Below are 56,154 nucleotides of genomic sequence, written 5' to 3' on the forward strand. Positions count from 1 at the left end.
GCGTCCGCGATGACCTTGCCGTGCTCGGAGGTGATGACCGCCGCGAGCTCGTCGGCGCGCTCGACCAGGAGCTGCCTCATCCGGAACAGGACGTCGGCGCGACGGACCAGGCCGGTGGCCGCCCACGCACGCTGCGCCTCGACGGCGGTCGCGATCACGGCGTCAACCTCGGCGGACGATGCGAAGGTCACCTCCGCGCGCTGCTCGCCCGTGGCCGGGTCGAAGACCGGCCCGGTGCGCTCGGTGCTGCCGGTCGCCTCCCCGGCGACGTGATGACGGATGACCTCCACGAACACTCCCTCTGACGACGGGCGCCGGACACTCTGCAGGGTCCGGCTACGATGGCTGTCACCCAAGACTCACACAGAGGGCAGGCACATGGTGGTGGCCGATCGTCGCAATCTCGCGAGCACCCGAACACATCGTCCGGAGCGCCATGCGCTGTCCGCGCTGCCCTCCGTCGCTGAGCTGCTGACGGAGCCCGCCTTCCTCGAGGGGGTGCCCGAGGTGATCGTCGGCGGCGCCGCTCTGGAGGCGCCGGTGAGGTGGGTGCACACCTCGGAGCGCGACGACATCGCGGTCCACCTCGACGGACGCGAGCTGCTGCTGTCGATGGGCACCGCGTGGCCCGACACCGACGCCGAGCTCGACTCGTTCATCACCTCGCTCGTGGACGCCGGCCTGTCCGCCCTGCTGCTCGAGCTGGGCACCCGGTACCTCGAGGTGCCCACCGCGGTCCGTGCCGCCGCGCAGCGCCACGGACTCGCGTTGGTGGTGCTGCACCGCGTGGTGCGCTTCGTCACGCTCACGGAGGCCGGCCACAGCCGGATCATCGCGGGCCAGATGGCGGCGCTGCGCGCCCGCGACGAGGTCCGGGAGCTGTTCACCGGTCTCGCCCTGCGCGGCTCCCCCGCGGACCACGTGGTGCGCGAGCTCGCCCGCACCCTGGGCGCCCCGGTGGTGCTGGAGAGCCTCGCGCACGAGATGCTGATCGCGGAGGTGCCGGCCGGGGCCGAGGCGGCGGCGCTGCACGACTGGGAGCGGCGCTCGCGCGGAGCGCACCGCGGCAACGCGCTCGAGGAGGGCTGGGTCGTGGTGCCCGTCGACGCGCGCGGCAAGCGCTGGGGCTCGCTGGTCGCGCTGCCGGGGCCCGCCCATCCCGCCGGCCGCCGGAACGTGCTGCTGCAGGGCGCGATCGCCCTCGCGCTCGGCCGCCTCGCTGACGGCGGCGTCGACACCTGGTCCACCCTCGCGCGCCGCCACCTGCTCGAACCGCTCATGGCGGGCCGCTTCCAGAGCCCCGAGGCCGCGGCCGCGCGCCTCGAGGCCGCAGGCGTCCCGGTCGCGGGCCGGCTGCTGTACGGCCTGGTGCTCAGCGGCGCGGGTCGCACCCCGGCCGACGTCGAGGCGTGGGCGCTCGCGCTCGGCGCCCGCGCCCGCGCGCTGGCGATCACCAGCCGGACGGGCGCCCCGCTGACGATGGTGCTGCTGTCGAACCCCCAGCATCGTCCCCTCGACGACGACCACCTGCGCACGCTGCTGCGCGCGGCCCCCGACGGGGGACGCGTGTGCGCCACGATCGGCACCGCGGCCACCGACATCGAGGGCGCCCTGCTGTCGCTGCACGAGGCGCTCGACAACGCCCCCGACACCGCGGCCGAGCAGCAGGTCCACTGGGTCGAGCGACGCCCGCTGGCGCGCCTCATCAGCAGCCTGCGCGACGACCACCGCCTGCTCGACCACGGCGAGCGCATGCTCACCCCGCTCATCGAGCACGACCAGCGCACGGGCGGGGACCTGCTCCAGGTGCTGGGCGCCGCGCTCGCGCATCCCGGCAACCGGACCGCGGCCGCGAAGGCGGCGCACCTGTCGCGATCGGTGTTCTACCAGCGCCTCGACCTGATCTCGCGCCTGCTCGAGGTCGACCTCGAGGACGGCGAGACCCAGACGGCGCTGCACATCGCGCTGCTGTCCCGCCACCGCGCCTGAGGGCCTCAGGGTGCGACGTAGACCTTCCGCAGCGTCTCGGTGACCGTCCACCGCGTGCGCATGCCTGCCTGCAGCCACACGAGCGAGCCCGGGCCGACCTCCGCGGGCGGCAGCGCGGGTTCGAGGTACTCGATGCGCGCGCGACCCGCGAGCACGACGAACACCTCGTCCACCTCGACGTCCGTGGCGACGCCCGGCGTCATCTCCCAGACCCCGATCTCGACCGCGCCGATCTCGGCGAGCGCCGCCGCGCCGTGCACGGGCGCGCCGGCCTCCAGCGCATCGTCCGGCACCGGCTCGGTCTCGATCGGCAGCGCGGTGAGGTCGACGGCGGCGCCGGGAGCGATGTCGGTCATGAGTCGAACCCCAATCCGAGGCGGTCGAGCGTGCGGAGCAGCAGGTTGCGGCGCCCCTCGTGGTGGTCCGCGCGATCGAGCGACCAGCGCGTGGCGTTGATGCCGATGCTCGCCAGCGGCTCGGGCGGGAACGGCAGCGGACGCTCCCGGACCATGCGCAGGCGGGTGCGCTCCGTGTCCTCGCCGGTCAGCAGGTCGAGCATCACGTTCGCGCCGAACCGGGTCGCGCCGACGCCGAGCCCGGTGAAGCCGACCGAGTACGCGACGTCGCCGCCGCGGGCCGAGCCGAAGAAGGCGCAGAACCGCGTGCTCGTGTCGATCGCGCCCGCCCAGCGATGGGTGGCCTCGATGCCCTCGAGCTGCGGGAAGGTGGTGAGCAGGTGGCTCGCGAGCCGCTCGTAGGACTCGGAGCGGTCCTGGTAGGCCGCCTTGAGACGACCGCCCGCGTGGTAGATGGCGTCGTAGCCGCCGAAAAGGAGGCGGTCGTCAGCCGTCAGCCGGTAGTAGTGGAACTGGTTGCCCAGGTCCGCGACCCCCTGGCGCCCCTCCCACCCGATCGCCCCGAGCTGCGCTGCCGTGAGCGGCTCGGTCATCAGCGAGTAGTCGAAGACCGGCACCGTCATGAGCCGGTTGCGCTTGAGCAGGGACGGGAACACGTTGGTCGCGAGCGCGACCTTGCGCGCGGCGACCACGCCGTCCCCGGTGCGCACCGCCGGGCCGTCCTCGAGAGCGGTCACGGGCGAGCGCTCGAAGATGCGCACGCCGAGCTCCTCGGCCACCCGTGCGAGCTCCCGGGCGAGCTTCGCCGGATGCACCAGGGCGGTGTCGTCCGGGCTGAGGCTGCCGGCCAGGTAGGTGGGCGAGTCGACCAGCGCGCGGGTGCCGGCGGCGTCGAGGAAGCCCTCGTCGTCGCGGAGCCAGTCGACCTGGTGCGGCTCCACGGCCACGGCGAGGGCGCCCGTGCGCTGCCAGTCCACGTCCATGCCGTAGCGGGCGACGGTGGCCTCGATCTGGTCGAGGTTCTCGAGGCCCAGCTGGTCGAGCCGGTCGATCTCCTCGGGCCAGCGCGACTCTCCGTTCTCGCGCCCGTGCGTCAGCGAGGCCTCGCAGAAGCCGCCGTTGCGGCCCGAGGCCGCCCACCCGACGCGGCGCGCCTCGAGGATCACCACGTCGAGGTCGGGATCGCGCTCCTTCGCCATCACCGCGGTCCACAGGCCGCTGTAGCCGCCGCCGACCACCACCAGGTCGGCCCGATGGCTGCCCGCGAGGGCGGGGCGCTCCGGCCCCGGCGCATCGTCCGTCCAGAAGGGGGCGAGGCGCGACGACGCGAGCATCGCGCGCACGGCGTCGGCGGAGGGTCGGTCACGTTCGAAGACCGTGGTGCCCACGGATATCAGCTCCAGTCCTGTCCAGACGGTCCGGCCACGGGGACGCCGCCTGAGGAGATCGAAGCCCACCCGTGCCATCGCGCGCAAGGGGCGAGGGACCCGGCCGGACGGACCGGCGGACGATGCGGCACCGCCTGACGCATCGTCCACCCATGACCGTTGACGGGCGCCCGGGGCGCTCGGTTACCATCCTGTTCAGACGCCGTCGCGCGTCGCGATCGGGTCGCGCCAGGCCGGCGGCCGATCGGTCCCCTCCGTTTCTCGGAGACACCCGACGCCAGGCCGGTCGGGTGGAGGGAACCATGCCTGTCATTCTCGACCGCGCCCGCATCGCCCAGCTCATCGAGGAGCAGACCGCGCTCCTCAACGAGCGCACCACGAAGTCCAAGGCGATGTACGCGCACGCCAGCGAGCACCTCTCGGGCGGCGTCGCGTCCAGCTACCAGGGCCGCGACCCGTGGCCGATCTACATCGAGTCCGGCGCGGGCGACCGCATCACGGACGTCGACGGCAACGAGTACTTCGACTTCCACAACGGCTTCGGGTCGATGGTCCAGGGCCACGCGCACCCGGCGATCGGCGACGCGATCCAGAAGCGCTACCCGCTCGGCACGCACTTCGCCGCGGCCACCGAGGACGTCATCGACGTCGCCGACGAGCTCGCCCGCCGCTGGGGCATCCCCAAGTGGCGCTTCACCAACTCGGGCTCCGAGTCCACCATGGATGCGATCCGCATCGCCCGCGCCTACACCGGCCGCGACACCGTCATGAAGATCTTCGGCTCGTACCACGGCCACCACGACACGGTCATGGTGTCGATCGGCGTCGAGTACGACAAGATCGGCGACCGCGAGAACCTCGCCTCGCTCCCCTACGGCGCGGGCATCCCGCAGGCGGTGGTCGACATGACCATCGCTGTGCCGTTCAACGACGCGGGCGCGATGGAGCGCCGCATCGAGCGCCTCGACGCGGAGGGCCGGAAGCCGGCGTGCGTGATCATGGAGGCCGCCATGATGAACCTGGGCGTGGTGCTGCCCGAGCCGGGCTACCTCGAGGCCGTCCGCGAGATCACGCGCAGGCACGGGATCGTCCTGATCTTCGACGAGGTCAAGACGGGTCTCGCCATCGCCGCGGGCGGCGCGACCGAGAAGTTCGGGGTCACCCCCGACATGGTGACGCTCGCGAAGGTGCTGGGCGGCGGCATGCCCTCGGGCGCCATCGGCGGCACCGAGGAGGTCATGAGCGTGGTCGAGGACCACTCCGTCTACCAGGTGGGCACCTACAACGGGAACCCGCTGTCGATGGCCGCGGCGAAGGCCTCGCTGCTCGAGGTGCTGACCCCCGAGGCGTACGTGCGGCTGGGCGAGCTCAACGATCGGATCGTCGCCGGCTGCCAGGCCGTGATCGACAAGTACGACCTCGCGGGGTACGCGATCGGCATCGGCTCCAAGGGCTGCGTGACGTTCTCCACCGAGAAGATCGTCGACTACGAGACCTTCAAGAACGCGCAGGACGTCGAGCTGTGCGATCTGGCGTGGCTGTGGAACATGAACCACGGGATCTTCATGACGCCCGGCCGTGAGGAGGAGTGGACCCTCTCCGTGGTGCACTCCGACGAGTCGGTGGATGCCTACATCGCCGCGTTCGACGCGCTCGCGGCGGCGCTGACGAGCTGAGGTTGGGGGTGGGGCGGGTCCGTCCCGCCCCACCCGCACTCGCATCCCCACCCCTCGCCCCGGTTCCCGCGTGGTGAAGCGAATCGTGTCGTTGAGCACATGCCCGACGCCCCGAAGAAGTGAATCGTGTCGCCGAGCGCCCGCGGCATGCTCCCGTGACCAGAATCGCGCCGGCCTGCGGTTCACCTCGCTGCGCCGGCACGATTCGCTTCACCGGAGCCCTGCGCCCGCGCGTGCCGACAGGAATCTCTTCACAGGGCTCGACTACGCGTCACTTTGCGCCCCGGCTCACATCACGTTGATGCCGCGCTTCGCGAACTGCCGCTTCACCCGCTCGATGAGCTCCTTGTCCGGCGGAGCGGTCTCCCCGAGCAGGTACGGCTCGCCGGTCGCGGCCCACTTGTCGCGCCCGAGCTGGTGGAACGGCAGCACCTCGAGCCGCTCGACGCCGTCCAGCGTGGCGACGAAGTCGGCGATCGCGTCGACGTTCTCCACCGCGTCCGTCAGCCCCGGCACCAGCACGAACCGGATCCACATGGTCTTGCCCAGGTCCGACAGCCGGCGAGCGAAGTCCAGCGTGGGCTGGAGCGGCCTGCCGGTCACGCGCTTGTAGGTCTCGGGGATGCCCGACTTGATGTCGAGCAGCACCAGGTCGACGTAGTTGAGGTCGTCGTCGCTCAGGCGCGCGCCCAGCAGCCCCGCCGTGTCCAGCGCGGTATGGATGTTGAGGTCCTTGCAGCGGCGGAAGATGTTCATCACGAACTTCGCCTGCAGCAGCGGCTCACCACCCGAGATGGTCAGCCCTCCCCCGGTGACCTTCATGATCGTGGCGTAGCGCGTGACGCGCTCCATCACCTCGTCGACCGAGTGGCGCACGCCGTCGCGCATGTGCCACGTGTCGGGGTTCTGGCAGAACTGGCAGCGCATCCCGCAGCCCGACAGGAACAGCGTCATCCGCGTGCCGGGTCCGTCGGCGCCCGTGACCAGATCCCACGAGTGCACGGAGCCGGTGGTGAAGTCGCGGATGCGCTCGCTGGCGGCGACCTCCTCGTCCGCGATCTCCATCGGCGGGGTCGGCAGCAGCTCGACGGGTACGGCGTTCTCGGTCATGGGGGACCTCCTGGGGCAAGTCTAGGAAGGACGATGCGGTGTCGGGACGCCCGGGCGACCCGCGCATCGTCCCGCGAGGGGGCCGAGGCGCTCCTCGACGGAATGACGAGGCGCCCCGCCCCACCAGGGGGCGAGGCGCCTCGACGTCGAACGATGCGGACCTCAGAGGCCGGCGTGGAACGTGCGCGACAGCACGTCCATCTGCTGCTCCTTGGTGAGGCGGACGAAGTTCACCGCGTAGCCCGACACCCGGATGGTCAGCTGCGGGTAGTTCTCCGGGTGCTCCATGGCGTCCTCGAGGACTTCGCGGTTGAGGACGTTGATGTTCACGTGGAAGCCCTGCGACACGTTGTACGCGTCGAGGATGCCCACCAGGTTCTTCACCTGGTCCTCGCGGTTGCGGCCCAGGCCCGAGGGGACGATGGACGTGGTCAGCGAGATGCCGTCCTGCGCCTCGTCGTAGGGCAGCTTGGCGACCGAGAGGGCCGAGGCCATCACGCCGTGCACGTCGCGGCCGTTCATCGGGTTGGCACCCGGGGCGAAGGGCTCGCCCTTGCGGCGGCCGTCCGGGGTGTTGCCCGTGTGCTTGCCGTAGACGACGTTCGAGGTGATGGTCAGCACCGACTGGGTGTGCACCGCGTTGCGGTAGGTCGGCTGGTTGCGGACCTTCGCCATGAAGCGGCCCACGAGGTCCACGGCGATGTCGTCGACGCGGTCGTCGTCGTTGCCGTAGCAGGGGAAGTCGCCCTCGACGGTGTAGTCCACCACCAGGCCGGTCTCGTCGCGCACCGGGGTCACCTTGGCGTACTTGATGGCCGACAGCGAGTCCGCCGCGACCGAGAGGCCGGCGATGCCGCAGGCCAGGGTGCGGAGGATGGTGCGGTCGTGCAGCGCCATCTCGATGCGCTCGTAGGCGTACTTGTCGTGCATGTAGTGGATGCAGTTGAGCGCGTCGACGTAGGTCTCGGCGAGCCAGTCGAGCAGCTTGTCGTAGGCCTCCATGACCTCGTCGAAGTCCAGGACCTCGCTGGTGATCGGGGCGGACACCGGGGCCACCTGCTTGCCCGAGATCTCGTCGCGGCCGCCGTTGATCGCGTACAGCATCGACTTGGCGAGGTTGACGCGGGCACCGAAGAACTGCATCTGCTTGCCGACCTCCATGGCGGAGACGCAGCAGGCGATCGCGGAGTCGTCACCGCAGACGGGGCGGATCAGCTCGTCCGACTCGTACTGGATGGCGGAGGTGTCGATCGAGACCTTCGCGCAGAAGTCCTTGAAGCCCTGCGGCAGCTTGTCCGACCAGAACACCGTCAGGTTCGGCTCGGGGGCCGGGCCGAGGTTGTACAGCGTCTGGAGGTAGCGGAACGAGGTGCGGGTCACCAGCGGGCGACCGTCCTGGCCGATGCCGCCGATGGTCTCGGTGACCCAGGTCGGGTCGCCGGAGAACAGGGCGTCGTACTCGGGGGTGCGGAGGAAGCGGACGATGCGCAGCTTGATGACGAAGTCGTCGATGATCTCCTGCGCGGTCTCCTCGGTGAGGGTGCCCTCGGCGAGGTCGCGCTCCATGAAGACGTCGATGAAGGTCGAGGTGCGGCCCAGCGACATCGCGGCGCCGTTCTGCTCCTTGACCGCGGCGAGGTAGCCGAAGTACAGCCACTGGACGGCCTCGCGGGCGGTCGCGGCGGGCTTGGAGATGTCGTAGCCGTACTTGGCGGCCATCTCCTTGAGCTCCTTGAGCGCCTTGATCTGCTCGGAGTTCTCCTCGCGGTCGCGGATGATGTCCTCGGTCGAGCGCTCCATGTCGAGCTCCATGCGCTCGAGCTTCTTGCCCTCGATCAGGGCGTCCACGCCGTACAGCGCGACGCGGCGGTAGTCACCGATGATGCGGCCGCGGCCGTAGGCGTCGGGCAGGCCGGTGACGATGTGGGAGGAGCGGGCCGCGCGGACGTTCGGCGGGTACGCGTCGAAGACGCCGTCGTTGTGGGTCTTGCGGTACTTGGAGAAGATCTCCTCGAGCTCGGGCTTGACCGGGTAGCCGTAGGTCTCGAGCTCCTTGACCACCATGCGCCAGCCGCCGAACGGCATGATCGCGCGCTTCAGCGGGGCGTCGGTCTGGAGGCCGACGATGATCTCGTTGTCCTGGTCGATGTAGCCGGCGTCGTGCGCGGTGATGAGCGCGGGGGTCTCCCAGTCGACGTCGTAGACGCCCTTCTCGCGCTCCTCGGGGAACATCGCGGAGAGCTTGTCCCAGATGCCGGTGGTCCGCTCGGTGGCGCCGGCGAGGAAGCTGTCGTCACCCTCGTACGGGGTGTAGTTCGCCTGGATGAAGTCGCGGACGTTGACCGCGTCGCACCAGTCGCCGGTGGTGAATCCACGCCAGGCGTGTGCGCGGGGGTCGCTCGCGTCGTCCTGGATGGTGTTCTGAACGGCCTCGGTAGTCATCTGGATGATCTCCCTCTCCATGTGGGCCCTTGTGAGGCTTCTCTCGGCAGCTCCGGGGCGGCCGCCTCATGAAAGTCACGTTACGACCGCGGGGTCCCCGATGCTCAGGACAAAGGGCCTGTCCACTAATTAGGTTGGGTAAAGGTTTCGTCAGATCGTGGTAGAACGTGCGCGCGCCGTCGCGCTCAGGTCGACCCGTCCCGGAAGCCACGCTACGCCGAACAGCAGCGGCGCGCGCAGGGAGACCACCACCTCGACGGTGACGCCGTCGGGCGACGATGCGCGCACCAGGGACACGCCGTCGAGGCCCTGACGGGCGGACGATGCGGCGAGCTGGGCGCGCGCCTCCTCCTCCAGCCGCCCCGGGGACAGCCGGGCGTCGCCCTCGGCGTAGTAGGCGCCCAGGTCGAGGGCGTCCGCCGCGGCCAGGGCGGCCTCGTCGGCCGCATGGGTCAGCCGGGCGCGCTGCAGCTGGATCTGGGTCGAGGCGGCGACGGTGAGCACCACGCCCAGCACGATCACGAGGATGCCGATGGTGATGACGGAGACGGAGCCGCGGTCCTCGGCACGGAGCCGGTTCATGGCACGAACCCGTCGACGGGGCTGGACGCGACGGCGCTCACCGTCAACGACAGCGGCATCCGCGCCGTCAGCGCCTCTGGGACGCCGGGCAGCGCGACCTCGATCTCGACGCCGACGTCGAGTGTCGTGCCCGGCGCGAGGCACCCCGACGCGCAGTCGAGGTCCAGCCGGGCCGCGTCCGGATCAAGTCCGAAGTCCTCGAGGGTCATGGCGAGCGCGGCGACCGCGGCAGAGCCGGCCGCGGCGCGGGACGCGCTGCGGTCCGCGCCGGCGCCGGCCGCGTCCAGACCCGCCACCACCGCCGCGCGGGCCGCCGAGTACGCGCCCGACTCCACCGCATAGGTGGCGGACTGCAGCCGTGCGAGCGCCGCGATCAGGTAGAGCACGGGCACGAGCACCAGCAGCGTGAGCGCGATCAGCTCGAGCGTCGCGGCGCCGGTATCGCGGTCAGGGCGCACCGAGCGCCGCCTCATCGAGCGCGCGGGCGGTCGCGGCGACGGTGCCGGCGCGCCAGATCCCGAGCACCGGCGCTCGACCCTCGACCGTCACGCGCACCGCCTCGAGCCCGCCCGCGTCGGCGGCCTCGATCCGCACCTCTGCCGCCACGCCGACCGAGTCCCGCGCGCACGACTGGGCACGCGAGCGGGCGTCCTCCACCGCATCGTCCCGCGCCGCGATCCGCGCGGCCTCGGCCGCGCACGCGGTAAGCGTGTTGCGCGTGTGCACGGCGACGGCGACCTGGATCAGCCCGAGACCGACCGCGACCACCAGCAGGATCGCGAACAGGTGCTCGACCAGCACGCCGCCCCGGTCATCCACCGCTGACGGACTCGAGCGCGGAGGTGAACATGTCACCGAGCGCCGGGCCCGCGAGCGCCCACAGCCCGGCCACGAGCCCTGCCGTCATCAGCGTGATCAGCACCCACCCGGGCACGTCTCCACGGTCGTCGAGCTGCCGCCTCCACTTGTCCATGCGTCCCCCCTTGTCGGAACCGTCGCGGCCGGTCGGCCGCCACGCCTAGCCCCCCAGCCTGATCGCCGCCAGGCCCGGGTACATCGCGAAGACCACCGTCACCGGCAGGATCACGAACACCACCGGGACGAGCATCGCGATCTCCCTCTTCCCGCCGTCCTCCATCAGCTGTTGCCGCGACCGCTCGCGCACCTGCGCGGCCTGCCCGTGGAGCACGTCCGCGAGCGGTGTGCCGCGCTCCATCGCGGTCACGATCGCCGCGACCAGGACGGCCACCGAGGCGTCCCCGGTCCGCGTCGCGACCTGATCGAGGGCCGACTCGACCGAGGCGCCGGTGCGCGTGGAGGCGACGGCGACCCTGAGCTCGTCGCCCAGCACTCCGCCCACGTTCGCGGCGATCCTTTCCAGCGCGGCTGTGACTCCCGCCCCGGCGACCACGGCGAGGGCGAGCAGCTCCGCGATCACCGGCAGCTCCGCACGGATGCGCGCGCTGCGGCGCCGCGCCTGCCACGCGAGGGCGGCGTCCGGAAGCGCGGCTCCTGCGGCGCCGAGGCTCAGCGCGATGACGACGCCCACCACCGCCGACCGGCCACTGCCGAGCGCGAGCGCCCCGATCACGAGCCCGAGGCCCAGTCCCGCCGCGCCATGCGCGAGCTGCCGGGCGCGGTGCTCGTCGGGGGTCCTGGCGACACCTGCGCGCTGGAGCCTCGACTCGACATCGCGGTCCGGCCCGGCGACGCGCGCGACCAGGTGCAGCGCATCGGCTCGCAGCACGCCGGCCAGCTGCGCCGCCCCGGTGGCGCCGCCGTGGCCGGCGCCGACCCGTCGCAGGCCGAGTCGGCGCTCCAGCGAGAAGCGGCGCGCCGCGACCCATGACCACACGAGCGCCAGACCGAGGCCCAGGGCGCCGACGATCCCCCATGCGCCCCCGGTCATCGCAGCACCCTCGGCTCCTGCGGCAGGCGTCCGACCCGCAGCATCAGGCGGTAGGCGACCGCGCACGCGACGGCGCCGCCCAGGAGGACGGTCGCGCCGCCTGCCGTGTCGAACGCGTCGACGGCCTCGGGGCGCGTCGCCAGGACGGCGAGCAGGATCCAGGGTGCGGCGACCGCCAAGCGGGCGGCGTTGACCGTCCAGCTCTGGCGGGCCTCGAGCTCGCCACGCGTGCGCGCCTCGTCCCGCAGGAACGCCGCGAGCGACCTCAGCACGCGGCCGACCTCGGTGCCGCCGAGCTCCCGCGCGAGCCGCATCGACTCGACGATCCGGTCGGCGACCGGATCCGACAGGCGTTCCTTGAGCGCGTCCAGCGACTCCGCGAAGCGGCCCGTCGCACGGTAGTCCTCGGCGAACGCCGCGAACGGGGCGCGCAGCTCCTCGGGGCCACGGTCGGCGATCCGTGCGAGCGCTTCCGGAAGCGCGAGCCCGGCCCGGACCCCGCTCGCGAGCGAGTCGATCGCCGCGGGCCAGGCGTCGCGCATGGCGGCCGACCGGCGGCGGGCGCGGGAGCGCACCCACGCGAACGGCACCCACGCGGCGCCGCACGCGAACACCAGCGACACCACCGGCGAGCCGCTCACCGCGAGCACGACGAGCGCGACCGCGAGGCCCGCGCCGACCGCGGACGCCAGCAGACCGCCCGCACCCACGCCGGCCAGCCCCGCGGCGGCGAGCGTGTCGTCGAGGTTCTCGAGCACCGCCCACCTCCCCCGACGGCGACGGGGCACGCCCCACCACGACCACCAGACCAGCAACGCTCCGATCCCCAGCACGAGCCCCAGCACCACCTCCATGTCAGGCCGCCAGCAGCTCGCCGAGGCGGTGCCCGGCATGCGCGAACCGATCGGGGTGAGGCGGGAAGCCCGAGGCGCGGACGAGCGCACCCTCGCGCCGCACGAAGATGTCCGCGGTCTCGATCACGCCTCCCTCCGCCCTGCCCGGGACACCGAGGATCTCGCTCACCTGCCGCGCACCGTCGGCGGCGAGCTCCACGTGGACCACGAGGTCCACCGCGGAGGCGACCGCGGGCACCACGAACCTGTCCGACACGTTGTCGCCCGCCAGCAGCGGCAGGGTGCACAGCTTCGCGAGCGCATCGCGCGCGGAGTTGGCGTGGATGGTGCACATGCCAGGGACGCCGCTGTTCAGCGCGATCAGCAGGTCCAGCGCCTCGGCCTCGCGGACCTCGCCGACGATCAGGCGGCTAGGCCGCATGCGCAACGCCTCCTTGACGAGGCGGCGCAGGGTGATCTCGCCGGTGCCCTCGAGCGACGGCTGGCGGCATTGCAGGGCGACCCAGTCGCGGACCCCGACGGCGAGCTCGAACACCTCCTCGCAGGTCACCACCCGCTCGCGACGCGGGATCGCACCGGCCATCGCGCCGAGCGTGGTCGTCTTGCCGGCCTGCGTGCCTCCCGACACCAGCACCGTGAGCCCCGACTCCACCGCGGCCTCGAGGAACGAGGCGGCGCCGGCGGTGACCGTCCCGAGTGCGACCAGGTCCCGCACGTGCGAGGCGCGGGCCACGTACTTGCGGATGTTGACCGCCCAGTGACGGCGTGTGACGTCCGGGATCGCGACGTGGAGGCGCTCCCCGCCCGGCAGCGCGGCGTCCACGAACGGGCTGCTCATGTCGAGGCGCCGGCCCGCGAGCGCGAGCATGCGCTCGACCAGGGCGCGGACCGTCTCGTCATCGAGCAGGATGCTGGTGAGCTCGCTGCGGCCGCCACGGGCGACGAAGACCTCGCGAGGAGAGTTCAGCCAGATCTCCTCGACCTCCGGGTCGTCGAGCAGCGGCTGCAACGGGCCGAGCCCGGTGATCGAGTCCAGGACGGTGCGCTCGGTCCGCACGCGATCGCCGACGGGATCGGCGCCGGACGCGAGCGCACGCTCGTCCCACTCCTCGATCGCGCGCGCCACCAGCGGCCTGACCGCCGCCGCGTCGCGCAGCGGATCGACGCCCGCGGCACGCACCCGGGCGCGCACGGTCGACTCGATCTCAGAGACGGCGTCTCCCCCCATGAAAAGGGACATTACTGAGGAATGGGACATCCCGGTACCCCCTGTTGAGGGGGCACGGAGGCGTGCCGGGACCGCTACGCGTCGGCGTGGATGAACTTCAGGTTCACGAACACGTCCGCCGCGCGCAGACCCTCGGCGTGACCCATGCCGCTGGCCTTGACCCCGCCGAAGGGGAGCTCGGGCCTGAGGTCGAGGCCCCGGTTGATGCGCACCATGCCCGCGTCGATCGCGTCCGCCACGCGATCCGCCTGGGCGGGATCGGTGGTGAAGACGAACGCCCCGAGCCCGTAGGCGGTGTCGTTGGCGACCGCGATCGCCTCCGCCTCGTCGGCGACCCGATGCACCGTCGCGACCGGCCCGAAGATCTCCTCGCCGTACACGGGATTCCCCGGCGCGACGTCGACCAGGACCCCCGGCGACAGCAGGGCCCCGTCGCGGTCACCGCCGGTCAGGAGCGTCGCCCCGTGAGCGACGGCGGCGCTCACCTGCCCCTCGACCCGTTCCGCCGCCTCGACCGAGCACAGCGACCCGATCTCGACGTCGTCGACCTCGGGATCGCCCACCCCCGCCGCGGCCATGCGCGCCACCAGGCGCTCCGCGAAGGCGTCGTGCAGCTCATCGATCACGATGAAACGCTTAGCCGAGCAGCACGCCTGCCCCTGGAGGATCATCCGGTTCCAGAACGCGGTCTCGACCACCGCGTCGAGATCGTCGGCCGACAGCACCACGAACGGATCCGATCCCCCGAGCTCGAGCGCCACCTTCGTGAGGTTCCGCCCCGCGACCTCGGCGACCGCGGCGCCGGCCCGCCGCGAGCCGGTCAGCGACACCCCCGCCACGCGCGGGTCGGCGATCGCGTGCGCCACCTGCGCGTTCGACGCCCGCAGCGTGACCACGGCCCCCGCGGGCACCCCCGCATCGTCCATCACGCGCTGGAGCGCCTCCGCCGACCCGGGGCAGTGCGGGTCGGGCTTCACGATCACCGTGTTGCCGATCGCCAGGTTGGGCGCGATGAAGCGCATGGAGAGGTGGACGGGCGCGTTCCACGGCACGATGCACAGCAGCGCCCCGGTCGGGGTGCGGCGCACGAATCCGACGCCGTCGCCGGACGTGTCCACCGGCATGTCCGCCGCCAGCTCGACGGCGTGATCGGCGAAGTACTCGGCGAGCCCCGCGCCGTAGTGGGCCTCGCCGGCGCCGTGGCCGGTCGGCTTGCCCGTCTCGCGCCGCTGGATCTCCCCGAACTGGTCGGCTCGCTCGCGCAGCAGTCCGGCGACCGCGCGGAGCGTCGTGGCGCGATCCTCGGGCGCCGCCGGGCGGGCCCACGCCCGGTAGGCATCGTCGGCGGCGGCGATCGCGGCGTCGACCTCGGCGTCGGTGGCCTGGTCGTAGTCCGCGTGGCGGTGACCCGTGTAGGGATCGGTGACGGCGTACCCGGACATGGCGCCTCCTCGCGCTGGATCGCGAAGGGAACCACGGGCCGGAGCGCGACAGGCGGCTCCCCCCGGGGTACTTCCGCCACGCCCCTCCAGCACGCTAGCACCGGCGACGGGACGATGCGGGGGGGCGGCCGAGCGCCTACGCCACCATCACGGCGACCACGGCGGTGCCGAGGTAGGCGGCGGGCAGCGCGATCCCCTCGAAGCCGATCCCCTTGCGGTCGCGCACGATCAGCCCGGCGGCGAGGATCGCGGTGATGAGGATGGTGCCGCCGAGCAGCACGAGGCTCGAGGCGCCGGCCGCCGCGTACACGGGCCCGTCCATGTAGAAGACGTCGGACACCGCGATCAGCAGCGTGTCGAAGACGTTGCCGCCGATGATGTTCGCGACCCCCAGCGTGAGGGCGCCGATCCGCACCGCCGCGATCAGCGTCACCAGCTCCGGCAGGGAGCTGATGATCGTGGTGAGGGTGAACCCGGTCACCGACGACGGCCAGCCGGTCGCCGCGACCACGCCGAGGCCCGCGCGGCCGATCACCCATCCGGTGACGCCGATGATCACGGCGAACAGAGCGAGGCGCGTCCAGAGCACCCGGACGGGGGTGTCGGAGGGCTCGTCCGGCTCGTCCTCAACGGTGTCGGAGGTCTGCTCCGGCTGCCACGTGGGCTGCTCGCGGATGCGCTTCACCAACCCGAGGCCGAGCACGTACAGGATCGGGATCATGATCGTCACGGGATGCACCCACCCGATCGCCAGGTCCGGCGTCGCGTAGGCGATCACGGGCAGCGACAGCAGCCCCACCAGGATCAGCGCCTGCAGCACGTTCTCGAGGCTCGCGGCGGCGTGCTCGAGGTTGGCGCGGCGGTAGATGAGGTCGGCGATCGCGAGCCACACGGACTGCACCGCCACGCCGCCGACCGGGTTCGCGAGCGCGAAGGCGGCGTCGCCCTGCAGCGCTCCGGTGGCGGCGGCGACGATCCCGGGCAGGCTGGTCACGCCGCCCAGGAACAGGGCACCCGCCAGGGCCTCCCCCATCCCGGTGCGGTCCGCGAGCTCGTCGGCGGTGCGGGCGAGCCGCACCCCGACTACGATCACGGCGCCCACCGCCAGGGCGAGCGCCACCACGCTGGGCACGAAGGGCCAGGCTCCTCCCACGCGCTCCCACCTCCCGCATCGTCCGGTCCCTGCGAGGCGCAACCGGGCATAATCCCTGGATGTTCCCCGGCACGATCCCACCGCACGCGCCTACCCTGGACGCATGTGCGGCCGCTACGCGAACTTCCTCACCGAGCAGGAGCTCGTCGACGCCTTCGAGATCGCCGTGATCGCGGACGACGCGCGCCTGGCGCCTCGGTACAACATCGGGCCCATGCAGGACGCGTCGATCGTGGTCGCCCGCCAGGAGGGCGCCCGCACCCTGGAGACCGCGCGGTGGGGGCTGGTGCCCGTCTGGGCGAAGGACCCGAAGGTGGGGGTCCGCGCCTTCAACGCCCGCTCGGAGACGGTCGCCGAGAAGCCCACGTTCCGCTCCGCGTTCGCCAAGCGCCGCTGCCTGGTGCCGGCCAACGGGTACTACGAGTGGCACACCGAGGGCACGGAGAAGACCCCGTACTTCATCCACCGGGCGGACGATGCGCCGCTCGCCTTCGCGGGCCTGTACGAGTTCTGGAAGGACAAGGCCCTCGGCGACGAGGCGGAGTGGCTCGCGACCTTCTCGATCGTGACGACGGCGGCGCGAGGCGAGATGCAGGAGATTCACGACCGCCAGCCGGTGATGCTCACCCAGGACGAGGCGGATGCGTGGCTCGACTCCGCGTCGACGCAGGACGACCTGTGGGCGGCCATCGGGGCCCCGGCGCCCGAGCTGACCTGGCACCGCGTGGGCAAGGCCGTGGGCAACGTGCGGAACCAGGGGCCGGAGCTGGTCGAGCCCGCCTGAGGGCGCTGAGCCTCCCGCAGGAGTCGACGATGTGCCGGGAGGGGCGCTGACTTCCCCGCAGCGGGTGGAGGCGGGGTGGAGGCGGGGCGGGGTCGGGGCGGGGGCGGGGCGGGGTGGGGGCGGGACCTGGGGGCGGGGGTCGGGCGGGGCGAACCAACTTACACTTGTACGACAAGCATCTGGGGGCAGAGGCCGGGGAGCGCAGTGATCAGGATCGGGATCGTCGAGGACGACGCGGCCTGCCGTCGGGACCTGCTCGACCACCTCGCGCGCTACGCCGAGGAGAACGACGTCCAGTTCGACCTCCGCACCTTCCCCGACGGCGAGGACATCGTCGAGGGCTACCGCCCGCAGTACGACATCCTCTTCCTCGACGTCGAGATGCCGGGCATGGACGGCTTCGAGGCGGCGCACGCGATCCGCGAGGTCGACACGGACGTGGTGATGATCTTCGTCACCAACATGGGCCAGTACGCGATCAAGGGCTACGAGGTCGACGCCCTCAGCTACCTGCTCAAGCCCGTCCCCTACTTCGCCTTCGCGCAGGAGCTCACCCGCTCGCTCACGCGGCTCAACAAGCGCGAGTCCCGCGGCGTGGTCCTCAGCGTCAACAACGCGCTGGTCCGCCTGGACCCCAGCGAGATCGTCTACGCCGAGTCGGTCAAGCACCGCATCACCATCCACGCGCTGGACCGCGTCTACACCTTCTCCGGCACCCTCAAGGCGCTCGAGGAGGAGCTGGGCGACCACGGCTTCTTCCGCTCCAACAACTGCTACCTGGTCAACCTCCAGCACGTGAGGCGCGTCGACCAGTCGACGTCGGTGATGACCAACGGCGCCGCCCTGACCGTGAGCCGGCCGCGCAAGAAGGCCTTCATGGACGCCCTCGCCGACCACATGGGCGGGAAGCGGTGATCCCCATCGAGGACGCCCTCCAGGACATCCCGCGCTGGCTCACCGGCACCGCCGAATGGGGTGCCGCGCTCGTGTACATCCTGCTCGCCCCCAAGCGCCTGCGTCGCGTCCCGCTGATCGCGGCGCTCGCGGGCGGGCTCATGCTCCTGTGGGGCGTGCAGGAGCTCGCCGGCTCGCTGCCGCTGGGCCTGTGGTCGCTCGGCATGGTGCTGGCGGGCGGCGCGATGTACGGGCTCATCTGGCTGTGCGTGGACACCGACGCGAGGGGCGCGGGCGACCTGTTCGCCCGCGCGTTCGTGCTGGGCGAGCTGATCGCCTCCCTCGAGTGGCAGCTCGACCAGCACTTCTTCGGCGGGCCCGACTGGACCTGGCAGCGCGTCGTGCTGCTCGCGGTCGTCGTGGGCGGCTCGCTCGGCGCCGCCTTCCTGGTGGAGCGGCGCAACTTCCCGCCCGGGCTCCGGATCGCGATCGACGGCCGCATCCTCGCGTCGACCCTCTCGATCGCCCTGGTCACGTTCCTCATGTCGAACCTCAGCTTCATCTCGGACACGGGGCCGTTCTCCGCGCGCGAGGGCCGCGAGGTGTTCTACGTGCGCACGCTGGTCGACCTGGCCGGCTTCATCGCCCTCTACGCGATGCGCAGCCAGCGCCTCCAGCTGCAGCGGGCGATCGAGAACCAGTCGATGAACACGCTGCTGCGCACCCAGCACGAGCAGTACCTGGCCTCGCGCCAGCAGGCGGACGCGGTCAACGCCCGCTACCACGACATGAAGCACTACATCACGGCGCTGCGGGGCGAGGAGGACGAGGGCGTCCGGGCCCGCCTCGCCGACGAGCTCGAGGAGTCCGTCCGCGGCTACGGCGCCTCGGCGCTGCGGACCGGCAACTCCGTGGTGGACACCATGCTCGCGACCAAGGTCGCGCAGGCGGAGACGCGAGGGATCACCGTGACCTGCGTGGTCGACGGCTCGGTGGTCGACTTCATGGACGTCATGGAGATCGTCACGGTGTTCGGCAACGCGCTCGACAATGCGATCGAGGCGACCTCACGGGTGGCGGACCCGGAGCAGCGGCTCATCCGCGTCGCCGTCTACCGGCAGGGCGACTTCGCGGTGCTGAGGTTCGAGAACTACTTCGGTGGCGAGCTGCGCCTGGTCGACGGCCTGCCGCCCACGACCAAGGACGACTCGCACCACCACGGCTACGGCCTGAAGAACATCCGCCAGGCCGCCGCCGCGCACCAGGGCACCTTCACCGTCCACGCCGAGGACGGCTGGTTCGTGCTGCGCATGCTGGTGCCGATCCCGGGCTGACGCCGGCGGGGGGACGATGCGTCGGCTCAGTTGAAGCCGACGCGCCACTGCGCCGCCTTGTATGCGGCGAGGGTGACCTTCCGGCCGGGCTTGCCCGGCAGGTTGATGATCTGGCCGAGGGCGCCGCGACGCAGGCGGCGGTGCAGCGTCGGGTCCTCGTCGCGGATGGAGCGCCACAGGGCCTCCTTGGCGACGATCGCGTCGTCGGTGCCGGAGCGCAGCAGCAGCGTCGAGGACACCGCGCAGATGATCTCGAGGTAGTGCGTCATGTACCGGTACGCAGCGTGATCGGGCGAGATCTCGGTCATGGCGTGCTCGGTCATCATCCGGTTGACGCGGAGCTGCTGGTCGAGCCGGCCGATCATCACCTGCTCGGAGACCGACTGCCCCTCCCGGCCGATGAAGTAGCGGTACAGGTCGACGTCGAGGTAGTAGATCCGCTCGACGTACGGCAGCGGCATGTACGCGAAGATGTTGTCGACGTAGAACGTGTGCTCGGGGAGGCGCAGCCCGACCTCGCGCAGCAGCTCGGTGCGGTACACGATCGAGTGCATGAGGAAGTACTGGGTCTTGCGCAGCTTCCCGACCTCGTCCCAGCCGAACACGCGGGCCTGGGGCAGGGCCCGGCGGTAGCGGACCGCGCGCTTCTTCTCGCGGCCCTCCTTCTCGTAGACGAAGTTGCTGAGCACCATGTCCACGCCGTCCGAGTCGGCGTCGAGGCGCTTGAGCGTGGCCAGCAGCTCGGCGAGCGCGTCCGCGTCGACCCAGTCGTCCGAATCGACCACCTTGAAGTACCGCCCGGTCGCGACCTCGAGCCCCACGTTGATGGTGGAGCCGTGACCGCCGTTGACCTTGTGGATCGCGCGCACGCGGCCCGGGTACCGGTCCGCGTACGCGTCGGCGACGTCGCCCGTGGCGTCACGGGAGCCGTCGTTGACGATCAGGATCTCGACATCGTCCCCGCCCACGAGGAGGGAGTCGATGCAGCGGTGCATGAAGTCCGCGGAGTTGTAGCTGGGGACGACGACGGAGAGGGTGGTCATGATGGGTCAATCATCCCATGTCACGAGCGCGCCGCGTCGGGACCCTCCTGGACGGTCTCGAGATCGCGCTCGACGATCTCCTCGGCCGTGTCCTCGGCCGCCTCCGCGGCGTCGGATTTGAAGATGACCTTGAAGATCGGGAAGAAGATCCAGAACGCGATCGCCGAGTTGATGATCATGGTGACCACGTCGGCCACGGCCTCGCCGCCGGACGGCCAGACGCTCTTGCACCAGGCGTAGATGGGCGCCTTGTAGAAGCCCTGCGCGGCCGCCGCGCCGATCGTGATGAGGAGGTACGCGATCACGTACCAGAACGCCGCCTTCGCGACCGAGTTGTTCGCCTTGAAGGTGATGGTGCGCTGCGCGAAGAAGTTGATGACCTGGGCGATCGCGATGGTGATCTGGACGGCCAGGAAGTACGCGAGGCCGCCGCCGATGCCGTCCGCGTCGACGGGCCCGGCCGGGTAGTCGAAGATGTAGTACTGCGAGCCGTCGACGTTGGACCCCACCGGCCAGATCTGGAACGCGACGTCCACCAGGGCGGTCTGGTAGAAGACCCACTTGAAGATCGGCATGAGCGCCAGCTGCAGCACGGTGACCCCGTTGCTGAGCAGGAAGAACATCAGGAACTGGGCGGTGTTCGGGCGCTTGGCCTCGAACCTGCGCCACGCGTTGACGATCGGCTTGAGCATCTCGGGTCTCTCTCTCAGCGCGCGGCCTGCGCCGGTGCGGACGCCGCGGGGGTCGGGTGGTCGGCGAGCTCGGCGGTGAGGCGCTTGGACTCGCGCGCGTTGCGCACGAATCCGGAGGCCGTGGCGCCGACGCCGCGGAGGAGGTGGCCGTTGGCGATGTCGACGATCCCGTCGACCATGTCCATCGAGACCGCGCCGTTGGTCATCTTGCCCATCGCGCGGAACGGCATGTTGTACAGGAAGAACAGGTTGAGGTCGGGCTTGCCCTTGCGCTGCGAGCGCGCGATCAGGCCCTTGAGCGCGCCGGCAGCGCCGCGCGCGAGCGGGCTCGGGGCGTGATGCATCGCGAGCAGCGGCGAGTTCGCGTCGAGCGGCTCCCGCTCGCCTGACGCGGTCGGGAGCGCGCGGCCGAGCAGCGCCTCGAAGTCGACGTCCGTCACCGCGACCACGTCGCCGGTGCGGTACACCGCGGGGGCCGGGTCGGCCGCCACGGTCGCTCCGTCGACGTGCAGGACCGCCGCGACCGGCAGGTCCCTCACGTGCGAGCCGACCGCCACGCGGTACTCCCCCGCCTCGGTGACCCACGCGTCGGCGGCGGGGTCGAAGGTGCGGAACGTGTACCGGTCGAAGGGGATCTCGACGGTGGTGCTCGCGCCGGGCGCGAGCTCGACCTTGGCGAAGCCCTTGAGCTCGCGGACGGGACGATGCGCGCCGTCGGTGACGCGCTCGACGTACAGCTGGGCGACGTGGCCGCCCGCCACGGCTCCCGTGTTCGTGACCGTCGCGGTCGCCCCGGAGGCGGTGACCACCAGGTCGGAGATCTCGAAGGTCGTGTAGCTCAGCCCGAAGCCGAACGGGAACAGGACGTCCGCGCCCACGCTCTCGTAGTAGCGGTAGCCGACGTACAGGCCCTCGCGGTACTCCGAGGCGTCGCCGAGGCCCGGGTAGTACGCGTGGCTCGGGTTGTCCTCGAGGCGTACCGGGTACGTCTCCGCGAGGCGGCCCGAGGGGTTCACCCTGCCGGTCAGCACGTTCAGCGTCGCCTCGGCACCGGCCTGGCCGCCGAGGTAGCCGTGCACCAGGGCGTCGGTCTGCTCGAGCCACGGCATCTCGATCGCCGAGCCGGCGGACAGCACCACCACCACCGGGACGTCCTCGCGGTGGAGCGCGTCGAGCAGCCCGATCTGGTTGGCGGGCAGGCGCATGTGGGTGCGGTCGTTGCCCTCGGACTCGCTCGTCTCGTCGAGGCCCAGGAACACCAGCGCCACGTCCGCGCTGCGCGCGGCCTCGACGGCCTCGGCGAGCAGGCCCGCGTCGGGCCCGCCGGTGCGACGGAAGCCCTGCGCGAAGCGCACCAGCTCGAGGCCCGAGCCGGGCAGCGCGTCGAGCACGGTGGACAGGCGGGTGGGGTTCACCAGCGAGGAGCCGGCGCCCTGGTAGCGGGGGGTCTGCGCGAAGTCGCCGATCACGGCGACCCGGGCTCCCGCGGCGAGCGGGAGCAGGCCGCCGGCGTTGCGCAGCAGCACGTGGCTGGACTCTGCGACGCGGCGTGCGAGCTCGTGGTGCGCCTGCTCGTCGACGGCGCGAGCCAGGGACGGGTCGATGCGCTCGACCAGCGTCACCATCTCGTCGACGCGGGCGTCGAGGTCGGCCTCGGCCAGACGGCCGGCGCGCAGGGCGGTGACGATCTGCCGGGCGGAGTCGAGCCCGGGCGACGGCATCTCGAGGGTGCCGCCGTTCTCCACGGCCGTCACCGCATCGTTCGAGCCGCCCCAGTCGGACACGACCGCGCCGTCGAAGCCCCAGCCGTCGCGCAGGATCTCCTGCAGCAGGTGGGCGTTCTCGTGGGCGTAGGTGCCGTTGACCTTGTTGTAGGCGGACATGATCGCCTTCGGCGAGGACTCCCGCACCACGATCTCGAAGGCGGTGAGGTAGATCTCGCGGAGCGTGCGCTCGTCGACCACCGAGTCGGAGGCCATGCGGCGGTGCTCCTGGCTGTTCGCCGCGAAGTGCTTGGGGCAGGCGCTCACGCCCTGCGACTGGATGCCGCGCACGTAGGCCGCGGCGAGCTTGCCGGACAGGTAGGGGTCCTCCGAGAAGTACTCGAAGTTGCGCCCGCACAGCGGCGAGCGCTTGATGTTCAGGCCGGGGCCGAGCACCATGTCGACGTCGAGCGCGGCGGCCTCGGCGCCCAGGGCCTCGCCCAGCGCCGTGGTGAGCTCGGCGTCCCACGAGTTCGCGACCGTCGCGGCCGTCGGGAAGCAGGTCGCGGGCGCGGAGCCGTTGATGCCGAGGTGGTCGCCGGAACCCAGCTGCTTGCGGATGCCGTGGGGGCCGTCCGACAGGTTGAGGGACCGGATCCCGGCACGCGGGACGGCACGCGTCTCCCAGACGCTCGCGCCGCTCAGCAGCGCGGCCTTCTCCAGCTCGGTGAGCTCGTGGGACATGGTGGCGGATTCCTTGGGGTGGCGCGGCTCGACGCCGCGGGCTGACGGATGGAGGGGGCGGGGCCCGGGGTGCCGCGCCGCGTGACGCGGCACCCCGGGCGCCCGATCAGGCGTCGACCGTCTCGGCGACGGGCTCGGTGACCTCCGCCTCGGGGGCGCCGGCCGTGCGGCGGCGGACCCGGACGACGACCATCGCGATGAGACCCGCGATGATCAGGCCCACGCCGCCGGTGATGACCCAGCGCCACATCTGCCACGCCGGCGGCGTGTAGGTGATGGTGCTGGCCGGGGCGATGCCGTCCATGGCGTTGGAGTTCGCCACGGTGAACAGCATGTGGTGGGCCACGGTGCGCAGGTTCGAGACCGCGAGCGCCGAGGTGGTGTCCTCGAGGACCTTGAAGGGCTCGAAGGTGAGCATGTGATCGGTGCCGGCGTCGATCGCCTGGTCGGGGTACATGTACCCGTACAGGTTGAAGTCGGTGATCACGAAGCCCTCGAAGCCCCACTCGTCGCGGAGCACGTCGGTCATGAGGGCCTTCGAGCCGCCGGCCCAGGTGCTGCCGATGCGGTTGAAGGAGCTCATCATGGCCATCTGGCCGACCTCGGCGGTCTCGACGGTGCCCTCGTCATCGGAGATGTACGAGATCTCGCCGGTGACCTCCTTGACGGGGATCTCGAACGCCTTCAGGTAGATCTCGCGGATCGCCTGCTCGTTCGCCCACGAGGCGACACCGTTGTTGACGCGGTTGGTCTCCTGGTCGTTCATCGCGAAGTGCTTGAGGAACGTGTACACGCCCTTGGTGAGCGCGCCCTCGGAGGTCGCCTTCGCCATCTCGCCCGACAGGACCGGGTCCTCCGAGTAGTACTCGAAGTTGCGGCCCGCGAAGGGCGAGCGGTGGATGTTGAGCGCCGGTGCGTACCAGCCGTTGGCGCCCATCTGCAGCGCCTCCTCGCCCACCTGCGCGCCCATGCGGTGCGCGATCTCCTTGTTCCACGTCTGGGCGATGACCACCTCGGACGGGTACGCGGTGCCGTTGTAGGCGTCGTTGAGGAAGGACGAGAAGCCGGCGGGGCCGTCGAGGTCGACGGTGGCGGGCTTCACGACCGACTCGATCGCGTCGGTGTTGTACGCGCCGTTGAGGATGACCTTGGTGATCTCCTCGACGGTGAGCTGGTCGAGCATGTCCTCCCACAGCGGGTGGTCGAAGTCGAGGCCGCGCAGGTCGATGAGCTGCAGGCCGTTCTCCGCACCGGTCACGGGCATCTCGGCGTCCGAGGCCTCGGCGGCGGCCGCGGCGTCGTAGGCGTCGAACGCGGCGACGATCTCGTCGGTCGCGGTCAGGTCCGCCTCGGTGGGAGCCGTGGGCCAGGTGCCCGCGAAGTCCGCACGCGAGAGGTTGACGATCTTGCCGTCCTCGGCGGTGTCGCTGAAGAGGGCCGAGACGTCGTCGAACTGGTTGGTCGCGGCGACGCCGTCGGACTCGCGCGGGTTGTCCTCGCCGTAGACGATCGTGTCGCCCACGGTGTAGCTGATCGGCTCGACGCCCTCGGCGAGGGTGTGCGAGTCGGTCTGCACGCGGAGCTCGTAGTCGCCGGCCTCGAGCACGTAGGCGCCCGCGGTCTCGTAGTCGTAGGACGCCATGTCCTCGACCGCGAGGGTCAGGGTGACGGTCTCGGACTGGCCCGGCTCGAGGAGCGAGGTCTTCTCGAAGGCGCCGAGGACGACCTCGGCCTTCTCGATGCCGCCCGCGGTGTAGGGCGCGTTGTAGTACAGCTCCACGACGTCCTTGCCCGCGACGTCGCCGGTGTTGGTGACGGTCACGTCGACGGTGATGTCGCCGTCGGTGCCGCCCAGCTCCTCACCGGCGATCTCCCACGAGAAGTCGGTGTAGGACAGGCCGTAGCCGAACGGGTAGACCACGGCGGAGTCGTAGTCGATGAAGCCCTCGGCGGCCGCGGTCTCGTAGTAGCGGTAGCCGACGTAGATGCCCTCCTCGTACTGGACGAAGTAGCCCGGGCCGTTGACCGAGTCGACGTTGGAGTACTGGAAGTTGCCGAAGTTGCTCCAGGTCGGGTCCTGGGTGAAGTCCGCGGACCAGGTGTCGACCGTGCGACCCGACGGGTTGACGGCGCCGCTGAGCACGTCGCCCACGGCGTTGTAGCCGGTCTGACCGGGCGAGCCGATCAGCAGCACGCCGTCGATCTCCGGGTCGTCCTGGATCACGCCCATCTCCATCGAGGTGGACGCGTTGACCACGACGATCACGGTGTCGAAGCTGGCCTTGGCCACCTCGAGCATCGCCTTCTCGTCCTGGTTGAGCTCGAGCATGTGCTCGCCCGCCTGCGCGCGCTCGTCCGCCGCGCCGGGCACGTCGGTCATGTCCTGCGCGAGGTCGCCGCCCTCGCCGCCGCCACGGCCGATCACGACCACGGCCGCGTCCGCGTAGTCCGCGAACGACGCGGTCGCCTCGTCGGTGTACTGGTCCACCGGCATCTCGCCGATCACGTAGGTCGAGCCCGCCGGGTCGTCCATGACGATGTCGGCCTTGGGGGCGTCCGCGGCGAACGACTCGAACATCGCATACGCGGTCGGGTTCACGTCGAAGCCCGCGTTCTCAAGGCCCGTGATGGCGTTCACGGCCGTCGACGTGTCGACCGAGCCGGAGCCGGCGCCGCCGAACACGGGGTCCGCGGAGAAGCGGCCGAGCAGCGTGACCTTCGCGCCCGAGGCCAGCGGCAGGGCCGCGGCCTCGTTCTTCGCGAGCACGACGCCCTCGGACTCGATCTCCTCGACGAGCGCGAACGCGTCCTCCTGCTCGGACTCGAGCGAGTCGTAGGACGCCTCGTTGTAGTCGGTGTCCCAGTCCTCGGTGCCCTCGGCGGTCTCGATCGTGTAGGTGCCCTCGCCGAGCTGGGTGTTGACCCAGGACCCGAAGATGCTGATGGCGACGTTCGCGACCACCGTGAGGATGATCAGGAACGCGATGACGGGGACCCAGATGCCGAGATACTTGCCGTTCGACATCGGCGGCTTCTTTGCCGAATCTGTACTCACTTTGCCTCTCCTTGCACGCCCGCCGTGAGCATCGTCCCCCCGCGGGGGCATGATGCGCGACCACGGGCGTGTGGTCGGACCGCCTCAGACGGCCGTGTGTTGTGTGGTGACGTCCTTGTGCCGGACAACACCGCCGCCACTGCCACGTGACGGCGATGGGGAGAGGCAATCACCCGTTCGCGCGTCCCGGCCGGGACCATGCACGACCTGTCCCCACGGTCGCACAACCTGTCATCCGCGGCGCACGCGGACGTCCCCCGCGAGCACCTCGCGGCGCTCGCCGGCGGCCGTGCGCACCACCAGGCCGCCGCCGGGGGCGAGCCCCTCGGCCACCCCGGAGACCGGCGCGCCGTCGGGGACGTCGATCGCGACGTCCCACCCGACCGTCGCGAGCACGGCCTCCACCGGCGCGCGCATCGGCTCCCCGGAGCGCCACTGGGCCACGGAGTCGCGCAGCTCGGCCGCGAGCAGCCCCATGAGCACCACCCGGTCGAGCTCGGTGGCGCCCAGCGACGCCAGGGAGGCCGCGTGCGGGACCGGCAGCTCGGCCGGCTCCTGCGAGACGTTGATGCCGATGCCCGCGACGACCGCGTCATCCTCGCCCGTCTCGCACAGGATCCCGACCACCTTGCGCCAGCGTCCCCAGCCGGGGATCTCCCGCGCGCCGGCCTCGACCACGACGTCGTTGGGCCACTTCAGCCACGCGCCCACGCCCGCGCGGCGCAGCGCGCGGACCGTCGCGAGCCCGGTCACGAGCGGCGCCCAGCCGTAGTCCGCGCGTGCCACCTCGACGGGTCTCAGCGCGAACGATGCGGTGAGGGCCGCCCCGCGCGGCGTCACCCAGGCGCGCCCGGCGCGGCCCCGGCCGGCGGTCTGGTGGTCGGCCACCAGCGCGGACAGGTGCGGCCAGGCGCTCCCCTCGCGCCGCAGCGCCTCGAGCAGGCGGGTGTTGGTCGACGGGGACTGCGCGAGCACGTCGACGCGCGCGAGCGGGGCGGGCACCAGCCCTGCCAGCGCGCCCGCGGTGAGCTCGCTCCGGGAGCGCAGGATGCGCTCGGCGGGCACGGCGGGGACGGTGGAGCTCACGGCGCCAGCGTAGACCCCGTCAGACGAGGGCCACCTCGACGCCCGCGGCCTCCAGGTCCTCCGCGGTGTCGCGGTCGAGACCCGTGTCGGTGATGAGCATGGCGATGTCGCTCAGCCCCGCGAAGCGGTGGAGATGGATCTGCCCGGCCTTGGTCGAGTCGCTCACGATGACGGCGCGGCGGGCCGCCCCCACCATCGCCCGCTTGGCGTCCGACTCGGCCTGATCCGGCGTGGTGAAGCCGTGGCTCACGTCGAAGCCGTTGGCCCCCATGAAGGCGACGTCCGCGCACATGCCCGCGAGCGCCTCGATCATCATGCCGCCGACCGCGGCCCCGGTGCGGTGCCGCACGCGGCCGCCGAGCAGGACCAGGTCGATCGAGGGGCGGTCGGCGATCACGGCGGCGATCGCGAAGGAGTTGGTGACCACCGTCGCGGACATGTCCGCGGGCATCGCGTGGGCGATCGCGAGGGTGGTCGTGCCCGAGTCGAGGATCACCGAGCCGCCGTGAGGGATCTCCTCGAGCGCGCGCTCCGCGATGGTGCGCTTCTCCGAGGTGGCCTGGATCTGACGGTCGGCGGTGTGCTGCTCGAGCGTGAGCCGCTCCACGGGGAGGGCGCCTCCATGCACACGGCGGACCACACCGAGCCGCTCGAGGGCCGTGAGGTCGCGGCGGACCGTCTCGACGGTCACGCCGAGCGTCTCGGACAGCGCCACCACCTCGACGCGGCCGACCTCGCGCGCGCGCTCGAGGATCGCCTGCTGCCGCTCTGCCGCGTACACGCCATGCCCTCCAGAATTGTGTGCCCCGGGGTCAATACTCCCTCATCGTGGCCGTCCGGAGGGACGGCCACGATGGGGAGAGGCCGGTCAGGGCTCGACGGTGACCTTGATGGCAGCGCCGCGCTTGACGATGTCGAACGCGTCGAGGACCCGCTCCAGCGGGATGTGCTCCGTGATCAGGTCCTTCACGGGCACCTTGCCGGTCGCGATGTACTCGAGCGCCATCTTGTTGTGCGCCGGCGCCGAGCCGTTCGCACCGAAGATGCGGAGCTGGCGGTAGTGCACCAGGTTCGAGTCGCACGTGATGGTCGGGTTGGTCTTCGGCAGGCCGCCGAAGAAGGAGATCTTGCCGTTGCGGGCGGCCATCGAGATCGCCTGCTCCTGGGCGATGTTCGCCGCGGTCGCCGTGATGATCGCGTCCGCACCGCGGCCGTCCGTCAGCTCCTTCACCTTCTCGACCACGTCGACGTTCGCGCCGTTGATGACCTCGTCCGGGTGGACCGCGTCGGCGGTCATCTTGAGCCGCTCGTCGTTGACGTCGATGAGGAAGATCCGGGCGGCGCCGTTGGCGCGGGCCAGACGGATGTGCATCGCGCCGATCGGGCCGGCGCCGAACACGACCACCGTGTCGCCCTCCTCGATGCCGAGGATCCGCTGCGCGTTGATGGCGCACGCGAGGGGCTCGGCCGCCGAGGCCTCGTCGTAGCCGACGCCCTCGGGGATGCGGTTGAGACCGTCGACCTTCATCACCTCGCGGGGGACGATCATGTACTCGGCGAAGCCGCCGTCGTACTGGTAGCCCATCGAGGTCTGGTTCTGGCAGACCTCCATCCAGCCGCGCGAGCACTCGTAGCAGTCGCCGCAGGGCACCGCGGCGATGACCTGCACGCGGTCGCCGATGGCCCAGCCGTCGACCCCCTCGCCGATCGCGACGATCTCGCCGGCGATCTCGTGGCCGATGGTGCGCGGCGGCGTGAGGTTCTGGTGGCCGTTGTAGAAGATCTTGACGTCGGTGCCGCAGGTGGAGGTGTTCCGCACGCGGAGCTTGACCTCGCCGGGGCCGACCTCGGGCTCGGGCACATCCTCGATGCGGACGTCCTCGGGTGCGTAGAAGCGCAGCGCCTTCATGGTGGTTCCTTTCGGTCGTGGGGACGGATCAGGGTGAGTCAGGCGGCGGGAGCGAGCAGGCCCATGACCTGATCGACGTCGGCCGCCTCGCGCAGCCGGGCCGCGGACTCGGGGTTCATCAGGACGGCGGCGAGGGACTGGAGGATGTCGATGTGCTCCTCGGACTTGGAGGCGATCGCGATGCACACGAACACCTCCTTGCCGTCCCAGTCGATGCCGTCGGGGAACTGCAGGTAGGCGATGGCGGCGCGCGCGATGTGCGCGCGGCTCTCGTTGGTCCCGTGGGGGATCGCCACGCCCTCGCCGATGAAGGTGGACACCTGCTCCTCGCGCTCGTGCAGCGCGGCGGCGTACTCCTCCGTGGCGGCGCCGAGCTCGACCAGGAGCTCGCCGCACTGACGGATGGCGTCCGTCTTGTCCTGAGCCGTCAGGCCAAGACGGACGCCTTCGCGCGACAGGATCGCCATGAGCTCAGGACTCCAGCACCTGGTTGTTGGCGATGGCGTTCTCGACCTTCGTGAAGGCCGGGTCGCCCATGAAGATCGCGAAGGGCACCACGACGGCGCCGGGCGCGGTGGACTTGGCGCGGGCGGCCAGGCCCTGGTGGCACAGCACCACGTTGGCGTCGCCCGGGATCTCGTCGACCGGGGTGTGCTTGACCTCGACGCCGTACTTCGCGAGCTTGGTGCGCAGCGTGCTCGCCACCATGACGGACGAGCCCATGCCGGCGTCGCACGCCACGATCACTCGCTTGACATCGGAACCGTTGACTGAGGGCATCGTCGCCACTCTCCTTCTATGTGTGTCGTGAGGGGTTCGGTGCGGGGGCCGCGGGCGCGGCCCCCGCACCTTCGATTGTGCGCCGATCAGGCGCCGGTCATCGGGTCGGGGAGACCGGCCTCCTTGGCGGCGGCCTCCTCCTTGGCCTCCTGGCGGAGCTCCTTGTCGAACTTCAGCAGGAAGAACGCCACCACGAACGCGACCGCGGCCGCGATGAACACCTGGAGGAACATCCCCACGTACTCGCCCTTCGGCGTGAAGGTGATGTACGCGAAGATCGATCCCGGCGACGGGGGCGCCACCAGGCCGTTGTCCAGGATCACGCCGGTGAGCACGCCGGACATGCCGCCCGCGATGGCCGCGGCGATCAGCTTCGGCTTCATGAGGATGTACGGGAAGTAGATCTCGTGGATGCCGCCGAAGAAGTGGATGATGATCGCGCCGGGGACCGAGGCACGCAGCATGCGCGGGCCGAAGAACATGAACGCGGCGAGGATGCCCAGGCCGGGCCCGGGGTTCGACTCGATCATGAACAGCAGCGACTTGCCGGTCTCGAGCGCCTCCTGGGTGCCGAGCGGGGTGAACACGCCGTGGTTGATGGCGTTGTTCAGGAACAGCACCTTGGCGGGCTCCACGATCAGCGAGGCGAGCGGCAGCAGGTGGGCGTCGACCAGGAAGTCCACGCCGTTGCCGGCCCACTCGACCAGCTTGGTGACCACGGGGCCGATCGCGAGCTTGCCGACGATCGCGAGCAGCATGCCGATGATGCCGATCGAGAAGTTGTCGATGAGCATCTCGAAGCCGGCCTTGACCTTGCCCTCGATGAGCTTGTCGAACTTCTTGAGCACCCACGCGGCCGCCGGACCGGCGATCATCGCGCCCATGAACATCGGGACATCGGCGCCCACGATCACACCCATGGTGACGATGGCGCCGATCACACCACCGCGGATCCCGTGGACGATCTTTCCGCCGGTGTAGCCGATCAGGAGCGGGAGCAGGTAGGTGATCATCGGGCCGACCAGCGCGGCCAGGCCCTCGTTGGGCGTCCATCCCGTGGGGATGAAGAACGCGGTGATGAGGCCCCACGCCACGAAGGCGCCGATGTTCGGCATGATCATGCCGGACAGGAAGCGGCCGAACCTCTGGACCGCCGCGCCCACGCCGCCTTCGCGGTTCTTGTTAGCCGCCGTGGCGGACTGTGCATCGGATAGAGACATGCGCTGCCAACCCTTTCTCTCTCCCCGCTTCCTTGCGAGGGATCTCGTGCCGCATGTCGCCCGGTAACGGGCGTTGTCGTCGTCGACGGTCACGACAATAGCCACACATTCGGCGTGAGTCAAACACATTCGGGCGCACTCAGGCAGGAGCCCTCCTGGGGGTTTGCGAAAACCGGGCACACCCGGGAAGCCCGAACGCGCCCGAATCGGACACACCGTGCAGCCCGCACGGGCGCCGCTAGGCTGTGGGGCAGCCCGTACCCAAGGAGAGATGTGTCCCCCATGAGGCCCGCGAAGACCACAGCATCGTCGCTCGAGGACCTTCGCAAGAAGGTCGACGCCGCGGTCACCGCACCCGAGACGACGGCCCAGGAGAAGCAGCACGCGCGCGGAAAGAAGACCGCCCGCGAGCGCGTCGACCAGCTGCTCGACGAGGGCTCGTTCGTCGAGCTCGACCGGCTCTCGCGCCACCGCTCGCGCAACTTCGGGCTCGACCGCAACCGGCCCTACGGCGACGGCGTTGTCACCGGCTACGGCACCGTCGACGGGCGCCAGGTCGCGGTCTACTCGCAGGACTTCACCGTCTTCGGCGGATCGCTCGGCGAGGTCCACGGCCAGAAGATCGCGAAGATCCAGGACTTCGCGCTGCGTACCGGCGTGCCGTTGATCGGCATCTCCGACGGTGGCGGCGCGCGCATCCAGGAGGGTGTCGCGGCCCTCACCCAGTTCGCGGAGATCTTCCGCCGCAACGTCGCGGCCTCGGGCGTGATCCCGCAGATCTCGATCATCCTGGGCCCCTCCGCCGGCGGCGCGGTCTACTCCCCCGCGCTCACCGACTTCATCGTCATGGCCGACGGCACCTCGCAGATGTTCATCACCGGCCCCGACGTGATCAGGTCCGTCACCGGCGAGCAGGTCACGTTCGAGGAGCTGGGAGGCGGCCAGACCCACAACGTCACGTCGGGCGTCGCCCACTACCTCGCGGCGGACGAGGACGATGCGCTCGAGTACGTCCAGCACCTGCTCCAGTACCTGCCCCAGAACAACCTCGCCGACCCGCCGATCTGGACGGAGGAGGCGGACCTCGAGCCCACCGCCGAGGACCTCGCGCTCGACGCGCTGGTCCCGGACAGCGACAACCAGCCGTACGACATGAAGGCGCTGATCGCCGCCGTGGTCGACGACGGGGAGTTCCTCGAGATCCAGCCGCTGTTCGCCCCGAACGTGGTGGTCGGCTTCGGGCACGTGGAGGGCCACTCCGTCGGGATCGTCGCCAACCAGCCCATGCAGATGGCCGGCACGCTCGACATCAACGCCTCCGAGAAGGCCGCCCGGTTCGTGCGGACGTGCGACTCGTTCAACATCCCGATCATCACGCTCGTGGACGTGCCCGGCTTCCTGCCCGGCGTCAACCAGGAGCACCAGGGCATCATCCGTCGGGGCGCCAAGCTCATCTACGCCTACGCCGAGGCGACCGTGCCCCTCATCACGGTGATCACCCGCAAGGCCTACGGCGGCGCCTACATCGTCATGGCGTCCAAGCAGCTCGGCGCGGACGTCAACCTCGCGTGGCCCACGGCGCAGGTCGCGGTGATGGGCGCCGGCGGAGCCGTCAACATCCTCCACCGCCGCACGCTCGCCGACGTCGAGGCGAAGGGCGGCGACGTCGAGGCCGAGCGACAGGCCCTGGTCGAGGACTACGAGGACCGGATCGTCAACCCCTACGACGCCGCCGACCGCGGCTACGTCGACGCCGTGATCGAGCCGTCCGAGACGCGGGCGCAGGTCACCCGGGCGCTCCGCGCGCTGCGCACCAAGCGCGCCTCGCTGCCGCCCAAGAAGCACGGGAACATCCCGCTGTGACCGAGCCCGAGAACTCAGGCGACCCGACCGAGCTGCGGGTGATCCGCGGCGCGGCCGACGACGCGGAGCTCGAGGCGGTGGTCGCCGGCCTGATCGCGGTCGCGGCGGCGTCGCAGGCGGCGGCCGACGAGACGACGCTGGAGGGCGACCCGCGTTCCGCGTGGATGGATCGCACGCGGACGATGCGCGGGCGGCGGATCATGCTGCCGCTCGCCCGCGGCGCGGACGCCTGGCGCCACTCGCTCCGGTGAGCCGCCCTCTGGTCGCGTTCGGCGCCGCGGGGCTCGCCGCCGTCGCCGCCCCCGCCGTCGCCATGCGGGCGACCACCGCATCGTCCCGTCATGCGGTCGACTCGGGCGACCTGCGTCCGGCCGACGCCGCGCTGGTGCTCGGTGCGCGCGTGTGGCCCGACGGCCGCCCCAGCCGCTTCCTCCGCGAGCGCGTCGTCGTGGGCGTCGAGCTCTACCGCCGGGGCCTGGTCGGCACCCTGCTGATGAGCGGGGCGGGGCCGAACAAGGAGGGTCTCGACGAGCCGGGCACGATGCGCCGCACGGCCATCGAGATGGGCGTGCCCGCACGCGACATCGTCATGGACCCGGCCGGGGTGAACACGTGGGCCTCCGCGCGCGGTGCCGCGGCGCGCGAGCTCCGCTCGGTGATCGCATGCTCGCAGGAGTTCCACCTGCCGCGGGCCGTGTGGCTGTGCCGGCGCGCCGGGCTCGAGGCGCAGGGCGCGTCCCCCGCCGTGCTCGCGCGCACGCACACCGTGATCGGCTACGGGCGGGAGATGGCGGCGGCCTGGAAGGCCGTGCTCGACACCATGGCGTGAGCCGCCGACGTGGGCCACGATGGGGTCATGCCGTCGAAGTGGTCCCTCGCGTCCGAGGACTCGATCCTGTCGATCGCCAGCACGGGCTCCGCGCTGTCGATCCTGTCGGTCGGCAGCGTGCTGTCGATCGGGTCCGTCGGCTCGGCGCTCTCCGCCTTCAGCATCGGCAGCTCCGCGAGCGTCGGCTCCGCGATGTCGTTCGCGTCGCGCGGCTCGCTGATGGCGTCCCGGGACGCGGGCGCGGTCATGGGCACCGCCCGCCGGGGACGGTCGGTCCGCTGGACGCTCGCCCAGGGCGGCGCCGTCGCCGTGCTGGTCGCCCTGGCGCTCGTGGGCTCGGCGCGTCGGCGCCCGCGCTGAGGGATGGTCCGGGATCCCGCACCCGGGACCTACGGATAAGGCAAGCCTTCCCTTCCGGAATTATCCTGTGCGGGTGCTGCTCCACACCCTCGCGCCGGGCGCCGTCGCCCGGATCCGAAGCATCAGCGCCGACGCGCCGGTCGCGCTGCGGCTGCGCGAGATGGGTCTGCGCCCGGGGATCCGCGTCCGGGTCGCCGGACGGGCCGCGTCGGGTGCGCGGGTCGTCGCGGTCGGCGGAGCCCGCATCGCGGTCGACCGTCAGACCTCGGCGCTGATCGAGGTGGATCCGGCATGACCACCCAGGTCTCGACCGCGAGCGTGCTCCTGGTCGGCAATCCGAACGTCGGCAAGTCGACGCTCTTCAACCACCTCACCGGAGCGCGCCAGAAGGTGGTCAACGCGCCCGGCACCACCGTGTCGCTGGCGGAGGGCTCGTGGCGCGCGGGCTCGACCGACGTGTCGCTCGTGGATCTGCCGGGCACCTACTCGCTGATCGCGCGCTCTCCCGACGAGCAGGTCGCCGCCGATGCCGTCGACGACCCCTCCCACGATCTCGCCGTCGTCGTGCTCGACGCCACCGCGCTGAGCCGCTCCCTGTACGTGCTCGGGCAGGTCGCCCGGGCGGGCCGGCCGGTGGTCGCGGCGATCAGCATGGTGGACCTGGCGGAGGCACGCGGGCTCCGCCCGGACCTCGACGCGCTCGCCGCCGCGCTGGGCGTGCCGGTGGTCGAGGTGAACGGCCGCACCGGCGCGGGCACGGGTCTGCTCGCCGCGACGGTCGCCCAGGCCCTGCGCACGCCGCCGCGCGTCGCCGGGATCGAGCGCCGCGACCACGACCACGAGCTCGGCGACGAGCTGGCCCACGCGCAGCAGCTGTTCGACTGGATCGAGGGCGTCGCCGACGCCACGCTGACCTCGGTGGAGACCCGCGAGACCGTCTCCGACCGCATCGACCGCGTCCTGCTCAACCCGTGGGCCGGGGTGCCGGCGTTCCTGGCCGTGATCTGGGCCGTGTTCCAGCTCACGACCGCCGTCGCCGCTCCCCTCATGGACGGCGCGGCCGCGGTGGTCGACGGGCCGGTCACCTCGACCGCGGAGTGGCTGCTGGGAGCAGTGCAGGCACCCGCCTGGCTCGAGTCCTTCGCGATCGGCGGGCTCGTCGCGGGAGTCGGCGCCGTCGTCTCCTTCATCCCGCTGATGGCCATCATGTTCGCCTGCGTGTCCGCGCTCGAGTCCTGCGGGTACCTCGCGCGGGTCGCGATCGTCGCCGACCGCGCGATGCGGGCGATCGGCCTCGACGGGCGGGCGATGCTGCCGCTGATCGTGGGCTTCGGCTGCAACGTGCCGGCGCTGTCCGCGACCGCCGTGCTGCCCCACGCCCGCCAGCGCCTGCTCACGGGCCTGATGGTGCCGCTCACCACGTGCACGGCGCGGCTCACGGTCTACCTGCTGCTCGCGCAGACCTTCTTCCCCGACAGCGCCGGCTCCGTGGTGTTCGGGATGTACCTGCTGTCGATCGTGCTCGTGGTGGCGTTCGGCCTCGCCGCGCGCCGCACCGCGTTGCGCGACGTGCGGCCCGAGCCGCTCATCATCGCCCTCCCCGACTACCAGTGGCCGCACCTGCGGACGCTCGGCCTGGGGGTGTGGACGCGGGTCGTGTCCTTCGTGCGCAAGGCCGGCAGCGTGATCATGGTGGCCGTCGCGGTGCTGTGGGTCCTGCAGGCGATCCCGGTGCGCGGCGGCCACGACCTCGCGGACGTGCCGGTGCAGGACTCGGTGTACGGCGCGACCGCGACGGCGATCGCGCCCGCCCTGGCACCCATGGGCCTCGACGACTGGCACATCGCAGCGTCGCTCGTCTCGGGCATCGCCGCCAAGGAGGTCACGGTCGGCGCCCTGGCGCAGTCCTACGCCCTCGAGGACCCGGGGTCGGAGCCCTCGGCCTCGCTCGGGGAGCAGGTGCGAGCGACGGTCGAGCAGACCTCCGGAGGCGCCGTCGGCGCGGCGGGACTCGCGTTCATGGTGTTCGTGCTCGGCTACCTGCCCTGCATGGCCACGCTCGCCGAGCAGCGCCGGCTCTACGGCTGGCGATGGACCGCGGGCTCCGCCGCCGCGCAGCTCGCGATGACGTTCGCGCTCGCGACGGCGGTGTTCCAGGTGGGCCGGCTGCTGTGACCGGCGTGTTCGGTGCCGTGATGGAGCGTCTGGCCGCGGGCGAGAGCCCGCGTGCGGCCGCGCGCACCCTCGGGATCCCTCTCGATCTGGCCGAGGCCGTGGCGGAGGAGGGCGAGAGGTTCGGCCTCGTCATCCGTGCCGGAGCCGCCTGTGGAACCTGCGTGCCTGGCGACTCGCCGGCGTGCGCCGGCTGTCCTCTCGCGCGCTGACGGGCCTCAGTCGGAGCGGCCGCGGCGGCCGTTGATGCCGCCGATCATGGACGAGAGCATGGCCGCGATCTGCTCGAGCTGGGCGTCGTCGAGCGACTCCAGCTGCTCGCGTCGCTGGACGCGTGCCGTGCCCACGACCTCCTCGGCGAGCTCGCGGCCCCTGGCGGTGAGACGGATCCGGCGGATCCGGCGGTCCTCCGGATCCTCGCTGCGCTCGAACACGCCGCGCTGGACCATCCGCTGGACGATCCCGGTGGCGACCGACGGATGCACGCCGACCTGCTCGGCGAGGTCCGTCGTGGTGCACCCTTCCTGCGAGTACACGATGACCAGGGCGCGGAACTGGTGAAGGGTCAGACCCAGGCTCGTGACCACCTCGGTGCGGGGTGCGGAGATGCGCAGGAAGTGCTGCAGCTCGTCGCATGCCGTGTCCAGCAAAGCGTCCCGGTCGCCCATCGATTCCCCCTCGAGAAACTTTCGGTTCCGCCTACTATAGCGGTCCTCTTACCTGATCTTTACCCTCGCTTCGGCGGCGCGTTGCGCGCCCGGCTACCCTCTCCTGCATGACCGTCCCGCTGGTGCTCGCCTCGCAGTCCCCCGCCCGTCTCGCGACCCTTCGATCCGCCGGCGTCGAGCCCGAGGTGATCGTCAGCGAGGTCGACGAGGACGCGGCGCTGGCGGCCGCCCAGGAGCGCCACGCCGCCGCGGGCTGGGGCGACCTGCCTCCCGCGGACGCGGTGCTCGTGCTGGCGCAGGCCAAGGCCGAGGACGTGGCCGGAACGTGGGACACGGACGCGGTGGTGCTCGGCTGCGACTCGATGCTCGAGCTCGACGGGGAGATCCTGGGCAAGCCCGCCGATGCGATCACGGCGGTGGCGCGCTGGCATGCGATGCGCGGTCGCACCGGGGTCCTCCACACGGGCCACTGGCTGGTCGACGACCGCGGGAGCGGCACCGCGGCCACGCTCGGCGCGACGTCGTCGACGGTCGTGCGGTTCGCCGACCTGTCGGATGCGGAGATCGACGCCTACGTCGCGACGGGCGAGCCCCTGCGCGTCGCAGGAGCGTTCACCGTGGACGGCCTGGGCGGCCCCTACGTCGAGGCGATCGAGGGCGACTACCACGGGGTGGTCGGCGTGAGCCTGCCGCTGCTGCGGTCCCTGCTCCTCGAGCTCGGCGTCGCGTTCCACGACCTGCGCGCCTGACCCGATACCCTCCCCGGTTTGTAGGGGCGCGACAACTCAGACAGCCCTCAGGCGGATCCTGGCCCCGATTCGCTGTGAGAACGCACAAACGATGCGGGGAAGGCTTATCGCCCGGCCCAAAGTTGGGTCCCCCCACGCATCGAAGCGCCGCTCCCGCGGATGCCCGCGCTAACGTTTCGGGGTGACTGCCTTCGCCTCCGTCCTGGTCGCCAACCGTGGCGAGATCGCCGTCCGCATCATCCGCGCCTGCGCGGACGCGGGTCTGCGCTCCGTCGCCGTGTACGCGGACCCGGACCGCGACGCCCCCCACGTCGCCTTGGCCGACGAGGCGTACGCGCTCGGCGGCTCGACCGCCCGCGAGACGTACCTCGACATCGCGAAGATCGTCGACGCCGCGCGGCGCAGCGGCGCCGAGGCCGTCCACCCGGGCTACGGCTTCCTCGCCGAGAACTCGGACTTCGCGCGTGCGGTCATCGCCGCGGGGCTCACGTGGATCGGCCCGTCACCCGAGGCGATCGACGGCCTCGGCGACAAGGTGAGCGCGCGGCACATCGCCCAGCGCGCCGGCGCACCGCTGGTGCCGGGCACCCCCGACCCCGTCGCATCGTCCGACGAGGTGGTCGCGTTCGCGCAGGAGCATGGGCTCCCGGTCGCCATCAAGGCCGCCTTCGGCGGCGGCGGCCGCGGCCTCAAGGTCGCGCGCACGCTCGAGGAGATCCCCGAGCTGTTCGACTCTGCGACCCGCGAGGCCGTCGCGGCCTTCGGTCGCGGCGAGTGCTTCGTCGAGCGGTTCCTCGACAAGCCGCGTCACGTGGAGACGCAGTGCCTCGCGGACGCCCACGGCAACGTGCGCGTCGTCTCCACCCGCGACTGCTCGCTCCAGCGCCGCCACCAGAAGCTGGTCGAGGAGGCCCCCGCGCCGTTCCTCACCGACGCCCAGAACGCGCGGCTGGTCGAGGCGAGCGAGGCGATCCTGAAGGAGGCCGGCTACCAGGGCGCGGGGACGTGCGAGTTCCTGGTGGGCGTCGACGGCACCATCAGCTTCCTCGAGGTGAACACCCGGCTCCAGGTCGAGCACCCCGTGACCGAGGAGGTGACCGGCGTCGACCTGGTGCTCGAGCAGTTCCGGATCGCGGCCGGCGAGTCCATCGCGGACCTCCACCCCGTCACGCGGGGCCACTCGATCGAGTTCCGCATCAACGGCGAGGACCCGGCCAAGGGCTTCATGCCCGCGCCCGGCACCATCTCCACCCTGCGCTTCCCGTCGGGTCCCGGCGTCCGCGTCGACGCGGGCGTCGCCCAGGGCGACGCCGTGTCCGGCAACTTCGACTCGATGATCGCCAAGGTGATCGTCACCGGCGCGACCCGCGACCAGGCGCTCGCCCGCGCGCGCCGCGCGCTCGCGGAGATGACGGTCGAGGGCATCCCCACCGTGCTCCCCTTCCACCGGGCCGTGCTCGACGCCCCGCAGTTCACGGCGGTCGACGGCTTCCGCGTCTACACGACCTGGATCGAGTCCGAGTTCGCGGACACGGTCGCGGGGCTCGCCCCCGGCGCCTCCTCGGCCGATGCCGAGGCCGATGCGCCGGCGACCGAGCGGGTGATCGTGGAGGTCGGCGGCAAGCGCCTCGAGGTGGTCCTGCCCGCCTCCCTCGCACAGGCCGGTCGAGCCGGTGCCCGTCAAGCGGGCAAGCGGCCGATGCGCAGGTCCTCGAACGGCGCCCCGCGCGGCGCGTCGGGGAACACGCTCGCGTCGCCCATGCAGGGCACGATCGTGAAGGTCGCGGTCGCGGACGGCGCGATCGTCGCCGAGGGCGACCTCGTGGTGGTGCTCGAGGCGATGAAGATGGAGCAGCCGCTGACGGCGCACCGGGCCGGCGTGGTCCGCGCCCTCGCGGCGACGGTCGGCGCGGGGGTCAGCTCCGGCACCGTCATCTGCGAGATCGTCGACGCCGAGTAGCCCCCCGTCCCCGGCGGGACGCTCAGGACCGCTGTCCGCCACCCCGTGCGCCCCACGGGACCACCAGTTCCGCTGCGCACGCGACCTCCGCATCGTCCCTCCCCGCGCCGGCGCAATTACGCAACGCGATTGTTCGCTAATGGTTGACAGCGCGAGCGGCGGCCCCCTACGCTCGCACCGTTCAGGTAAGGCTCGCCTTAGTCCCCGCTCGGAAGGCCACCATGCTCGCCAACTACCTCATCGGGCTCCGTGAGGGTCTGGAGGCCGCGCTCGTCGTCGGCATCCTGGTCGCGTACCTGGTCCGGACCGACCGTCGCGGGCTGCTGCGCCAGGTGTGGTTCGGGGTCGGCATCGCCGCGGGCGTGTCGATCGGCGTGGGCGCGCTCCTCACGCTCGGCCCGCAGGGGCTGACGTTCGAGGCGCAGGAGGCGATCGGCGGCACGCTCAGCATCGTCGCGGTGGGCCTCATCACGTGGATGATCTTCTGGATGGGCAAGACCGCCCGCCACCTCAAGGGCCAACTGGAGAACGCGCTCGAGAACGCGATCTCCGTGGGCAAGGGCGCGATCGTCGCGATGGCGATGCTGGCCGTGGGCCGCGAGGGCCTCGAGACCGCGCTGTTCCTCTGGGCCGGCATCACCTCCGCCGGGTCGAGCCTCGCCCCGATCATCGGCGCGACCCTCGGCATCGCCACCGCGGTCGCGCTCGGCTGGCTCATCTACAAGGGCGCGGTGAGGGTGAACCTGCGCGTGTTCTTCCAGTGGACCGGCGTGTTCCTCATCATCGTCGCCGGCGGCGTGCTCGCCTACGGCGTGCACGACCTGCAGGAGGCCGGCATCCTGCCCGGCCTCAACACCCTCGCCTTCGACGTGAGCGCCACGGTGGCCCCCGGCTCCGTGCTCGGCACGCTCCTCAAGGGCGTCTTCAACTTCTCCCCCGCGACCACGGTGCTCGAGGCCGTCGCCTGGGTCGCGTACGTGGTGCCGGTCATGTGGATGTTCGTCCGCATGGCGTTCCGCTCGGGTCCGCCCGTGCCGCGCACCGCGCCCGCACGCGAGCCGGCAGCCGCCGCCGCATAACGCCTCCCCTCTCCACCCCGCTCACCCCTGACGAAGGATCACCATGCCTCGCCCCGCCCTCGCGCGCCTCGGCGCCGTCGCCGCCATCCCCGTGTCCGCCCTCGCGCTCGCCGCCTGCGTGCCCAACACCCAGGCGGACGGCGACACCATCGCCGTGTCCTCGACCGCCGACGCCTGCGACGTCGCGGCCACCGAGGCGCCGTCCGGCACGATCGTCTTCGACGTCACCAACGACGGCGACGACGTCACGGAGTTCTACCTGCTCGCCCCCGACGGCCTGCGGATCATCTCCGAGGTGGAGAACATCGGCCCGGGCATCACCCGCCAGCTGGTGGTCCAGGTGGGCCCCGGCGACTACCTGACCGCCTGCAAGCCCGGCATGGTCGGTGACGGCATCCAGGCCGCCTTCACCGTCACCGACTCGGGCGAGGACGTCATCTCCGGCGACAAGGCCGAGCAGCTGACCGCCGCCGGCGACTCGTACCTGCTGTACGTGCGCGACCAGATCCAGACGCTCGAGCAGAAGACCGCCGCGTTCCTCGAGGCCTACGTCGCCGGCGACGACGACACCGCCCGCGAGCTCTACGCCGACGCCCGCGTCCACTGGGAGCGGATCGAGCCCGTCGCCGAGTCGTTCGGCGACCTCGACCCGATGATGGACGCCCGCGAGGCCGACCTCGCGGAGGGCGAGGAGTGGACCGGCTGGCACCGCATCGAGAAGAACCTGTGGCCGCCGGCCGAGGGCTACGACCTCACCGACGCGGAGCGTCAGGAGCTGGCCGACAAGCTGGCCGCCGACACCGCCGAGCTCGCCGCGCGCGTGAACGCGGACGACTTCACCATCGACGCCTTCCAGGTGGGCAACGGCGCGAAGGAGCTGCTCGACGAGGTCGCGGCCGGCAAGATCACCGGCGAGGAGGAGATCTGGTCGCACACCGACCTGTGGGACTTCCAGGCGAACGTCGACGGCGCCGCGGTCGCGTTCGGCGTGCTCCGCGACGTCACCGCCGAGACCGACCCCGACCTGGTCGAGGAGCTCGACTCCCGCTTCGCCGAGCTGAACGAGCTGCTCGCGCAGTACGGCTCGATCGAGGAGGGCTTCGTGCTCTACACCGACCTCACCGAGGACCAGATCGTCGAGCTCGCCCGCGCGGTCGACGCGCTCGCCGAGCCGCTGTCGCGCCTCACCGCCGCGGCGGTCATCTAGGGTTCACCGCATGAGCGAGCAGCACCCCGCCACGGGCGCCGAGGACACCTCGGCGCCCGTCGGCGCGTCCCCCGATGCCGCCGTGGAGCCGGTCGATGCGGCGCCTCGCCGCGGGATGTCCCGGCGCGCCGTGCTGGGCACGGTGGGCGCCGCGGCCGGCGTCGCCGCCGTGGGAGCCGGCGGCTTCGCCGCCGGGCGCGCGACCGCCGACCCGCTCCAGCGCCACGCGTACGACTTCTTCGGCACCCACCAGTCCGGCATCGTCACGCCGCAGCAGGACCGCCTGCACTTCGCCGCCTTCGACCTCACCACGGACTCGCGCGCACGGGTGATCTCGCTGCTGCGCAAGTGGACCGAGGCGGCCGCGACCCTCATGACCGGCTCCGAGCTCGGCTCGGGCGCGGCCGGCGGCGCGTACGCCGCTCCCCCGGACGACACGGGCGAGGCGCTCGGCCTGCCCGCCTCGGGACTGACCATCACCTTCGGATTCGGGCCAGGCCTGTTCGACGACCGCTTCGGGCTCGCGGACCGCCGCCCGGCCCAGCTGATCGACCTGCCGAAGTTCTCCGGGGACACGCTCGACGAGCGCTACGTCGGCGGCGACCTGTGCATCCAGGCGTGCGCGGACGACCCGCAGGTCGCCGTCCACGCGATCCGCAACCTCTCGCGGATCGCGTTCGGCGACGCCGCGATCCGGTGGACGCAGCTGGGCTTCGGCCGCACGTCCTCCACCACGCGCGCGCAGGACACGCCGCGCAACTTCATGGGCTTCAAGGACGGCACCGCCAACCTGCGCGCCGAGGACGTGGACCTGGTCGACGAGCACGTCTGGGCGTCCGCCGACGACGGCGAGGAGTGGATGGCCGGCGGCTCGTACCTGGTCGCGCGCCGCATCAGGATCCTCGCGGAGAACTGGGACCGGACCTCGCTACAGCAGCAGGAGTCGGACGTCGGTCGCACCAAGGGCTCGGGAGCGCCGCTGTCGGGCGGCTCGGAGTTCACGGAGCCCGACTTCACGGTGACGGGACGCGACGGCGAGCCGCTCATCCGGCCCGACTCGCACGTGGCGCTCGCGCACCCCAGCGCGAACGGCGGGGCGCGCATGCTGCGCCGGGGCTACAACTTCACCGACGGCGCGGACGACCTCGGGCGCCTCGACGCCGGCCTGTTCTTCCTCGCCTACGTGCGCGATCCCGCGACCCAGTTCGTGCCGATCCAGAACGCCCTGTCGAGCCACGACGTCATGACCATCGAGTACCTGCGCACCACCGGCTCCGCCCTGTTCGCGATCCCCCCGGGCGTGCCCGCGGGCGCGACGCTGGGCTCCGACGGGGGCGCGTTCGTCGGCGAGGCGCTGTTCGCGTGACGCCGGCGACGGGTCCGTCCTAGTAGGACGGCCGCTCGTCGGGATCCTCGGCGCACCAGCGCGCGGCGAGCGCCTCCGATCCCCGCGCCAGCATCGCGACGTCCGCGGCGACCAGCACGAAGGACGCACCCGCCTCGACGTAGGACGCTGCGACGGCCGGGTCGAACGCGTTGACGCCCACGGGCGTGCCCGCGGCGCGCACGGCGTCGAACGCCCGCAGCACCGCGGCGGTCACCTCGGGATGCGTCTGCTGCCCGAGCAGGCCCATCGACGCGGCGAGGTCGCTGGGACCGACGAACACCGCGTCGATACCGTCGACCGCCGCGATCTCGCCGGCCGCCTCGACCGCGGCCGCCGTCTCCACCTGCACCATCAGCGACACGTGGCGGTCCGCATCGTCCAGGTAGCCGTCGACCCGGTTCCACCGAGCCGAGCGGGCGAGCGCCGATCCCACGCCGCGGCGTCCGCGGGGCGGGTAGCGGACCGCCTCGACGGCGGCCCGCGCCTCGGCGGCGCTGCTCACCATCGGGACCAGCACGCTCTGGGCGCCCAGGTCGAGCACCTGCTTGAGCAGCACCGGGTCGTTCGCGGGGACGCGCACCACGGGCACCGTCGGGTAGGCGGCGACCGCCTGCAGCTGGGCCAGCACCTCGGGGAGGCCGTTCGGTCCGTGCTCCATGTCGATCAGCAGCCAGTCGAGCCCGCCGCCCGCGCAGATCTCGGCGACCACGGGCGAGCCCGAGCACACCCACATGCCCGCGAGCGGGCGGTCGGCCGAGGCCAGCCGCTCGCGCATGGGACGACCTAGATGAAGCGGCATGTCACGACCCCCAACGGTCCGTAGTCGCAGGCGACCTCGTCGCCCGGGTGCACCCACATCGGCCGGGTGAACGAGCCCGCGAGGATGATCTCGCCGGCCTCGAGCCGGTCGCCGTGGGCATGGAAGCGGTTGGCGAGCCAGGCGACGCCGGTCGCGGGGTGGCCGAGCACGCCGGCGGCGACGCCGGTCTCCTCGATCTCGCCGTTGCGCGCCAGGAGCGCCGCGACCCAGCGGAGGTCCACGTCCTCCGGCGCGACGCGCGTGTCGCCGACGACCATCGCCCCGTAGGCGGCGTTGTCGGAGATGGTGTCCACGATGGTCCGGCCCTCGAGCTGGATGTGGCTGTTGAGCACCTCGAGCGCCGGCACCACGGACTCGGTGGCGGCGAGCACGTCCGCGAGCGTGCAGTCGGGACCCTGGAGCGGCTCGCGCAGCACGAATGCGAGCTCGACCTCGATCCGCACGTTGGAGTAGTCGGCATGCCGCAGCTCGGCGCCCGACGGGAACACGGTGTCCTCGAACATGACCCCGTAGTCGGGCTCGGTGATCCCGGTGGCGGCCTGCATCGCCTTCGAGGTCAGGCCGATCTTGCGGCCGGCGATGCGCCGACCCGCCGCGAGCGCCTTGTCGCGCCACACGCCCTGGATCGCGTAGGAGTCCTCGACCCGGGCGTCCGGGTAGCGCGCCGTGATGCGCTCGATCACGGCGTGGTCCCGTTCCGCCTGCGCGAGCTCCTCGGCGATCGCGTCGATGGTCGCGCGGTCAAGCCCCACGGCGGTCCTCCTCGTAGCGCGCGCGCCACCGCGCGTCCATCGGGAACAGCCCGTCGAGCGGGTGGCCCTCGGCGACGCGGGCGGCGACCCACGCGTCCTCGTCCTCCTGCGCGAGCGCGGCCTCGGCCACCTCCTGCGCGAGCGCGGGCGGGATCACCACCACGCCGTCGGCGTCGCCGACGATGACATCGCCCGGCTGCACCGAGGCCCCGCCGCAGGCGATGGTCGCGTCCGCCTCCCACGGGACATGGCGGCGGCCCAGCACCGCGGGGTGCGCGCCGGCGGCGAAGACCGGCATCCCCGCCTCGGCCACGGCGGCGGCGTCCCGCACCCCGCCGTCGGTGACGATCCCGGCGGCGCCGAGCGTCTGCGCGCGCAGCGCCAGGATGTCCCCCAGGGTGCCCGAGGTGGCGTCGCCGCGCGCCTCGATCACGATCACGTCGCCCGGACCGACGGCGTCGAAGAGCCGCTTCTGGGCGTTGTAGCCGCTCGCGTGCTCGGCGAACAGGTCGGGACGATGCGGGATGTACCTGAGCGTGCGGGCGGTGCCGACCAGGCGCTGGCCGGGCACGAGCGACGCGACGCCGTCGAGGTGGATGGACTCGTAGCCGCGCTTGCGCAGCTGCGCGGACAGGCCCGCGGTGGGGACCCGCTCGAGCAGCGAGCGGAGCTCCGGGGACAGCGATGTCATGCGGGCCCTCTCAGTGAATGGCCAGGTAGTCCTCGAGCGTATCGGGCGTGGCGGTGAGCATCGGCTCGGTGATCACCTCGCCCGGGAACTCGCTCGCCTCGAAGAACCACCGACGCGAGGCCGGCATCCCCCACTGCTGGGCGCGACGCGGGTCGGACACATCCCAGCGGATCGGCTCGTCCTCGAGGTCGATGAACTGGTAGTGCGTGGTGAACAGCTCGATGCGGTGCTGGTCGGGGTCCCGCAGGTACAGGAAGAGCGCGTTCGAGATGCCGTGGCGCCCGGGGCCGCGATCGATCTCCTGGCCGAAGCCGCGCGCGCCGGCGACGTCCGCCGCGTGGATGATGTGGGTCGCGTCGGGCACCGTGTAGGCGAAGTGGTGCAGGCGGGGTCCGCGGCCGTTGGTGAAGACCAGGTCGTGGGTGTTGCCCTTGACCTCCATCCACGAGCCCCACAGCTCGTCGGTGCCGTCCTTGGCCGTGTACTCCGACATGCGCATGCCCAGGCCGGTCCAGAAGTCGGTGGCCTCCTGCACGTCGTAGGTGACCACCTGATAGTGGTCGAGCCGCTGCGGCGCGCCCGCGACGAACTCGTCGAACGCCGCCATCCTGCGCTCCACCAGCGACATCTCGGAGGTGATCTCCATGAGGGTGCCCACGGGGTCGCGGAAGCGCAGGGTGGGACCCTGGTGATCGACCTCGACCCGCTCGTGCTCGATGCCGACGGCCTTGAAGTACCTCTCCGCGTTCAGCACGTCGCTCTCGCGCTTGACACGCAGGCCGACGCGGTGGGCCTTGGCCTCCGGCGTCCACTCGAGCACGAGCGAGTGGTGGCACGCCTCCTCGAGGCCGCGCATGTAGATCGCGGTGTCGGTCTCCTCGGTGACCACCAGCCCGACCGTGTCGCGGTAGAAGTCGCGGCTCTTCTCGAGGTTGGTGCAGCCCATGCGGACGTGGCTGGCGCGGGTGATCTCGAACGCCGGGTCGTGGTTGGTGACGGGCAGGGTCATGGGGGGCTCCTGGGGTGATCGTCGTTGACCGATGCCCTCAGCATCGCCGTGCCGGGCGCCGCGGGGAACTATCGAAGGCGTTCTCAGCCATACATCTGGTGTATGGCGGAGGTTGCTCGATAGCATCGTCCTCATGGAGCTCAGGCACCTCCGCTACTTCGCCGCCGTGGCCGAGGCGGGCTCGCTCACCGCGGCCGCCGAGCGGCTGCACATGTCCCAGCCCCCGCTGTCCGTCGCGATCGCGAAGCTCGAGGCGGAGCTCGGCGTCACGCTGCTCGAGCGCACCTCCCGCGGGGTCGAGCCCACCTCGGCCGGGCGCTTCCTGCTCGACCAGTCCTCCCGCGTGCTCGGCGAGGTCGACGAGATGGTCGCCAGCCTCGGACGATTCGGGGCGGGCACCGCCGGCGTGCTCACGCTGGCGGCCGTCCCCGCGCTGCTGTGGCACCGGATCCCCACGCTGCTGCGCGCGCATGCGGCCGCGGCGCCCGACGTCGAGGTGCGCCTGATCGACCCGCCGCCGTGGACCGCGATCGACATGCTCCAGCAGCGTCGGGTGGACGCCGCCGCGATCCTGGTGGCGGACGCGCGCCGCTTCGCGTCGCGCCATCGCGGGCAGCTGGAGGTGATCGACTGGGGCGAGGTCCCGCTGGTCGCGGCCCTCCCCCCGGGCGCGGACGATGCCCCGGATCCGCTGCCGCTCGCGACGTTCGACGGGGCGACGGTCGTGATGCCGCGCGGCACGGCCGCCGTGCCCAGCCTGCCCGAGGCGATCGACGCGACCTTCCGGCGCCACGGCATCGTCCCCGGACGGGTGCGGACCGTCGAGACCATCCAGACCTCGGTGCCGCTCGTCGAGGCGGGCCTGGCGCGCGCCGTGCTGCCCGACCCGGACCTGGCGAGCCTCGCGCGGTTCGGCCTCACCCTGCGGCGGATCACGCCGGAGCCGTCGCCCCTCCGCGCGCTCCTGCTGGTGCGAGCGGACGCCAGGCGGGAGCCCGCGCTGGACCAGCTGATCCGGCACGTCGCAGGCACGACGCCGTCAGATCCGATGTGATGTGCGATACGATCGCAGCGCGGGCCGGGCGGGACCACACGGTCGCGCACCGCTCCGACGACGCAGCGAGAAGGAGGCCCGGCAGTGGCCGTGAGCAAGGCTGACCAGGCCTACGAGATCCTCAAGGCGCGGATCATGGACGGGCACTACGGCCCCGGCTACCGCCTCGTGATCGACCAGCTCGCGCGCGAGCACGGCATCAGCTCCGTGCCGTGGCGGGAGTCCCTGCGGCGCCTCGAGGCCGAGGGCTGGGTGGACATCGTGCCCAACGTCGGCGCGCTGGTGAAGACGTTCGACACCGACGCGTGGCAGCGGACCCTGCGCCTCCTCGCCCGGATCGAGGGGCTCGCGACGTCGCTGTCCGCCCCGTCGCTCACGTCCGACGACATCGCGGAGGCGCGCCGGCTCAACCAGGCCATGCGCGACGCTCTCGCCAACTTCGACACCTCGCACTTCGGGCGCATGAACCGCGAGTTCCATGAGCTGCTGTGCTCGCGTTGCGACGACGAGCGGCTGACCGGCATGGTCCATCACGAGTGGAGCCGCCTGGAGCTGATCCGGCGCTCGGCCTTCTTCTACGCCCCCGGGCGCGCGCTGGCCTCGCTCACCGAGCACGACCAGCTGATCGACCTCATCGAGGGCGGCGCGGACGCGGACATGATCGAGACCGCCGCCCGCCGCCACGAGCTCAACAACCTCACCGCCGTGATGGAGGACGCCGAGCGCAACAGGGCCGCCCAGGCCTGACGCCGGCCAGCCACGGGATGCCTCAGAGCGGGGTGCTCACCTCGCGGTGCAGCGCGAACAGGCCCGCCACGGCGTCGGCGGGAGCCCGCCCGATGCCGCACTCCGTCGCGATGCCGAACTCCGGCACCGCCGCCCGCGCGGCGACGATGCGCCGCCCCGCCCCCTCCGCCCCGTCCTGGCGGTGCACCAGGCCCAGGAACAGGTCCGTGCCCGCGGGGAGCTGGAGCGACGCGAGCGGGGCGAAGTAGGCCTCGTCGTCACGCTCGATCGGCACCGGCAGGTGAATCCAGTCGATGCGGCGGTCGGCCACGTCGATCAGCATCTGGGCGAAGCGGGCCAGGAACCCCGCGTCGGTCGGCTCGACGTAATGCTTCTCGCCGATGTCGCCGTAGCAGAGGTGGTAGCCGAGCGCGACGTCGGCGGGCACCTGCGCGGCCTGGCGCGCGGCGCGCTCGGCCAGCGCGGCCCAGATGTCCTCGCCGAACCAGCCGCGATCCGTCGAGCCCCGGTACCCCGCACCCTCGAGGTAGCCGAACTCGAGGGCGTTGTCCCACTGGATCGCGAGCCGCTCGTGGGGGATCGCCGCGAGGATCTGCGCCAGCTCCGCGAACAGCGCGCGCTCGTAGACCGGCTCGAAGCGCTCGCGGTCGTCCTTCGCGACCATCGAGCCCACCACGCCGACCGGGGTCGGCAGGGAGACCTGGAAGCGGGTGCGTGCGGGGATCACGCCCTCACCCTGCAGCCGCGAGAACACGGCCCACGACTCCAGCGCCGCCTCGGCGTATCCGAGCGGCGCGAGCTCGAGCGTCTGGAGGTCGAGGCCGGCGGGCACCGCGATCTTCCTGATGTCCAGCGTGCCCACCATGATCGGGTGGTCGCCCTCGCGCTCCAGGCCGGGGGTGCGCGCCATCCGGTCGGGCTGGAACGCCACCCAGTGGAAGCGGTCGCCCACCTCGCCGTCGGGCATGCGCGCGAGCCGGTCGCCCAGCTCCGCGGCGGCCGTGCGCATCACGGTCTCGGCATCGGGCAGGTTGATCGAGCCGACCAGGTGGGCGGCGTGCGGGGTGTACGTCATGGGGAGGCCTCTCGCGACGGGGGACGATGCGCGCCGGCGGGCGCGGGAGTCGCGCCATTCTGGCACGTCCCGGCTGGGTCACGCGGGGCGGGCGGCCCTCCACTGCCGCAGGTACGCCTTGCCGTAGTCGTTGCCGTTCGGCAGGCGCAGCGTGGTGTGCACGTGGAAGCGCTGCGGCACCCGGTTCGACAGCCAGACTCCCGCGTGGTGGTCGAGCTCGGCGAGGATCACCGGGCTCTGGATACGGAAGTAGAACGGCTGCGATCCATCCGTGGCGCCGTACCAGGCAAGATGAGTCTCGGGGAGATAGTCGGCCACCTCGGAGAGCGCACGCTCGCGCTGCGCGTCCGGCAGCAGCAGGAGGAAGTCCTCCACGATCGCGCGCAGCAGCACCCGCTGCGCCGACGTGAGCCGGTCCGCGCGGATCCCCTCGTACGGGATCACGCGGTTGTCGCGGAAGGCCCCGGCGAGGTGGCGTTCGTCCGCCGGGTGCACGCGGCCCTCCGGCATGGCGGGATCGAGCACGGTGGCGTAGACGACCGCCTCGCCGCGCTGCTCGGCCGAGAGCGACTCCGCCAGCTCGATCGCCAGCCGCTCGCGCGCGTCGAACAGGGGGGCGCGCTCGCCGTCCGACAGCGCCGGCTCCGCACCGATGAAGACGGGCGCGATCACCTGGCGCCCTCCGACGAACACGACGTTGAGCGCGAGGTGATGACCGAAGAGCTGCCAGCCCCACGGCGCGTCGACGGAGGGGGTGCCGTACAGCGCGATCCAGTAGGAGCGGTCGTTCATCAGCGTCTCGAGGCCGGTCAGCTCCCCCAGGTAGCCGTTCAGCTCCATCGCCTCGCGGGCGCGGGCGTAGCCCGCGGTGCTCAGAGACGCCCGCATGAGCGCGTGGACGGCCTCGACCACCGCATCGTCCTGCTCCTCGAGCCGCAGTCCCACGCGGTGGATCACGAACTCGGGGTTGGACCAGGCGCGCCAGTCGGGCGCGTCGAGATCGTGCAGCAGCGCCTCCCGGCGCTCAGCATCGAGCAGGTCCACGAGCACCCGCGCCGCGTCGACCGGCTCGGGATCGTTCGGACGCGCCTCACCCAGCGGGTGCACGCCGTCGCGCACCACACCCCCGGTGGTGATGCCGACGAACGGCTGCTCGTAGAGCGACCGCCAGTCACCCAGGAGCGCCTGGACGAAGTCCGGGCTGCGCTTGATGGCGGAGAACTCGTCGACGCCCATGCCCCGCCACGGCGCGAGCTTCTCATCGTCGAGCGGGTACAGGAACGCGGTGTACGAGTCCTGCGAGAGCGTGACGGCCTCCTCCCGCGCCGTGACGCGCGCGGTCGAGAACGAGCCGTCGATGTCGTGGTCGGCGGTCATGCCGAGCCTCCTTCCGGGATCCGGACCGTCGGCCGGGGACAGGGTCAGGTCAGCGGGAGGCGACCAGGTCGCCCTCCGGGGCCGGCTGGTCGCCGCGCTCCCGTCGCGCGGCGCGCGCGGCGCGACGCTCCTCCCGGCCCTCGGGGTGGGACGCCGGGCTGGCGGCGAGCAGCGTCCGGGTGTACGGGTGGTGGGGGTCCGCGAACAGCTCGGCCGCGCCGCCCTGCTCGACGAGGACGCCCTTCTTGAGCACGCCGATGCGGTCGCAGATGTGCCGCACCACGCCCAGGTCGTGCGCGATGAACAGGTAGCTGACCCCGCTCGCGGCCTGGAGGTCGGCGAGGAGGTTCACGATCTGCCCCTGCGTCGACAGGTCGAGCGCCGCGACCGCCTCGTCGCAGATCACCAGGCGCGGCTTGAGGGACAGGGCTCGCGCGATCGCGACGCGCTGCAGCTGGCCGCCCGACATCTCCGCCGGGAAGCGCTGCAGATGCGCGGCCGAGAGGCCCACCTGCTCGAACGCCTCGACGGCGCGGTCGTGCCGGGCCGCACGGCCCTTGACCCCGTGACGGCGCAGCGCATCGGTGACCGCGCGACCCACGTGATGGCGCGGGTTGAGCGACGCGGCCGGGTCCTGGAACACCGCCTGGACGTCGCGCCGATAGCTGAGCGGCGCCTCGCGGCCCATGGTGGTGATGTCCGTGCCGTCGAACTCGACCACGCCTCCCGACAGGGGCGCGAGGCGCAGGATCGCGCGCCCGGTGGTCGACTTGCCGGAGCCGGACTCGCCGACCAGCCCGTACGTCTCACCGGCGCCGATGTGGAAGCTGACGTCCTTGACCACGTCGACCTTGCGACGGCGGAGCGCGGCGGCACCGCCCACGTCGTAGGACACCGTGAGGTTGCGGACGTCGAGCAGCGGTCGGTCAGTCATGGTGCGCACCCTCCAGCACGACCTCGTCGGTGCGGACGCATCGCACGTCCTCGGTCAGCGCGACCGGCGCCTCGAGGCAGCGCTCGGTGGCGAAGGCGCAGCGGCCCGCGAAATGGCAGCCGAGCGGCCACTCCCCCGCGAGCGGTACCCGGCCCGGGATGGTGGGCAGCCGGTCGACGTCGCGGTCGATCGCCGGGTGCGCGGCGAGCAGCGCCGCCGTGTAGGGGTGACGCGGCCGGTCGAACACGGCATCGATGGCGCCCTTCTCCACGATCTGGCCCGCGTACATGACGGCCACGCGGTCGCAGGTCTCCGCCACCACGCCCAGGTCGTGGGTGATCGCGATCACGGCCATGCCGAGCCGCTCGCGCAGGTCGAGCACCAGGTCCAGCACCTGGCTCTGCGTGGTGACGTCCAGCGCCGAGGTCGCCTCATCGAGGATGAGCACGTCGGGGTCGCCCGCGATCGCGATGGCGATCGCGACGCGCTGCGCCATGCCTCCCGAGAACTCGTGCGGGTACTGATCGAGGCGCCGCTGGACGTCATCGACCCCAACCAGCTCGAGGAGCTCGGCGGCGCGCGCACGGGCGTCCCGCTTCGACATCCCGTGGTGGGCGCGGATCGGGTCCGTGAGCTGCCGGCCCACCGTATGCACGGGCGACAGGTTCGACTGCGGGTTCTGGAACACCACCGCCAGCCGGCTGCCGCGGATCGCCCGCATCCGCTTGTCGGACATCGCGGTGAGGTCCGTGCCGTCGAGCAGCACCCGGCCGCCCTCGAGACGCACCCCGGCGGGCAGCATCCCGAGCGTCGCGCGCGCGAGCATCGACTTGCCGGAGCCCGACTCGCCCAGCAGCCCGAGCACCTCGCCGCGGCGCACCGTGAGGTGGACGTCGTCGAGGAGCGGCACCGCCTCGCCGGCGGGACGGTCGAGGGCCACGGACACGCCGCGAAGGTCGAGCACCACGTCGCGCTCGGCGACCGCGGCGGCCACGCGCGCGTCGTGCTCCGCCCGGGAGGTCGCCCGGGCGGCCTCGACGGCCGCCAACGTGAGGCGCTGGGCCTTGCGCGCCTTGCGACGGGTCCGCCGGCGTCCCGACAGCGCGTCGTTGATGCCGTCGCCGAGCAGGTTGAACGCGAGCACCGTCACGACGATCGCGACGCCCGGCGGGATCGCCATCAGCGGGTGGTCCGCCTGGTGCTCGGCGGCGAACCGCAGCATCCCTCCCCAGGAGGGCTGATCGTCGGGCAGGCCCAGGCCCAGGAAGGACAGCGCCGCCTCGACCTTGATGGCGTTGCCGAGGAAGACCGCACCCTGGACCGCGAGCGGGCCAGCGAGGTTGGGCAGCACCTGGCCGAAGATGACCTGGCGATGGCTCAGCCCCGACACGCGTGCGGACTCGACGTAGAGCTTCTTGCGTTCGGTCAGCGTGATCGCCCGCACCACCCGCGCGAAGTTCATGGAGAAGATCAGGCCGATCGCGAAGATCAGGATGAGCATGCCGCGACCCAGGATGGCGATCACGACGAAGCCGATCATGATCCCGGGAAGGGCGTCGGCGACGTCCATGCCTCGCGAGCCGATGCGGTCGTACCAGCCGCCCTTGTAGCCGAGGATCAGGCCGAACGGCACTCCGATCAGCATGGCGACCAGGACCGATCCTCCGGCGACCACCATGGCGGTCCGCGCGGCGAAGATCAGCTGGCTGAGGATGTCACGGCCGAGGTCGTCGGTTCCGAGCAGGTGGTCGGCGGTGGGCGGCGAGAACACCGCGGTGAAGTCGGTGTCGTCAGGCGCGTACGGGGCGAGCAGCGGGGCGAACGCGGCCACGACGGCGACGCCCAGCACCACGATCGCCGACACGAGGGTGAGCGGCTGGTGGCGCAGGCGCCCCCAGAGCTGGCGGGGTCCCGCGGCCTGGCGCGCGGTGGGGGACGATGCGGCGGGTGCGCCGACGGTGGGGACGGTCATGCGGGCCTCGCCTGGGGGTTGATGAGTCCGTAGCAGATGTCGAGCAGCAGGTTGACGGCGATCACGAGCGTCGCGGTGAGCAGCACCACGCCCTGCACGACCGGGAAGTCCTGGCCGATGGTGCTGGTGAGCATCAGGGAACCGAGCCCGGGGAAGGAGAACACCCGCTCGATCACGAAGCTGACGCCGATGAGGATCGCGAACACCACGCCCGCGGAGGCGAGCACCGGCACCAGCGCGTTCTTGACGCCGTAGCGGTACAGGACGCGACCGCGGGAGACTCCGGCCGCCGTGAGGGTGTCCGTGTAGGGCGCGGCGAGCGCGCTCACCATCGCGGCGCGCGTCTGGCGCGCGATGATCGCGCCGCCGGTCAGCCCCAGGGTGAGCGACGGGAGGATCAGACCCCGCAGCCACCCCAGCGGGTCCTCGCTCAGGGGCACCCAGCCGACGATCGGCAACCAGCCGAGCCAGGAGGCGAACACCGTGGTGAGGATCATGCCGAGCCAGAACTCGGGGATGGCGATGCCGAGCACGGTGCCGCCGGTGAGCACCCGGTCGGCGGTGGTCCCGGGGCGGGTGCCGGTGTACACACCGACACCCACCCCGATCACGAGGGCGACGATCATCCCGCCGAGGATCATCGACAGGGTCGCGGGCATCCTCTGCGCCAGCATCTCGGTGACGGGCAGGCCGGAACGGTAGGCGGTGCCCAGGTCTCCCGTGAGCAGGCCGCCGAACCATTCGACCATCCGCTCGAGCGGAGGGCGGTCGAGCCCGAGCTGCTGCTCCACCTGAGCGATCGACTCCGGCGTGGCGGCCACCCCGAGGATGGCCGCCGCCGGGCTGCCGGGCACCAGGTACGTCAGCGAGAACACGAGCACGGACACCACCAGCAGCTGCGGCACGGCGAAGCCGAGGCGGTAGAGGACGAGCTTCCCCATCGAAGATCTCCTAGGGTCGGACGAGGGTCACGCTACCGGCGGTCACTCGCCGGCGGGGCGAAGGTCGCGGTAGTTGATCAGCACGGTCTCGTACGGCTGGCTGGGCACGTCCGCGCCGGTGACGTTGTCGCTGTTGACCACCACCTGCTCCTCGCTGGCGATGTGGGCGCAGGTGAGCGCCTCGTCGGCGATGACCTTGGTGACCTCGGCCCACAGCGCGTCCGCCTCCTCCGACGCGCCCGCGGCGATCGCCGCGTCGGCGGCCGCCTTGAGCTCGTCGCTCTCGACGCCCGAGGGGTTGCCGGGGGCGTCCGCCGCGAACCACGACGCGTACCAGTCGTACGGGGTCAGCTCGTCGTTCGAGCCGAGACCGATCGGGTACTTGCCGGAGTTCCACTCGGAGAAGTACTGCGGCGGCGGCGCCTCCTGGACGGCGATCTCGATGCCGATCTCGCCCATCTGCTCGGCGTAGATGGTGATCTGCTTGTTGTTGAAGACGGTCGACATCATCTCGCCCGAGATCGACGGGCTGCCCGCCTCGGCCATCAGCGACTCGGCCATGCCGAGGTCGTGGGTGTAGCCCGTGACCTCGGGGTTGTAGCCGGGCGTGCCCTCCGCGAAGTGCTGCGTCGTGACGGTGACGTCGGGCTCGAGGTCGGCGACCACCTGGGTGTCGATCGCGTAGCACGCCGCCTGGCGGACCTTCACGTCCTCGAACAGCCCGCCGGGACCACGGTCGAAGAACATCGGGTTGTTGCGGATCGCGGGGTACGTGACCAGCTGGAAGCCGCCCGCGCCCTCGAAGGTGCTCCACTGGTCGACCTCGGAGTCGGTGATGTCGATCTCGCCGTTGATCATCGCGGTGGTGGCGGCGTTGTCCTCCTGGATCGCGAAGAGCTGGACGGTCTCATAGGCCGGGACCTCGTCCCAGTAGCCGTCGTACGCGACGAAGGCCATGCGCGTGCCCGCGATCGACGCGGCCTCGTCGTAGGCCCACGGTCCGGTGCCGACAGGCGTCTGGGCGATGGTGCCCGCCTCGATCGCCGCGGGGCTCGCCATCGGGGCCGCGCGCGTCGAGAGCGTGGTGAGCAGCGACGGCGACGGCTGCGCGAGGTTGAAGGTGACCGTCAGGTCG

Annotated in this window: 53 protein-coding genes and 1 pseudogene (2 of these 54 running past the window's edge); 19 read left to right on the plus strand and 35 right to left on the minus strand. The window is 71.8% G+C overall.

Annotation, left to right across the window (positions count from 1 at the left end):
• Positions 1–290 carry the 5' end (the start) of a CoA-acylating methylmalonate-semialdehyde dehydrogenase gene (locus QQX10_RS11525; protein WP_301121323.1) on the minus strand. Its footprint begins 1,198 nt before the window's first position, so the window shows 290 of its 1,488 coding nt (coding positions 1–290); its start codon is at positions 288–290; the stop codon falls past the left edge of the window.
• Between the two features lie 88 nt (positions 291–378).
• On the opposite strand from QQX10_RS11525, the gene QQX10_RS11530 reads away from it, so the two are divergent.
• Positions 379–1,989 (plus strand): PucR family transcriptional regulator, encoded by a 1,611-nt coding sequence (locus QQX10_RS11530; RefSeq protein WP_301121326.1) that lies wholly within the window; start codon positions 379–381, stop codon positions 1,987–1,989.
• Positions 1,990–1,994: 5 nt separating this feature from the next.
• On the opposite strand, the gene QQX10_RS11535 is transcribed toward QQX10_RS11530, so the two are convergent.
• Positions 1,995–2,345 carry a cupin domain-containing protein gene (locus QQX10_RS11535; protein WP_301121328.1) on the minus strand — a complete coding sequence of 117 codons (351 nt, stop codon included), beginning with the start codon at positions 2,343–2,345 and terminating at the stop codon, positions 1,995–1,997.
• A complete protein-coding gene (locus QQX10_RS11540; protein WP_301121330.1) occupies positions 2,342–3,733 on the minus strand; it encodes an NAD(P)/FAD-dependent oxidoreductase in 1,392 nt (463 codons plus the stop codon). The genes QQX10_RS11535 and QQX10_RS11540 overlap by 4 nt, the downstream gene beginning before the upstream one ends.
• 302 nt (positions 3,734–4,035) lie before the next feature.
• Between QQX10_RS11540 and QQX10_RS11545 the strand changes: the two genes are divergently transcribed.
• Complete coding sequence (locus QQX10_RS11545) at positions 4,036–5,409, plus strand: aspartate aminotransferase family protein (protein ID WP_301121332.1); 1,374 nt, start codon at positions 4,036–4,038, stop codon at positions 5,407–5,409.
• Between the two features lie 288 nt (positions 5,410–5,697).
• Here QQX10_RS11545 and pflA read toward each other — a convergent pair whose 3' ends face one another.
• The 11 genes from pflA to QQX10_RS11600 form a co-directional block, all read right to left on the minus strand.
• A complete protein-coding gene (pflA, locus tag QQX10_RS11550; protein ID WP_301121334.1) occupies positions 5,698–6,519 on the minus strand; it encodes a pyruvate formate-lyase-activating protein in 822 nt (273 codons plus the stop codon).
• 162 nt (positions 6,520–6,681) lie between these two features.
• Positions 6,682–8,961, minus strand: a complete 2,280-nt coding sequence (gene pflB / locus QQX10_RS11555; protein WP_301121453.1) for a formate C-acetyltransferase — start codon at positions 8,959–8,961, stop codon at positions 6,682–6,684.
• Between the two features lie 150 nt (positions 8,962–9,111).
• Positions 9,112–9,543, minus strand: coding sequence for a pilus assembly protein TadG-related protein (locus QQX10_RS11560; RefSeq protein WP_301121336.1), 432 nt, complete (start codon positions 9,541–9,543; stop codon positions 9,112–9,114).
• Entirely contained in the window at positions 9,540–10,001 is a 462-nt protein-coding gene (locus tag QQX10_RS11565) for a pilus assembly protein (RefSeq protein ID WP_301121338.1), read from the minus strand. Before QQX10_RS11565 ends, QQX10_RS11560 begins: the two co-directional genes overlap by 4 nt.
• On the minus strand, positions 9,991–10,362 hold the full coding sequence (locus tag QQX10_RS11570) for a TadE/TadG family type IV pilus assembly protein (RefSeq protein ID WP_301121340.1): 372 nt from the start codon (positions 10,360–10,362) through the stop codon (positions 9,991–9,993). The genes QQX10_RS11565 and QQX10_RS11570 overlap by 11 nt, the downstream gene beginning before the upstream one ends.
• On the minus strand, positions 10,355–10,516 hold the full coding sequence (locus QQX10_RS11575) for a hypothetical protein (protein WP_301121342.1): 162 nt from the start codon (positions 10,514–10,516) through the stop codon (positions 10,355–10,357). The genes QQX10_RS11570 and QQX10_RS11575 overlap by 8 nt, the downstream gene beginning before the upstream one ends.
• Before the next feature lie 45 nt (positions 10,517–10,561).
• Positions 10,562–11,452, minus strand: a complete 891-nt coding sequence (locus tag QQX10_RS11580) for a type II secretion system F family protein (RefSeq protein WP_301121344.1) — start codon at positions 11,450–11,452, stop codon at positions 10,562–10,564.
• Positions 11,449–12,345, minus strand: coding sequence for a type II secretion system F family protein (locus tag QQX10_RS11585; protein WP_367281277.1), 897 nt, complete (start codon positions 12,343–12,345; stop codon positions 11,449–11,451). Before QQX10_RS11585 ends, QQX10_RS11580 begins: the two co-directional genes overlap by 4 nt.
• On the minus strand, positions 12,308–13,534 hold the full coding sequence (locus QQX10_RS11590) for a TadA family conjugal transfer-associated ATPase (RefSeq protein ID WP_301144560.1): 1,227 nt from the start codon (positions 13,532–13,534) through the stop codon (positions 12,308–12,310). Before QQX10_RS11590 ends, QQX10_RS11585 begins: the two co-directional genes overlap by 38 nt.
• A 74-nt stretch (positions 13,535–13,608) precedes the next feature.
• Positions 13,609–14,976, minus strand: a complete 1,368-nt coding sequence (locus tag QQX10_RS11595) for an aldehyde dehydrogenase family protein (protein WP_301121348.1) — start codon at positions 14,974–14,976, stop codon at positions 13,609–13,611.
• A 136-nt stretch (positions 14,977–15,112) separates the two neighbouring features.
• Positions 15,113–16,108 carry a sodium:calcium antiporter gene (locus tag QQX10_RS11600; RefSeq protein WP_301121350.1) on the minus strand — a complete coding sequence of 332 codons (996 nt, stop codon included), beginning with the start codon at positions 16,106–16,108 and terminating at the stop codon, positions 15,113–15,115.
• Between the two features lie 124 nt (positions 16,109–16,232).
• On the opposite strand from QQX10_RS11600, the gene QQX10_RS11605 reads away from it, so the two are divergent.
• The 3 genes from QQX10_RS11605 (at position 16,233) to QQX10_RS11615 (ending at position 19,141) form a co-directional block, all read left to right on the plus strand.
• Positions 16,233–16,913 (plus strand): SOS response-associated peptidase, encoded by a 681-nt coding sequence (locus tag QQX10_RS11605; RefSeq protein WP_301121352.1) that lies wholly within the window; start codon positions 16,233–16,235, stop codon positions 16,911–16,913.
• Positions 16,914–17,117: 204 nt separating this feature from the next.
• Positions 17,118–17,828 carry a LytR/AlgR family response regulator transcription factor gene (locus tag QQX10_RS11610; protein ID WP_301121354.1) on the plus strand — a complete coding sequence of 237 codons (711 nt, stop codon included), beginning with the start codon at positions 17,118–17,120 and terminating at the stop codon, positions 17,826–17,828.
• The gene (locus QQX10_RS11615) at positions 17,825–19,141 is read left to right on the plus strand and encodes an ATP-binding protein (RefSeq protein ID WP_301121356.1); all 1,317 of its coding nucleotides are present in this window, start codon (positions 17,825–17,827) and stop codon (positions 19,139–19,141) included. Before QQX10_RS11610 ends, QQX10_RS11615 begins: the two co-directional genes overlap by 4 nt.
• Positions 19,142–19,167: 26 nt before the next feature.
• On the opposite strand, the gene QQX10_RS11620 is transcribed toward QQX10_RS11615, so the two are convergent.
• The 10 genes from QQX10_RS11620 to mtlA form a co-directional block, all read right to left on the minus strand.
• Positions 19,168–20,184: a glycosyltransferase family 2 protein gene (locus QQX10_RS11620; RefSeq protein WP_301121358.1), complete on the minus strand. Its 1,017-nt coding sequence runs from the start codon at positions 20,182–20,184 to the stop codon at positions 19,168–19,170.
• Positions 20,185–20,204: 20 nt separating this feature from the next.
• Positions 20,205–20,876: a hypothetical protein gene (locus QQX10_RS11625; protein WP_301121360.1), complete on the minus strand. Its 672-nt coding sequence runs from the start codon at positions 20,874–20,876 to the stop codon at positions 20,205–20,207.
• A 14-nt stretch (positions 20,877–20,890) separates the two neighbouring features.
• Positions 20,891–23,323, minus strand: a complete 2,433-nt coding sequence (locus tag QQX10_RS11630) for a glycoside hydrolase family 3 C-terminal domain-containing protein (protein WP_301121362.1) — start codon at positions 23,321–23,323, stop codon at positions 20,891–20,893.
• Positions 23,324–23,429: 106 nt separating this feature from the next.
• Positions 23,430–26,348, minus strand: a complete 2,919-nt coding sequence (locus QQX10_RS11635) for a glycoside hydrolase family 3 C-terminal domain-containing protein (protein WP_301121364.1) — start codon at positions 26,346–26,348, stop codon at positions 23,430–23,432.
• Positions 26,349–26,609: 261 nt separating this feature from the next.
• Positions 26,610–27,464 (minus strand): biotin--[acetyl-CoA-carboxylase] ligase, encoded by an 855-nt coding sequence (locus tag QQX10_RS11640; RefSeq protein ID WP_301121366.1) that lies wholly within the window; start codon positions 27,462–27,464, stop codon positions 26,610–26,612.
• 19 nt (positions 27,465–27,483) lie between these two features.
• A complete protein-coding gene (locus QQX10_RS11645; RefSeq protein ID WP_301121368.1) occupies positions 27,484–28,245 on the minus strand; it encodes a DeoR/GlpR family DNA-binding transcription regulator in 762 nt (253 codons plus the stop codon).
• Between the two features lie 87 nt (positions 28,246–28,332).
• Positions 28,333–29,373: a zinc-dependent dehydrogenase gene (locus QQX10_RS11650; RefSeq protein WP_301121370.1), complete on the minus strand. Its 1,041-nt coding sequence runs from the start codon at positions 29,371–29,373 to the stop codon at positions 28,333–28,335.
• A 38-nt stretch (positions 29,374–29,411) separates the two neighbouring features.
• Positions 29,412–29,840 carry a PTS mannitol transporter subunit IIA gene (locus QQX10_RS11655; RefSeq protein ID WP_301121372.1) on the minus strand — a complete coding sequence of 143 codons (429 nt, stop codon included), beginning with the start codon at positions 29,838–29,840 and terminating at the stop codon, positions 29,412–29,414.
• A gap of 4 nt (positions 29,841–29,844) precedes the next feature.
• The gene (locus QQX10_RS11660) at positions 29,845–30,153 is read right to left on the minus strand and encodes a PTS sugar transporter subunit IIBC family protein (RefSeq protein WP_301121374.1); all 309 of its coding nucleotides are present in this window, start codon (positions 30,151–30,153) and stop codon (positions 29,845–29,847) included.
• A gap of 86 nt (positions 30,154–30,239) precedes the next feature.
• Entirely contained in the window at positions 30,240–31,373 is a 1,134-nt protein-coding gene (gene mtlA, locus QQX10_RS11665; protein ID WP_301121376.1) for a mannitol-specific PTS transporter subunit IIC, read from the minus strand.
• A gap of 282 nt (positions 31,374–31,655) precedes the next feature.
• On the opposite strand from mtlA, the gene QQX10_RS11670 reads away from it, so the two are divergent.
• From QQX10_RS11670 to QQX10_RS11700, 7 genes are all read left to right on the plus strand, one after another.
• Positions 31,656–33,236, plus strand: a complete 1,581-nt coding sequence (locus QQX10_RS11670; protein ID WP_301121378.1) for an acyl-CoA carboxylase subunit beta — start codon at positions 31,656–31,658, stop codon at positions 33,234–33,236.
• Complete coding sequence (locus tag QQX10_RS11675) at positions 33,233–33,487, plus strand: acyl-CoA carboxylase epsilon subunit (RefSeq protein ID WP_301121380.1); 255 nt, start codon at positions 33,233–33,235, stop codon at positions 33,485–33,487. The genes QQX10_RS11670 and QQX10_RS11675 overlap by 4 nt, the downstream gene beginning before the upstream one ends.
• Entirely contained in the window at positions 33,484–34,065 is a 582-nt protein-coding gene (locus QQX10_RS11680) for a SanA/YdcF family protein (RefSeq protein ID WP_301121382.1), read from the plus strand. Before QQX10_RS11675 ends, QQX10_RS11680 begins: the two co-directional genes overlap by 4 nt.
• Positions 34,066–34,092: 27 nt before the next feature.
• Entirely contained in the window at positions 34,093–34,425 is a 333-nt protein-coding gene (locus QQX10_RS11685) for a hypothetical protein (RefSeq protein WP_301121384.1), read from the plus strand.
• 73 nt (positions 34,426–34,498) lie between these two features.
• Positions 34,499–34,720: a FeoA family protein gene (locus QQX10_RS11690; protein WP_301121386.1), complete on the plus strand. Its 222-nt coding sequence runs from the start codon at positions 34,499–34,501 to the stop codon at positions 34,718–34,720.
• Positions 34,717–36,600 (plus strand): ferrous iron transporter B, encoded by a 1,884-nt coding sequence (gene feoB / locus QQX10_RS11695; protein ID WP_301121388.1) that lies wholly within the window; start codon positions 34,717–34,719, stop codon positions 36,598–36,600. Before QQX10_RS11690 ends, feoB begins: the two co-directional genes overlap by 4 nt.
• On the plus strand, positions 36,597–36,809 hold the full coding sequence (locus QQX10_RS11700; RefSeq protein ID WP_301121390.1) for a hypothetical protein: 213 nt from the start codon (positions 36,597–36,599) through the stop codon (positions 36,807–36,809). Before feoB ends, QQX10_RS11700 begins: the two co-directional genes overlap by 4 nt.
• Before the next feature lie 6 nt (positions 36,810–36,815).
• On the opposite strand, the gene QQX10_RS11705 is transcribed toward QQX10_RS11700, so the two are convergent.
• Positions 36,816–37,265 (minus strand): MarR family winged helix-turn-helix transcriptional regulator, encoded by a 450-nt coding sequence (locus QQX10_RS11705; protein ID WP_301121392.1) that lies wholly within the window; start codon positions 37,263–37,265, stop codon positions 36,816–36,818.
• A 107-nt stretch (positions 37,266–37,372) separates the two neighbouring features.
• Here QQX10_RS11705 and QQX10_RS11710 point away from each other — a divergent pair, with 107 nt between their 5' ends.
• The 5 genes from QQX10_RS11710 (at position 37,373) to efeB (ending at position 43,626) form a co-directional block, all read left to right on the plus strand.
• Positions 37,373–38,014: a Maf family protein gene (locus QQX10_RS11710; protein ID WP_301121394.1), complete on the plus strand. Its 642-nt coding sequence runs from the start codon at positions 37,373–37,375 to the stop codon at positions 38,012–38,014.
• A gap of 181 nt (positions 38,015–38,195) precedes the next feature.
• Positions 38,196–39,974, plus strand: coding sequence for an acetyl/propionyl/methylcrotonyl-CoA carboxylase subunit alpha (locus tag QQX10_RS11715; RefSeq protein ID WP_301121396.1), 1,779 nt, complete (start codon positions 38,196–38,198; stop codon positions 39,972–39,974).
• Positions 39,975–40,195: 221 nt separating this feature from the next.
• Entirely contained in the window at positions 40,196–41,053 is an 858-nt protein-coding gene (gene efeU, locus QQX10_RS11720) for an iron uptake transporter permease EfeU (protein WP_301121398.1), read from the plus strand.
• Between the two features lie 43 nt (positions 41,054–41,096).
• Positions 41,097–42,260: an iron uptake system protein EfeO gene (gene efeO / locus QQX10_RS11725; protein WP_301121400.1), complete on the plus strand. Its 1,164-nt coding sequence runs from the start codon at positions 41,097–41,099 to the stop codon at positions 42,258–42,260.
• Between the two features lie 10 nt (positions 42,261–42,270).
• The gene (gene efeB, locus QQX10_RS11730; RefSeq protein WP_301121402.1) at positions 42,271–43,626 is read left to right on the plus strand and encodes an iron uptake transporter deferrochelatase/peroxidase subunit; all 1,356 of its coding nucleotides are present in this window, start codon (positions 42,271–42,273) and stop codon (positions 43,624–43,626) included.
• A 19-nt stretch (positions 43,627–43,645) separates the two neighbouring features.
• On the opposite strand, the gene QQX10_RS11735 is transcribed toward efeB, so the two are convergent.
• The 4 genes and pseudogenes from QQX10_RS11735 to hpaD all read right to left on the minus strand — a co-directional run bounded on the left by QQX10_RS11735 (position 43,646) and on the right by hpaD (position 46,919).
• Positions 43,646–44,446: an aldolase/citrate lyase family protein gene (locus QQX10_RS11735; protein WP_301121404.1), complete on the minus strand. Its 801-nt coding sequence runs from the start codon at positions 44,444–44,446 to the stop codon at positions 43,646–43,648.
• Complete coding sequence (locus QQX10_RS11740) at positions 44,431–45,219, minus strand: 2-keto-4-pentenoate hydratase (protein ID WP_301121406.1); 789 nt, start codon at positions 45,217–45,219, stop codon at positions 44,431–44,433. The genes QQX10_RS11735 and QQX10_RS11740 overlap by 16 nt, the downstream gene beginning before the upstream one ends.
• A pseudogene (locus QQX10_RS11745) lies at positions 45,209–45,904 on the minus strand (RraA family protein); the annotation flags it as partial. The pseudogene QQX10_RS11745 and the gene QQX10_RS11740, both read right to left, overlap by 11 nt.
• Positions 45,905–45,920: 16 nt before the next feature.
• Entirely contained in the window at positions 45,921–46,919 is a 999-nt protein-coding gene (gene hpaD / locus QQX10_RS11750; protein WP_301121408.1) for a 3,4-dihydroxyphenylacetate 2,3-dioxygenase, read from the minus strand.
• Positions 46,920–47,052: 133 nt separating this feature from the next.
• On the opposite strand from hpaD, the gene QQX10_RS11755 reads away from it, so the two are divergent.
• Both QQX10_RS11755 and QQX10_RS11760 read left to right on the plus strand, forming a co-directional pair.
• Positions 47,053–47,973: a LysR family transcriptional regulator gene (locus QQX10_RS11755; protein ID WP_301121410.1), complete on the plus strand. Its 921-nt coding sequence runs from the start codon at positions 47,053–47,055 to the stop codon at positions 47,971–47,973.
• A gap of 90 nt (positions 47,974–48,063) precedes the next feature.
• Positions 48,064–48,720 (plus strand): GntR family transcriptional regulator, encoded by a 657-nt coding sequence (locus tag QQX10_RS11760; RefSeq protein WP_301121412.1) that lies wholly within the window; start codon positions 48,064–48,066, stop codon positions 48,718–48,720.
• Positions 48,721–48,742: 22 nt separating this feature from the next.
• On the opposite strand, the gene QQX10_RS11765 is transcribed toward QQX10_RS11760, so the two are convergent.
• From QQX10_RS11765 to QQX10_RS11790, 6 genes are all read right to left on the minus strand, one after another.
• The gene (locus QQX10_RS11765; RefSeq protein WP_301121414.1) at positions 48,743–49,795 is read right to left on the minus strand and encodes a hypothetical protein; all 1,053 of its coding nucleotides are present in this window, start codon (positions 49,793–49,795) and stop codon (positions 48,743–48,745) included.
• A gap of 78 nt (positions 49,796–49,873) precedes the next feature.
• Positions 49,874–51,172, minus strand: coding sequence for a DUF3500 domain-containing protein (locus QQX10_RS11770; RefSeq protein ID WP_301121416.1), 1,299 nt, complete (start codon positions 51,170–51,172; stop codon positions 49,874–49,876).
• Positions 51,173–51,221: 49 nt separating this feature from the next.
• On the minus strand, positions 51,222–52,106 hold the full coding sequence (locus tag QQX10_RS11775; RefSeq protein ID WP_301121418.1) for an ATP-binding cassette domain-containing protein: 885 nt from the start codon (positions 52,104–52,106) through the stop codon (positions 51,222–51,224).
• A complete protein-coding gene (locus QQX10_RS11780) occupies positions 52,099–54,078 on the minus strand; it encodes a dipeptide/oligopeptide/nickel ABC transporter permease/ATP-binding protein (RefSeq protein ID WP_301121421.1) in 1,980 nt (659 codons plus the stop codon). Before QQX10_RS11780 ends, QQX10_RS11775 begins: the two co-directional genes overlap by 8 nt.
• Positions 54,075–55,019, minus strand: coding sequence for an ABC transporter permease (locus QQX10_RS11785; protein ID WP_301121423.1), 945 nt, complete (start codon positions 55,017–55,019; stop codon positions 54,075–54,077). The genes QQX10_RS11780 and QQX10_RS11785 overlap by 4 nt, the downstream gene beginning before the upstream one ends.
• Positions 55,020–55,061: 42 nt before the next feature.
• Positions 55,062–56,154: the 3' portion of an ABC transporter substrate-binding protein gene (locus QQX10_RS11790; RefSeq protein WP_301121424.1), read on the minus strand. 470 nt of this gene lie beyond the right edge of the window; the window shows 1,093 of its 1,563 coding nt (coding positions 471–1,563); the start codon falls outside the window, past its right edge; it ends in the stop codon at positions 55,062–55,064.

This window comes from Demequina lignilytica (assembly GCF_030418305.1).
Lineage (GTDB): Bacteria > Actinomycetota > Actinomycetes > Actinomycetales > Demequinaceae > Demequina > Demequina lignilytica.

What these genes read in the sequence shown, in the direction of transcription:
- efeU (WP_301121398.1), top strand. Translation starts at nt 40,196, where the DNA reads ATGCTCGCCAACTACCTCATCGGGCTCCGTGAGGGTCTGGAGGCCGCG.
- QQX10_RS11670 (WP_301121378.1), top strand. Translation starts at nt 31,656, where the DNA reads ATGAGGCCCGCGAAGACCACAGCATCGTCGCTCGAGGACCTTCGCAAG.
- QQX10_RS11650 (WP_301121370.1), bottom strand. Translation starts at nt 29,373, where the DNA reads ATGAAGGCGCTGCGCTTCTACGCACCCGAGGACGTCCGCATCGAGGAT.
- QQX10_RS11705 (WP_301121392.1), bottom strand. Translation starts at nt 37,265, where the DNA reads ATGGGCGACCGGGACGCTTTGCTGGACACGGCATGCGACGAGCTGCAG.
- QQX10_RS11575 (WP_301121342.1), bottom strand. Translation starts at nt 10,516, where the DNA reads ATGGACAAGTGGAGGCGGCAGCTCGACGACCGTGGAGACGTGCCCGGG.
- pflB (WP_301121453.1), bottom strand. Translation starts at nt 8,961, where the DNA reads ATGACTACCGAGGCCGTTCAGAACACCATCCAGGACGACGCGAGCGAC.
- QQX10_RS11560 (WP_301121336.1), bottom strand. Translation starts at nt 9,543, where the DNA reads ATGAACCGGCTCCGTGCCGAGGACCGCGGCTCCGTCTCCGTCATCACC.
- feoB (WP_301121388.1), top strand. Translation starts at nt 34,717, where the DNA reads ATGACCACCCAGGTCTCGACCGCGAGCGTGCTCCTGGTCGGCAATCCG.
- QQX10_RS11735 (WP_301121404.1), bottom strand. Translation starts at nt 44,446, where the DNA reads ATGCCGCTTCATCTAGGTCGTCCCATGCGCGAGCGGCTGGCCTCGGCC.
- QQX10_RS11710 (WP_301121394.1), top strand. Translation starts at nt 37,373, where the DNA reads ATGACCGTCCCGCTGGTGCTCGCCTCGCAGTCCCCCGCCCGTCTCGCG.
- pflA (WP_301121334.1), bottom strand. Translation starts at nt 6,519, where the DNA reads ATGACCGAGAACGCCGTACCCGTCGAGCTGCTGCCGACCCCGCCGATG.
- QQX10_RS11590 (WP_301144560.1), bottom strand. Translation starts at nt 13,534, where the DNA reads ATGGGGGGAGACGCCGTCTCTGAGATCGAGTCGACCGTGCGCGCCCGG.
- QQX10_RS11775 (WP_301121418.1), bottom strand. Translation starts at nt 52,106, where the DNA reads ATGACTGACCGACCGCTGCTCGACGTCCGCAACCTCACGGTGTCCTAC.
- efeB (WP_301121402.1), top strand. Translation starts at nt 42,271, where the DNA reads ATGAGCGAGCAGCACCCCGCCACGGGCGCCGAGGACACCTCGGCGCCC.
- QQX10_RS11545 (WP_301121332.1), top strand. Translation starts at nt 4,036, where the DNA reads ATGCCTGTCATTCTCGACCGCGCCCGCATCGCCCAGCTCATCGAGGAG.
- QQX10_RS11630 (WP_301121362.1), bottom strand. Translation starts at nt 23,323, where the DNA reads ATGTCCCACGAGCTCACCGAGCTGGAGAAGGCCGCGCTGCTGAGCGGC.
- QQX10_RS11530 (WP_301121326.1), top strand. Translation starts at nt 379, where the DNA reads ATGGTGGTGGCCGATCGTCGCAATCTCGCGAGCACCCGAACACATCGT.
- mtlA (WP_301121376.1), bottom strand. Translation starts at nt 31,373, where the DNA reads ATGTCTCTATCCGATGCACAGTCCGCCACGGCGGCTAACAAGAACCGC.
- QQX10_RS11785 (WP_301121423.1), bottom strand. Translation starts at nt 55,019, where the DNA reads ATGGGGAAGCTCGTCCTCTACCGCCTCGGCTTCGCCGTGCCGCAGCTG.
- QQX10_RS11595 (WP_301121348.1), bottom strand. Translation starts at nt 14,976, where the DNA reads ATGTCCGGGTACGCCGTCACCGATCCCTACACGGGTCACCGCCACGCG.
- QQX10_RS11535 (WP_301121328.1), bottom strand. Translation starts at nt 2,345, where the DNA reads ATGACCGACATCGCTCCCGGCGCCGCCGTCGACCTCACCGCGCTGCCG.
- QQX10_RS11625 (WP_301121360.1), bottom strand. Translation starts at nt 20,876, where the DNA reads ATGCTCAAGCCGATCGTCAACGCGTGGCGCAGGTTCGAGGCCAAGCGC.
- QQX10_RS11585 (WP_367281277.1), bottom strand. Translation starts at nt 12,345, where the DNA reads ATGCCGGGCACCGCCTCGGCGAGCTGCTGGCGGCCTGACATGGAGGTG.
- QQX10_RS11685 (WP_301121384.1), top strand. Translation starts at nt 34,093, where the DNA reads ATGCCGTCGAAGTGGTCCCTCGCGTCCGAGGACTCGATCCTGTCGATC.
- QQX10_RS11620 (WP_301121358.1), bottom strand. Translation starts at nt 20,184, where the DNA reads ATGACCACCCTCTCCGTCGTCGTCCCCAGCTACAACTCCGCGGACTTC.
- QQX10_RS11660 (WP_301121374.1), bottom strand. Translation starts at nt 30,153, where the DNA reads ATGCCCTCAGTCAACGGTTCCGATGTCAAGCGAGTGATCGTGGCGTGC.
- QQX10_RS11635 (WP_301121364.1), bottom strand. Translation starts at nt 26,348, where the DNA reads ATGTCGAACGGCAAGTATCTCGGCATCTGGGTCCCCGTCATCGCGTTC.
- QQX10_RS11755 (WP_301121410.1), top strand. Translation starts at nt 47,053, where the DNA reads ATGGAGCTCAGGCACCTCCGCTACTTCGCCGCCGTGGCCGAGGCGGGC.
- QQX10_RS11770 (WP_301121416.1), bottom strand. Translation starts at nt 51,172, where the DNA reads ATGACCGCCGACCACGACATCGACGGCTCGTTCTCGACCGCGCGCGTC.
- QQX10_RS11580 (WP_301121344.1), bottom strand. Translation starts at nt 11,452, where the DNA reads ATGACCGGGGGCGCATGGGGGATCGTCGGCGCCCTGGGCCTCGGTCTG.
- QQX10_RS11605 (WP_301121352.1), top strand. Translation starts at nt 16,233, where the DNA reads ATGTGCGGCCGCTACGCGAACTTCCTCACCGAGCAGGAGCTCGTCGAC.
- QQX10_RS11765 (WP_301121414.1), bottom strand. Translation starts at nt 49,795, where the DNA reads ATGACGTACACCCCGCACGCCGCCCACCTGGTCGGCTCGATCAACCTG.
- QQX10_RS11780 (WP_301121421.1), bottom strand. Translation starts at nt 54,078, where the DNA reads ATGACCGTCCCCACCGTCGGCGCACCCGCCGCATCGTCCCCCACCGCG.
- efeO (WP_301121400.1), top strand. Translation starts at nt 41,097, where the DNA reads ATGCCTCGCCCCGCCCTCGCGCGCCTCGGCGCCGTCGCCGCCATCCCC.
- hpaD (WP_301121408.1), bottom strand. Translation starts at nt 46,919, where the DNA reads ATGACCCTGCCCGTCACCAACCACGACCCGGCGTTCGAGATCACCCGC.
- QQX10_RS11655 (WP_301121372.1), bottom strand. Translation starts at nt 29,840, where the DNA reads ATGGCGATCCTGTCGCGCGAAGGCGTCCGTCTTGGCCTGACGGCTCAG.